Here is a 57,671-nt window from a genome sequence, read left to right as displayed (position 1 = left end):
GGGTTATTAACAATTCACAGATACAAAAAGGCCACGGTTTCTTTAAAGACAATATTCTGGTTATAAATTTCAATTATAAAGGAGACGATAATAAAACCTATAAAGGTGTTGCGGTTTACAGATGCATTACCAAAGATGTTCTGGACGGCTTTTGGTCTGAAAAACACGGCAACCCGCTTTATTTAGGAACTGAGCATTGTTTACGATTGGAAACTACTGAAAAACTAAACTAGTTCTCTCCTTTTTCCAAAAGCTTTATAATTGATTATAAAATACATACAACAAAAAATAAGTGTTTTTACGCAAAACGAAATATCTTATAAAATTCGCCGAAAGTATATTATTTAATTGAAATTGATTAATTTTCATCTATAGATTTTTAGAAAAATTGAAATTATACACTATGAAGATATCTCTTATTTTTATACTGGGATTTGTAACGATTTGTCAGTCTCAAATAAAAATTCCTGTTATTAAAGCCTCATCTAAAACCTGTTACATAAAAGAAGGAAATGAAGAAAAAACAAAATGGAACTTAGATCCAAAAACAAAACCTGATTTGTATGTAACAAACAAAAGTCCGAAAGGAAAAACCGTTACTTTTTACACCAATCAGGATTCTTTAACCGTAAAACTAAAACCGGGAAAAAAATCTGATTTTGTAGTTCTGCTAAATGAAAAAGACAGTTGCTATACGCGCATTGAATGTCCGGCTCTGAAAGATTTCTCAAAGCTGAAACCGGAAATACACGATACAATTCCTTTTGCGCTTTCGGAGTATAACAATATTATTTTTAAAGTCACATTAGATGATAAAGAAACGCTTGATTTAAAATTCGATTCTGGAACAACTGATTTTCTTTTAACAAATGAAATATTGAAACAATTACAACTTAAGAGTCTAAACGGGCATAGTTTTAAGCTTGGAAACCAAATCTGGAGAGAACAGCAGATTTTCCCTGTTGAACTATCAGGACAAGGCACTACAGGTCGTTTTGGGTGGAATTTATTTGATGGTAAAATTGTAGAAATTGATTACGATAAAAAGCTTTTTATAATACATTCGAAACTGCCTAAACGACACAAAAGTTATACAAAACTGGATATGGAGTTTATGCATACTTTGTTTTGTATTCAGGGTTCACTTCAAATAAAAGATAAAGCTTATAAAGGGCGTTTTCTTTTTGATAATGGTTATCAGCGTACCGCGATGCTTGATCAGCAGTTAATAAAGGAACAGCAATATCCAAAAGAAATTCTGCCTGTTTTAAAAAAAACAATTTTAAAAAACGGACAAGGTGAAGAAATTCCGGTTTTGACTGTAAAGAATGAAAAATTGTTTTTGGGAAATTTATGTTTGAATGATGTGCCGGTTCAGCTGCTTGCAACAAGCAATCCAGCACAATTCAAAACTCATATTTTAGGAAGCGAATTCCTAAAAAGATTCAATACTATATTGGATTTTCAGGAGAATAAAGTCTATCTAAAACCAAATTCATTATGGAATGATCCCTACACAGAAGGCTGAAAACAAAAATTAATAATTAAAATTGACAATTGATAATTGTGAATTATCAATTCACTTCCTATTTCTCATCCACTTTTCTACAGGTTCTAAAACTGTATTGACAATAATCACCAAAAATGTACAAATTAAAGCTTCAATAAAATAACCTGAAGCAGAAATACAGCCAATTGCCGCACTGCACCATATTGTTGCCGCCGAATTTAATCCGTGTACATTTGAACCTTCTCTAAATATAACACCGGCACCCAAAAAACCAACTCCCATAACAACCTGAGCCGTGATACGGGTAACATCGATATTTGGGGCATTTGCAGCAACTTTTATAGACAATAAAACAAAAGCAGCAGCTCCGGTCGCTACAAGCATATTAGTTTTTAAACCTGTTTCTTTATGATGCCATTGTCTTTCAAATCCTATAATTAATCCGGCAAATAATGCAATTACCAATCGTGTAAAAAATTCGGTTGTAGTCATAATTATTTTGTTTTCTAAGATTAAAAATAGCCTGCTTTTTTATGGTTTAGGATATTCTTATAATGTTAAAAAAATTGTTATCAAAAGAGCCTTTAATTTTTTAATTTATATCTCAAATTAAAGGCTCTTATTTTTTGAACTAATTTTCAGGAAGCAGATTATCTAAATCTGATAAAGTGTAGAATTTAAGATTGTTCTCTTTCATGTATTTACATATAAACTCTAAAGTTTCAATCTTAGTCTGATAGTTTTCAGTTACGTTTCTTACAGGTTTATGCCCGCATAAAAGCAGTATTTTATTGTTCTTTTTAGCATAATCCAGCAGTTCTAAAACATACGGAATGCTAAAATGAATGTGACTGTTATCGATATCAAAAGCAAATACTATTTTTGAATTATTAAAATAGCTGTCTTGCTTTTCCGGAGCTTCACCTCCAAAAGCTCTTCCTCTGATAATTTTAAATTTCTTTGACAAAGCTTTATCCAATTCATCCGATCTTTCGCCATACGGATAAGCAAACGAAGTAACTTTAAAGGATTTCTTTTTCATAGAAACAATCATAGGATCTATTTCCTGTTTCATATAAGCATCGATTCCGTTTTGCTTTACAAATTTTAAAGCATTATAATGGTGATAACCATGTCCGGCAATTTCATGGCCTTCTTTCTGCATTTGAAGAAGTTTTTTTATTTCGGGCGCTCCTATAGAATCTATTCGGCATACATTAAAAGTTGCTTTCCATCCGTATTTTTTTAAAGCAGCATCCGCTTCTGCCCATTCATTGACATAAGCATCATCAAAAGACAAAATCACACCTGCTTTATAAGCCTTAGGTTCGGCTTTTTGCTTTTTAGTTTCACAAGAAAAAAGAGTTAAGAACATTAAAAACAAAGTCGTTTTTAAAAAGAATATCTTCATATAACAAATTAGAATTAAATTGAGACTCCAAATAAATTTTACAGAAATAACATTTCAAATATAGAAAACAATTTGGAATATTTTACTTACAGCAAAACAACTCATTAAAACTCTTATTCTTTCCTGTTTTTTTTCGGGGAATACTACATCTTTTAATTACTTTTATCACATTAATTTCTCATTTGCAATGAACAAAGTATTATTAGTAGAAGACGATCCACGTGTTGCATCTTTTATTTTAAGAGGTCTTGAAGAAAACCTTTATCAGGTAAAAACCGTTTCAAAAGGATATGAAGCTGTAAACGAAGTCATGGAAAATGATTTTGATATTATCATTCTCGATATTATGCTTCCTGATATTACTGGTTTTGAAGTTTGTGAGATTTTAAGAAACAGAAAAATAATTGTCCCAATTCTTATCCTCAGTGCACTTGATACACCTCACGAAAAGGTAAAAGGATTACAATCCGGCGCAGATGATTATTTGGCTAAACCTTTTTTATTTGAAGAACTTTTGGCGAGAATAAATGCGCAGCTTCGCCGTGCCGAATTCAGCTCCGGAATTTTAGATTTTCAGTCTTATGCGGGAATCGAAATCAATATGAAAGAACAAAGTGCTTCAAGAGACGGAAAAGAACTCAATCTTTCGTCCAGAGAACTTAAGCTTTTAATTTTCTTTATGAAAAACCGCGAAAAAGCACTTTCGAGAATTGCAATTGCAGAAGCTGTCTGGAATCTTGAACTTGACATGAACTCGAATACGGTTGATGTTTATATAAATTACTTAAGAAACAAAGTCGATAAAAACTTTTCTGAACCTTTGATCCATACAGTAAAAGGAACCGGATATATGCTTAAGAAAAAAACACATGAATCTTAAAAACAAACTTTCTGTAAATTCTACGCTTTTATTTGCATTTACTGTTGGACTCGTTCTGGCTGGTTCTTTTTTGCTTTTTAAAAAACACAGACAGGATCTTTATTTTGAAAGACTCGAAGACAGTGCCTTAATAACTGCTTTTTTTTATTTTGAAAAAGATGAAATTACAAAAGTTGACAGTTCCCGTTACCAAAGAATAGAAATTCAATACAAAAAAATCACCAATCAGACGATCAGGATATACAATGCAAAAACCAAAGAATTGTATTTGATAGACGATATTGATATTACACTGACTGACAAAGAATTAAAAGCAATTTCTAAAAACAGAATATTGCATTTCATAAAAGAAGACAGACAATTTACAGGTTTATATTATAAGGATAATCAGGGCGATTTTATTATTGTAGTATCTGGAATTGATACTGTTGGTGACCGTCAATTTGATGTATTGGGTTTAATGTTTATTGGGTTTTATCTGCTGGCCATTCCGTTGAATTTTCTTTTAGGCAGATTTTTGGCAAGACAAACTTTCAGGCCTTTTGAAGATGTTATTGCAAAAGTAAACACCATTACAACAGAAAATCTGCATTCGAGACTCGAAATGCCCACAGTAAGCGGAAAAGATGAAATAAAAGAACTTATAACCACTTTTAATTATTTATTAGAACGTCTTGAAAACGGGGTTACAATACAAAAGAATTTTCTAAAAAATGCATCGCACGAGCTAAAAACACCGCTTACCATTATTATTGGTGATATTGATGTATCGTTGCAGCAGCCCAGAACTAACGAACAATATGAAGAAGTTCTAAAATCACTCAGAAAAGATACTTTTCATCTTAAATCTATATTAGACGGACTTTTGATTTTATCGGGATTACAGATTTCAGAACCAGAACAAATGGAATTGGTAAGAATAGATGAAATTTTATGGAATGTATTAGAAAAAAAGGCAATTGAATATCCTGAATCAAAAGTGTCTGTAAATCTCGACGCTATTGCAGATCAGGAAAATCTGCTTTCTGTTTATGCTAATAAACACATGCTTTTTACAGCTCTTTATAACATTATAGATAATGCGATTAAATTCTCATTTCCTAAAAAAGTTGAAGTTTTGGTTTATTCAGAAGAAGGTAAGCTTTTAATAAAAGTTATAGATCAGGGAGCCGGAATTTCTAAAACTGATCAGGAATCAATTTTTGAACTGTTTTTTAGGAGCGATCGCACCCGCCATGTTAAAGGTCAGGGATTAGGACTATTTATTACCATGCAGATTCTTAAACTTCATAATATTGAATTAAAAGTAGATTCTGAACTCGAAAAAGGCACTACTTTTTCTTTATTATTTCCTTGAAAGAATTAATTATTAGATATTCATACAAAGTAACATAAAGAGCCATGGGCTCAATCCATATTGTAGGGCCGGATTTCAATCCGGTCAATCAAGGAAGATCACGAATCAAAGAACCGTAGGTTCGGCCCATTTTTATAAAGCTAAATTTTAATCCGGTTTCGCTGTAATAAATAATCAACAATATGAATCGTTCCGATGGGAACTCTCTAAAATACGCCCCAATTTTCGACGGATTAAAATCCGTCGCTACAATATAAATCATTCCTGCGGAATTTTAATTAATTCTCACTATTTAGGAGATTGAATTAGACAAAAAAATCAGCTATATCACTTAAATCTGTGTGAAAAATTCTTAATAGATTATTACTTTAGAATTTCGATTTTTCTCATCGGTAACATTGGCTTAATACTCTAATCTTTTTCTAATCTACTTTAAATATAAGTCTAATCTATTTATTTTTAAACATTTACACAAAGCATTGATTTTAAAGCGATAAAATGATTTCACAATAATAACACGCTGATAATTTTAGGTTAACAATAAATAGTTATATCATTTTAAGTTAACAAAAGCATTAAATCTGATCGAAACAAACTGAGTTTCTTTGTCAAATAAAAACTAAAAAATATGACAAAACTAAAACTCTTTTTTTCAGCTTTAATGCTCCTTACCATCGGGAACATTTTTGCTCAAATTACCACGTCATCTTTATCTGCTAAAGTTAATGATGGTACAAGTCCTCTTGCAGATGCTGAAGTAACCTTGACTCATATTCCTACTAACGCAGTTTATAGAGCTGTAACGAATAAGCAAGGAAGATTCAGCTTTGAAAATTTAAATGCCGGCGGACCTTACGAATTAGAAATAAAAAGTAAAGACACCAAAGATTACACTAACTCTCAGATTCATTTAGCACTTGGCGATAATGATCTGCCAACAATTGTACTAAGCAAAGTTGACAATACTATATTAGAAGAAGTCGTAATAACAAGTTCAAAACCTTCTTCTAAAAATAACGGAACCAATATCAATGAAAAACAGGTAAATGGTCTTCCGTTAATAAACAGAGGAATTCAGGACGTTACGAAATTAGTTCCTCAAAGTTCTAATAACTCTTTTGCCGGAACCAATTTTAGATACAACAACGTTACAATTGACGGTTCTATAAATAATGATGCTATTGGTTTCAGTCCATCATTAGGCGGGCAGTCCGGAACATCAGGAATGCCTGGAAGCAGTACACGATCTAACTCAATAAGTTTAGATGCAATACAGGATATTCAGGTTTATATTGCTCCTTATGATATTAAATTAGGAAACTTTTTAGGCGGAAGTGTTAATGCTGTTACCCGCAGCGGAACAAATACTGTAAGCGGATCTATTTACAGCTACGGAAGAAATGCTTCTATTACAGGTCCAAACAATGCCGGAGACGGTTCTAAAATGCCAAAATCTTTTGGTGATTACCAAATTGGTTTCAGATTGGGGCTTCCTATTGTAAAAGACAAATTGTTTTTCTTTACAAATATGGAATATGCTGAAAGAACAGATCCAATTTTCTACAATGCCGGACAAACTGATGCAAACGGAAAATTAACTTCATTGGTTGATAATGCTACTGCAGATCAGATTTCGAACTTTGTTAAAACGAACTATGGTTTTGATCCTGGAACTTACAATTCATACAACAATTTTGCAATGAGCCGTAAATTTTTCAACAAATTAGACTGGAAAATTAACGAAAAACACTCCATCTCGTTACGAAACAATACGGTAGTTTCTCAGGCTACAAACTTAGAGCGCGATGCGGCAAACTTCCGATTCTCAAACATGGATTTTACGCAGAAAAACCAATCTATCAGTACGGTTTTAGAATTAAAGAGCCACTTTAACAGCCAATGGTCTAACTCTTTTATAGCAAGTTATTCAGCTATTAAAGATTACCGTGATCCAAAATCAAATAATGTAATGTTTCCTCAGGTAGAAATTGGTTACAACGGTGGTACTATCTTTTTAGGAAACGATCGTGAAGCTACTGTTTTCAACATGAAACAAAATACTGCCGAGATTACAGACAACCTTACTTATAAAACAGGAAATCATACTTTATTGTTTGGTACGCACAACGAATTCTACGATATTAATTACGGATTTGTAAATGCTTTAAACGGAAGGGTTTCTTATAAGTCATTAGCTGATTTTTACAATAAACTGCCTTCTCGTGTTCGTGGTACTTATCCTTTTGATGGTTCTACAAGAGATGAAATTTTTAATAATCCTTATGCAAAATTCAAAGTAAATCTATACAGCGTTTATGTTCAGGATGAAATTAGAATTGGAAACAAATTAAAAGTTACACCAGGTGTTAGAATTGATTATACTGATCTGCCTAATAAACCAAAATTAAGCACACAGGTTCAAAATTCTCCTGCAGATCCAAACTATGGCACAACTTACAGCTATACGCCATTAAGCCAGATAAAAAACAACTTTTTCAGCACTGCTTTAGTTTCTCCAAGAATTGGATTTACATATAATGTAGACGAAGACAAAACGCTTGTTTTAAGAGGTGGATCTGGAGTGTTTACAGGCCGAGTTCCGTTTGCATGGTTAGGATATGCTTATTATAATGATGGTGTAGGTTACGGAAGTTATGACAAAAACAACCTAACTGCTGCACAGGTTGCGGCGGCTGGTGATCCTTTAGCTGCAAATGGATTAAACGGATATCATGATGCAACACCAAAAGTTCAAGCTGACTTAATCGACAATAAATTTAAAATGCCGGCTGTATTAAGAAACTCGCTTGCTATAGATAAAATTATCGCAGGATATAAGTTTACAACCGAAGCTATTTATACAAAAGTAATTCGTGATCTTGAATTCCAACAGGTAAATAAAACAGATAATCCAACTTATTTCTCTTACGATACTAAACACGAAATGCCAATTTATGCTGCTAATATTAATGCTGCATTTTCAAATGCTTACTTACTTTCAAATACCAACAAAGGATATAGATACAGCATTACTGAGATGATCTCAAAAACATACGATTTTGGAGTTAATTTCATGGTGGCTTATACTTATGGAGATTCAAAAGACGTAACAAACGGAATTCGTAATTCGATGGAAAGTAACTTCCAGATGAATCAGTCTTTAACTCCTAACGATCCTCAATTGGCAACTTCTAATTTTAACATCAAACACAGAATTGTTTCTAATGTAGGATATGCAGTTAAATTAGCTGATAACAATACATTCTCTGCCAATGTGTATTTTAATGCACAATCAGGAAATCCGTTTTCATGGGGATTTGTTAACTCAACAATCGCAGGAACAGGACAAGCAGCAGGATTGGCTTATATCTTTAAAGATGCAGCAGAAGCTGCTAAATATATTGGGGTAAATAATGCAGGAGTTCCATCTGCAACAGCTGCACAGCAAGTAGCAGACTACGAAGCTTTTATTAATGGAAATGATTACTTAAAAAGCCGAAGAGGAACATTTACTCAAAGAAATGGTGATACAACGCCTTGGAACATTCAGGCTGATTTGAAATTAATGGACGAAATAAAAGTTGACAAAGTAGGTTCATTCCAAATTTCATTCAGCGTGGCAAATATTGGAAACCTGATTAATAAAGATTGGGGAAGAAGTTATTTTGTTCCAAATACATACAATTCAACAGCCAGTATTGGGTTAACAAAATCTGGAAACTTAAGAGGTCTTGCAACTGGAGATCCTACTTATACTTTCCAAAAACCTACATCTGCACCTTATACTATAGATCAATTAGCTTCACGATTCCAAGGACAGCTTGGTGTGAGATACTCGTTCTAAAGATTGTGTTTTATTTTTTTTAATTTCCCCTAGTTTCTATGCCTGGAAACTAGGGGATTTTTATTTAAAGGAAAATTTAAAAACCGTAAAAATTATTCTTTTTTTGTAAAACCTTTTCTTGTCATTTCACCCCAGCCTTTCGTTCCCATTACTTTTTCTTTATAACCTATTAAAGCGGCATAAACCGTTAAAGGATGAAAATAAAAAGGCTCGATAAAAGCGGCTAGTAAAAGTTTGAAAAAATCTCTTTGTTTTGGGTATTTATGATACGTTTGTTCTTCACTGTACAAAGCAATAACCGAAAAGAAAACAGCAAAAGTATATACAAACAATAATAACAGAAGGAAAAAATGCCAATTGAGCAGTCCAAATATGAAAAATACAATAGTAATGACAAGTCCGATAAACTCAATACCAGGAGCCAGAAATTCAAATAAAGTCCAATACGGAATACTCAGCATTCCCAGTAATTTATATTTTGGATTCAGGAACATTTTTTTATGAAAATCTAATGTTTCAATTGTTCCTCTCATCCATCGGCTGCGCTGTTTTTTAAATATTTTAAAATCTTCAGGAGCTTCGGTCCAGCAAAGCGGATCCGGAATGTATCGTACAGAATAAGGCAAATTATTTTCGAGCATATAACGGCGCATTCTTACCACAAGTTCCATATCCTCTCCTACTGTTTTGGTGCTGTAACCGCCTGCAAGCAATGCTATTTCTTTATCAAATGCACCAAAAGCACCGCTTATTAGTAATAATCCATCGAGTCTGCCCCACGCCATTCTTCCCAAAAGAAAAGCTCTTAGATATTCTAAAACCTGAATTCTTGGCAGTAAAAGATCCGGCACATTTACTTCTATCAAACGTCCGTTTTTAATAATACACTGGTTTGCAATTCTCACCACACCGCCGGTTGCAATAATACGCTGTCCGCTGGATTCCAAAAATGGTTTTGCAAGTTTTAGAAGCGAATCTTTATCAAGAATACAATCAACATCAATACAAACAACATACGGATTTTGTGCAATATTAAGTCCGGCATTTAAAGCATCGGCTTTACCTCCATTTTCTTTATCAACTACAATTAATTTTTTGAAAGCAGCATTTCTGGAAACATAAAGTCCTCTGATTTTTTTTGTTTCAATCTGCTGATGAAAAGCAAGTTCTGTAAGAACAAGATCATAAGTATTAATTAAAACCTCCATAGAATTATCTTTGCTTCCATCATTAACAACAATTACTTCATATTGGTTGTAGTTTAGAGAAAGCAGCGATTTTACATTTTCTTCAATAGTAAATCCTTCGTTATAGGCAGGTGCAATCAAGGAAAGTTTAGGAGCAAATTCACTTGTTAGAAGTACATCATAATCTATAAAACTATTCTTTTTTAGATAGCCTCTTAATTCCTTCCCGGAAAGATAAGCCAATATGAGATAAGACGACATAATCAATATCGCATAAGCCAATATTAGAACTAAATATATGTGAGTAAAGATTGTTATTTCGTGATTAAAAAAAGTCATCAGCAATGCTTGTTAAACTGTTAATGTATGCAGAACATTTTGAGCTTCATACTTTATTAATGTATTTGAAGTCCTTTCTGTTAATTGCTCAACATAAAAAAGTTTTTGAGTCAATTTAAGCTCTTTTATAAGCTTTAAACCAAGTGTAACAACTGTAGTATTTTGTGATTCCAGCAAAAGTTCAATACCTTTTGTATCGCCTATATCATGTTTTTTAAAGGCATGAATAATATTAACCTGAGTCCAGTCGTCAATAGGATTTGTATGTTCAGAAAGGTGAACAATTCCTTTTGTTCCTGCCAGTTTAATACAGGCATTTATTGCCGTAATTTGTAAAATTTTATTTCGCGCACGGGAAAAGGTTATGATAAGATCAAAAGCATGATAAACATTCATTTCTGCAAGTTCTGTAATTCCTTTGCACTTTACATCCCATTTTAAACTTTTCAGTTTTTTAAATGAGTCGTTTTTAAGCTCAGAATCTTTGTAAAACTGTTCTAATTTTTTTGCATAAATACCATCATAATTTTTATGAAGATTTATAACCGATTCTGTAATAACTTCTCTAAAAAACTTTTTTTGAGACATTAATACATACTCATTATTCTTTAAAATATCTGAGAAAGAAATATCTTCAAAAACTACAGAAAAAAGCAATTTATCTATAAATGCATCATATTCAATTTTACGTCTTGCTTTTATTATATTTTTATTTCGGCTTTTAATAATTAAAAGGTACAGGAATAACGATGTCAATACAAAAAAGCAGATTGACAAGGTTAAAAAAGGCTCTACCCATGTTCCTCTCTTATAAAATTCCCATAAATCAGTCATCTTAAAATCGTTTCGTGATAATTATCTGAGCATTAAACCTGTTTCTGTATTCACCTGGCAGATATTCTTCGTATTCATACAGAAAAATTGGACGTACAAAAAATGAATCACCAAAACGGTGCTGATACTGCACCCCTGCTCTATAGGCTTTTAGCGGTTGTGTAAAATTACTGTACAAGTATAAATAAGGTACATTTCCATATTGAAGTTCAAATCTCACTACACGCTCTTTTTCTTCGTTAGTATGCTGAAAACTTAAAACATGAGAGAATAACTCGTTTCCGGTATCATAATACGGTCTGTACGCAATTGTATTAGTGCCCATTTTATACGAAATCTGTCCGGTCAGCAATGTTACATCATCAGTTTCAAAATGCATAAATCTGGCTCCTAAAGCATAATCAAATCTTTTTTGAGGTCTAAAATAATATTCGGCACCAACTTTTGCCACAGGAAATATCGTTTCGCCGGTTGAAACACCTGCATTGACATACAAATAATCTTTTTTTGAAAAAGTCTGATAATAATCTGCTTCAAACAATGCCTGAGTATCATTTTCTATATGCCCGATATTAGCACGCCCCACAAGAGCTGATTTACTAAACTTATGCGCATATTCGACGTAACCATAATGCATTGGCGCCTGTCCCGGATTTGATGTAGAAATATTTAAATAAGAAGCCGAAACCGCATTTTTTGTCTTACGGCCAATAAGCGTTCGGATTCCTTTAAAAGCCTGAGTGCTGTTTTCGTTAACCGATGCTTTTTCTATAATTTCCAGTGCCTCTTTGTCTCTGCCGAGTTTTTCAAGGCAGGTCACTTTTATTTTTAAAACATCAATATTATCAGGATCTGTTACCAGATATCGATCGCAGTACGAAATACATTTTTCAAAATCTTCTGTCCAATAATACACATTGATAATCGCCAGCAAAGCATCAGGATTAGGATTAACCCTGTCTGTCATTGGAGATAAGGCTTGTATTGCTGTTTTATATTCTTTTTTCCAGCTGTATACACGTCCTGCAAAAGTTTTTATATCTTCATTTTCAGGATATTTTTTAAGTAAAGGATCAATTAATGACAATGCTTTATCATAACTGCCTTTCTCTGCTTCACTTCTTGCATTTGCCAGAGTTTCATCAATATTAATTTCCTGTCCTGCCGCAGTAATAGAAATAAAGAACAGGATAATCGAATAGTATATAAATCTCATTAAACACGTGTTTTTAGTAATTTATTAATTCTCACCAAAAGTACGGCCGGACTTATAGGTTTTGCTATAAATTCATTTGCACCTATGTCAAAAGAATCAAGCTCTGTCTGTTCAACTCCCGAAGAAGTAAGTATAATTACAGGAATATCTGAATTTAGGGTCTGCCTAACATACTGCGTAATTTCCATTCCGCTTATGCCCGGCATATTTATGTCTGTAAGGATTAAATCGCAGCCATTATTTTTAATAGCTTCCAGTGCGTCTTTACCATCAGAAAACTGGTCAACTGTAAATCCTTTAGACTCTAAGAAAAAGGATAACGATTTGCGCAGGATATCATTATCTTCGGCTAAAATTATTCTCATGGCTCAAAATTTGTCTTTGGGGTAATCTTTATCTTGCAAAATCAAGAAACTAACGTAAAGCTAAAATTTATTTCGCTCTTATCATAGCTCTTTTAAATATTTAACTACTTCAATTATACCGCAATGAAAGATCTCTGCCTTGTCTGCGGCTTCACTTGAAAATTTTTCGTTTCTGGCTTCTTCTTCAATAACAGCCAAACAATTACTAAGATCATTAAGCATAAACATATCCATGCTGGATCTCATATTATGCGCTAAATTCTTTACTTTAAGATAATCATTGTTTTTAAATGCTTCTTCGAGTAAAGCCTCTTCTGCAGGGATTTTTTCGATAAAAAGATTAATCATATCCTTTCTAAAACCTAAATCACCACAAGCCATTTCATCGATAAAAGATAGATTTACCCTTCTTTTTCGTGTAAGCTTATAATCTGGATTCAGCACCGTTTTTATGGTTTCTAAAAGTACGGGCTGTTTAAAAGGTTTTGGCACATAACCATCCATTCCTACATTATAGCATCGTTCTTGTTCGCCCATAAGCGAATGTGCCGTCATTGCAATAATCGGAATGGTTGAGTTCATTTCATTTCTAATATATTCAGTAGTCTGATACCCGTCTTTAATTGGCATTTGAAGATCCATCAAAACCAAATCATATTCATTTTTTAATAAAAGTTCGATTCCTTCTTCACCATTTTCTGCAATATTTAGTTCAAAACCAAAATTCTGCATAACACTTTTTACCAGTTTTTGGTTCAAAACATTGTCTTCACAAAGCAGTATTTTAAGTTTCCCCAGACTTTCTCCTGTCAATTCTTCAATTGTTTCTTCAGTATCATCTGATTTCTTATAATTAATAACAAAGAAAAATTCTGAACCTTTATTCTGTTCGCTTTTTACATTAATTTCGGCATTCTGCAGTTCAATTAACTGCTTTACAATATTAAGACCAAGACCGGTTCCTCCAAATTTTCTTGTTGTACTGTCTTCTGCCTGAGTAAAACGTTCAAAAATCGTTTTAAGTTTTTTGGGAGGAATTCCAATTCCGGTATCTTTAACTGAGAATTTAAGAGTATAATGATTTTCTGTTTCTTCAATCATTTTTACAGAAACAGTTACCTCTCCTTCATGAGTAAACTTAAGTGCATTACCAATTAAATTAACCAATATCTGGTTTAATCTTCCTTCATCTCCAATAACCATTTCCGGCATATCGGCATCAAGAAAAAGATTGAATTCAACCTCTTTAGGAACTTTTATTTTAAGTAAATTATAAACATGTTTTAAGGTATTTTTTAAATTGAAAGGCACAGCTTCAATTGTCAGATTACCCGATTCCATTTTAGACAAATCCAAAATATCATTCACAATCAAAAGCAGGTTTTCTCCAGCTATCTGCACACTGTTTATATAATCTCGCTGCACAGCATTAAGTTTTGTCTGCGCAAGCAGATCTGTAAAACCTATAATTGCATTTAACGGCGTTCTGATTTCATGACTCATATTGGCAAGAAAACTATCTTTTGCCAATACGGCTCTTTCTGCAATTTTTTTCTGTGCATCAAGCTGAACGTTCTTTGTTCCAAGTTCCAGCTGGCTGATTACGTGTTTTGCAACAATTCTAAGTGCATTTCGCTGATCTTCGTTTAATTCTTTGGTAACATGGTCAACAGCACACAAAGTACCAATGTTATAACCGTCTGGTGTTGTTAAAGGAACACCAGCATAAAATCTCACATTAAAACCTCCCCTTACGTTAGGATCGTCTTTAAACCTGTCATTTTTAAATGTATCATTTATTTCAACCATTTTTGATTCCAAAATGGTATATCGGCAGAAAGAAATTTCACGAGGCACTTCAGAAATTCCAATTCCAATTTCAGATTTAAACCACTGCCTGCTTTCGTCTATAAATGAAATATGCGCTATTGGCACACCGCATATATACGAAACTAGTTTGGTAGCATCGTCAAAAGCATTGTCAGGAAGCGTGTCTAGTATATTGTAACGTTTTAAAGCTGCTAAACGTTCTAGTTCGTTGGATGGTATTGGTAATTCTGGAGTTTTCATTGTAACTAGTGGTAAAATGCATAAATATAAAAATAATTTGAGATAAAACGGGATTAAAAAATTTTATGACTCACGGTGTTAATTTGACAGAGAAAACCAAAGACCTAAAATTAATAAACAACTGTGTTCTTAAATTAAAACGAAAACAATAATTTTTCCTTGCATTATTTCTAAAACCAATCCGTTTTTACAGACTCAATAACCTCTATTTTTTCTACTTTTGTTGTAATCTCTGCGTATTAATGTGTTTTCATTAAATTCTCAGTCAATATTATCTCCTAATTCTGTGTTGAAAAATGATCATTAAGAAAAAAAACACGTGGTTTAAAATGCTCTTTGAATGGAGAGGTTCTGTTTTACCGCAGCTTTTACCAAGACTTTTATTACTGCTTTTATTTTCGTTTTCAATCGTGTATTTCAAGCCGTTTCTTATAGAAAAAAATCTACATATTAATCCGGCGGTTTTTACTTTATTTGGAATTGCGCTTGCTATTTTCCTGGGTTTTAGGAACAATGTAAGTTATGATCGTTTTTGGGAAGGAAGAAAACTTTGGGGAGCTCTCCTTAATGATACACGTTCACTTGCCCGTCAAAGCATCACGCTTGTAGAAGACAAAGAATACGACACAAAACGTGACAATTTTATCAATCTTCTTACGGCATTTGTTTACAGCCTCAAACACCAGCTTAGACATACAAATCCGGATTATGATTTAGACCGTCTGCTTCCAAAAGAAACAGCAGAACAACTAAAAATTGCACATTACAAACCTATTGTGCTTTTGAGAGAATTGGGAATTTGGGTAAAAAATGCCAAAGCAGAAGGAAAAATTGACAGCATGGCACAATTGGCTTTTGAAGAAAATTTAAACAAACTTTCGGATATTGTGGGCGGATGCGAAAGAATTGCAAGTACTCCAATTCCTTATACTTACAGTGTTTTACTTCACCGAACAGTTTATATTTATTGTTTCATGCTTCCGTTTGGTTTTGTCGAAACAATGGGCTGGATTACACCATTTGTTATTGTATTTATTGCTTACACTTTTGTAGCGCTTGAAGCCATTGCCGACGAACTCGAAGATCCCTTTGGGTTACAGCCAAATGATCTCGCTCTTGATGCCATGTCGCAAATGATCGAGAATACACTTTTAGAATTAAACAATAAAAAAATGCTTCCTGTTAAAAAACCAAAGGACTATTTTATTACTTAAATTTTATAATCAAAATTAAAAAACCAGCCAATAAAATCTATGACTGGTTTATATGATTCTATTATAAAATTTGTCAATACATTTTTAGACTAGACAATAAATATTGCACAAGCGGGAAGTTCGCGCCAGCGAGGGGATTAAAGGGATCAACTTAATTGCATCTCCAAATTTTAAATTAAAGTTTTTAAAATCCCCTTTTCCTAATCTATTTACCAGGAAATCCTATTCCAGCTTTATTCCATATTTTTTCATCTAACAAAACACCATTTTTATCATATTTTCTAATCTCAGTTTTAGCAGGAGTTTCAATTGTTATTTTTTTTTCACCATTTGCTGTAATCGTTACTACTTCAATAGTGTCTCCACAATAATAAACATCACTATCGGTAATTAGATTATCAGTTGAATCGTACATAGTAGCTTTATATATAAATCCATCTCTAACCAGGTATTTAGTTGTAAATATTTCACCACGCTTTATAAACTTTTCATCAAGTTTTCCGTCAATTTTGCCAGCCTTATTTACTGAAAATTTTGTAAAAAAATCATCGTATTTAATTATATAATTCCCTTCTTTTAATATTGTGTCTCGGGCAAGATCATAGCGGTTTTTATATTTAGTGGCTAGAACAGAAAATTTAAAAGTTACTGAATTAGGTCTAACTTGAAAATTCTCTTTATTTAGAGGTAAATAGTCAATATTTTTTTCTTGAGATAAAACGAACTGTTGTGTTAAAAGCACAAATGCAACTATAAATTTCATATTTTTTAGTCTAATTTATTTTGTAAAATATGTTGCTATATTTTGCTGAATTGTTGTTAATTCTGTATAGTAACAAGATAAATTTTAGATAGTCCTTTTTACCCAGATAGCGCCAGCAGGGATTTAAAATAGCAATTATTTTTTGTTTCTGAGATCTATCCTTTTTGTAAAATTTGTTTTATAATATTTTTCTATTTGTTGTCGATTCATTTCTTTGATGGTGTCAAATACATCAATATAGATTTGTTCATCACTATTAAATCTTGTTTCAATAAACATTGGCATTCCTAAATTTCTATTATCATAGAAGTAGATATTAAATCTTTTATTTTCGTCTGCTTTATACAAACTATCAATTATTTTTTTATTTATGGGAACATTAAGAGTTTCTGATAAAAATTTAAATTGTTCGCTATAATCATTATAATCAAGTTCACTAAAATTAAATTTACAATGTAATTTCTCTTCGATAAATTGATGTCTTTTATAATAGTAGAAAGTCCTGCTAAAAAAGGGGAAAATACTCGCCCTATATTTAAGCTGTAGATTATTAAAAGATTCTAAATATTCATTATAATAAATATGACTCAATTCTAAGCCAGTAGTATTATAAGATAAGTAACTAATATTTCCGCTATTTCCATCGTCAAATGAATTTAGTCGAATCATTTTCAATCTATTGTTTTTAATTTCAATTTTATAAGGGATATATACGTTGATGACCTTTTCCCAGTCTTCATTTATATCTACACGAAACTTTATTGGAACATTAGTTGCTCTTTCTTCTTTTATTGTAATTGGTTTTTTAAAATAATTCCACATTATTACAATTAAAAAGCAAATTATAATAGCGATTAAAGTCTTTTTGTACTTTTTCATAATCTACCAATTAATTTTTTTGTTCACATAAAAAAACTTACCATCTTTTCTCATTATTTTAAATTTAATAGAATCATTAATTTTTTTAAAATCATTAATGATTTCTATATTGTTTTTTCTAAACTCATCATATCTTATTAATTTTATTGTGTCATTATTCTTTAGATTATCTACTGATTTATTAATGTTATATTTTTGAAGCAATTTCAGTGCATCTTTTCTTGAAATCAAATGATTTCGCTCTTTTAATACTATAGTAATTGAGTCATCTGATAACTCATTAAAATCTAATTGCCTAATTGGCTTTGTTTTACTTTCTTTATTGTAAACTTCATAATCAAAGTAATCCTTATCTAAAATTTTATTATTTACAATATAGATCCAGGTTATGTATTTAATAGATGATTTTATTTTGATTTCAAATTCGATTGGAATACTCATTCTAATACTGTCTTTTTTGGTATTACGATCCAAATAATTATCTTCAAATGTTACAATTTCATTAGAACTAACTTGTGTTACTTCTATTGGAGATTTTGCCTCACAGGCAACTAAAAGCATAAATGCTAAAACATATAATTTATTTTTCATTGCTATTTCTGTTAATTATTTATAAAAATAGTTTCAACATTTTCTATGGACTGATTGGTATCCTTATTTTGAATTGTATAATAAAATACAGTATAAATTAAGCTTTGATGATATTCAAAATTATCAACCGATTTTCTGTATTCTAAAAGATCATTTTCTATGTCTTTTATAGTCTTGTATTTTCCAAGTAACAATTTATTTATTGCATTTTGGGTCACTTTTATAAATTGGTAATCTCCATATTTCTCTCTATTAAAATCTTCAGAACTTACTAAACGATAGATACCATTAATCCCATTGTCTTTTGCTTTTTCAACATCATGTACCACAATATTATCCCAAACTTCTTCAATCGGTTTACTTATACTTGGATAAACCACCGCATTCAAAAAGTCTAAAAGGAACAAACATTCTGGTAAGAGTCTCCATTTTTCCATCCATTCCAAATTTGATTATATCTATACTGTTTATGATGAAGTTCAATTTTTCGGCATTTTTTAATATTGCATTACGTATCCCAACCTGTTTAAAATAATCCAATTGGCTTACTTATTCTTGTGTTTTTTTACCAATTGATTTTTTTATCTAGAAAGAAAAAATACTTTTCTCCTCGAGTCACCTTAAAGCTTATTGAATCTGCAGTTTTATTAAATTGATTAATAATTGACTTATTTTCAATTCTAAATTTGTCATAAGTTGTCAATTCAATAACTGAATTCGATTTTAGATCATCTAAAGATTTATTATTAGTATACTTTGCTATTAATTTCGACGCTTCTAATCTGGAAACCAGACAGTTATTTACTTTTACTAAGACCATAATTTTTTTATTATTTGATAAAGAATTAGATTCTAGCTGATACATTCTTTTTAGTTTATTTTCGTTAATATAGAAATCATAATCATAAAAATCTTTATCAAGAATTTTGTTATCAATACTAACATTCCAAGTAATGTATTTAACTTTTGATGAATTGATTAGTATTTCAAATTCTATAGGAATGCTGATTCGAAAACTATCTTTTGCAATCTTACGATCGCGATAATTATCTTCTAAGGTTACTATTTCTTTAGAAGGAATTTGTTTAATACTAATAGGGTCGCTTTTACAAGAGAATAGCATTAAAAATAAAAGAAGACATGAATATTTCATAAATGTTTATGTGTTAGTTTATAAAAATAGCATCGATGTATGTTATTAATCTATCTGTTTTTTCCTCTGTTTTTGAATAATGAAGGATGGTATAAATCAAACTTTCTTCATATTCATAATGTTCCATCGTTTCTCTTTTTTCTCTTTGTAAAACTTGCCAATTATCTAAAGATTTGATTTCTCCAGTAAGGATTTTATTTAGTATTTCTTCATTTACTTTGGTACATTCATAATTTCCATATCTTTCTTCATTAAATAACCTTCCTTTGGCTAGTTCATAAATTCCTCTAAGTCCATTATCCTTTGCTTTTTCAACATCATATACTACAATATTATCCCAAACTTCTTCAATAGGTTTGCTAATACTTGGATAAACCACCGCATTCAAAAAGTCTAAAGGAACAAACATTGTGGTTAGAGTTTCCATTTTTCCATCCATACCAAATTTGATTGTATCTATACTGTTTATGATGAAGTTCAACTTTTCAGCATTTTTTAATAATGCATTACGAACCCCAACCTGTTTAAAATAATCCAATTGGCTTATACCTTTAGTAGTTATAAGTTTTTCTTCTTTTTTATAACCAAAATTGGCTGCTTGGGTAATTTCATACAATTCACCGCCATTATCAAATACAGGTTTAGTATAAATTCTACGACTGTATTCTAACTTACCCATATTATTTACAAGATGTCCTTTTTTAAGTTGTTTTATGGCAATAGAATATCTAAGTTTATCACTATACTTAACCATTTCCTCTCGCAATTCGAACATCGCATTGTTTTTTATATTCTCACAAATCTTGTCCATTACATTTTCAAGTTCTTTTGTTGGCTCTTCTGTAGCTACTATCCCTGCTGAAAATACTATTATCTCTCCATCTGCTGACCTGATTTCTGGAAAACCATAACCTTCATAAGCTGGCTTTATAAACAAAGTGGTTTTAGAAGGATATACATCGAGTATATTGTTTTTAGATTTCCAGTAGGTATTATGATATTTCCAAGTCCAATAAAACTCAAGACAGCCATTAATACTTCCTTTTTGATCTTCTTTAATATCAATATGCCATTTTGGGTTTAAATACAGCTCTATTGTTATTCTGTGCTGTCCGTTTACTTCTCTAACCATAACAGTTTTGTAAACCCTTTTCCCATCAAATTCGGCATCATCAAAAATCGTCAGATCATTAAAAGGATTGTCTTTGTCCCAAAGCTGAAACGTAATACTTGTTCCAACAGGTATACGTTCGCTTACGTTTAATTGAAAATACACCGTTTCTTCTAAATAGGCTTTAGGCCAATTAGAATCTTGTTCTGGTATGTTTCTTATTCCTTCATAATCTGGACTCCACCAGCCTGAAAAAGCTTTTTGAGGTTCTTCTTTAATAGGTCTGGCTTCTGGTTCTCCATAAGTATATTCTCGCGCATAATAATTGATAGGCCCGTTTGAATTTATTTCTATTTCATTGGCAAATTCTCTAGATACTCCTCTGGTAATATAAGTGGCATTTCCACCAACATATCTGGTTTTGGTCATAACTTTTAGTGTTAAATGTTATTGGGTTAATTTTGTCTCGTATCTTCAGAACTATTGTTTTTTATAGTTTTATCAGAATGAAATTCATGTCCATTTTCACTTTGAGCTGTACTTTTTCCGGCAACAGTATAATTTTTATCTTTTTTGATATCTGAATTTAAATCTCCCACTATATGTTCATCATGATTGCCGCCAACAAAAAAGGTACTGCTGCCTATAACTTGAGTATCCATAATCCCTCCAACCTGTAGAGTTTTATTTATACCCGCAGTTTCGAGAATATTAGTTCCCGCTTTTACTGTAATACTTTCCGTTGCCTCAAAAACAATATTTTTTGCTCTAACGGTAAAAGTTTCCGGCGTTGTGGCATTTATGTTTTTGTTCTCTTCGTCTAGATGAATTTCATTTCCGCTTGGGTCAGAAAGCCAGATTCCAACTTTTTCAACAAATTTTAGTAACATCCCGAAACGGAGTTTCCAGCCTTTAATACTGTTTTTGCTGTCAAAAAACTCAGGTTTTGCCTGTCCGTTGTAGTGTGAACCGGATACATAAGGAAAGTCAATATTGCCGTTTTCAAAACTTACCAATACTTCGTCTCCAATTTCTGGTCTCCAGTACATTCCTCTTGAAGAACCGGAATAATACTGCATCACACGAATCCATTCGGTTTTTGTGCTTCCTGTTCCCCAGTAAAAGCTGACCTTTACACGTCCTAAACTTTCGGGATCGTTGTTGTCTATTACAATAGCAGGCTGATTTTCTGCTTTTGCAAAAATTTCTATATTGGTATAATACGGTGCCGAAACATCGGCAGGAATGGCTTTGAACTCACAGGTGTAATTACCGTGAACTTCAGAATGGTGTATAACTTCTACGGCTACAAGTTCATGTTCGACAGTTTCGTTTTGGATAATAAAAATCTGCCCCACACCTATTGGCAGATACGAAACACCTGTATAAAAAACACTGTTTGCATCTCTGCCCGCCGTTTGCAGTTTTACCATTTCTTCTATTTGAGATGCATTTTTTACCTGATTGGTAAAAGCCGCAACAAACAAATTGGGCTGAGCGACCGATGCCTGCCTGTCTAAAGCTGTTCTGGAAAAACCGTCACCGCTTCCCTGATTTGTTTTGGGCTGAGAACTGACAATTTGTTTTGCATTATTATAATCATAAGCTCCAAAAGCTGTTTTATGTGATGCCAAGTGAGTCTGAATACCAAATTTATGCAGTGAAGCACCATTGATAAGTTTGACCTTACTGTTTTTGAGCTGTCCAAACTGCATGCGCATTCCGTCAAAATACAGCCATTGTCCGTAACAGGCCGAAAGTCGTTTCAGGAAGTTAAAACTTGTTTCGTTGTACTGTGCTTTGTAATCAAAAATTGTGGTGAAAGTAGGCGCTATTGCCTCTCTGTTATAAAATTCGCCGGCAGTTTCATTGGCAAAAATATCAAGTGCAATTTCCTGCAGGTTACGGTCTAAAAATGTTCGGGCTTTTTTTAAATCATCAAGCAGAATAGTATGGCTTATTCCTTTTACATAAAGTCCTCCCGGACTTCCGCCGACATCATAAGATTCAAGGTTTGTAATAATTCCTTTTGCCATTAACTGGATTCCGGTAAGGCTTTTAAAAGTAAAAATAACTTCCCGCCCCTGATATCTGCGAATTGCAGCGGCTTGTTTTAGCGGATCAATAACTGCTTCTGCCGCATGCTGCCAGACAAAAGAAAAATAATGGTGATCCATCATTTTTTGGGTGATCTCTAAGTCATAATAAACAACATTTTTGCTAAAGTCATCGATAGTTATTTTTACCTGATCTGAAAATCTTGCCATAAGAACATGTTTTTTAGTAATTAATATACTTGTAAACATATCTTTACAAATTTTCAGAAACAGCCGCTAAAAGGTATTATTATAACAGAATAAGGTAAATTTTAATGAAGGCTTATTAAATCAAAAAAGGCTGTCTAAATTGACAGCCTTTTGTTTTATATTATTTGTTTTGTTGTTAATTATCACCTCCATTCATAAAAGTCATTAAAAGCGTATAAGCATTTTTGATTACAATTTTTGAGGATTTATCTATTAAAGATGATTTAATCTGTCGGTATCCGTTACTGGAACTTCCTGTTTCAACCGGAATCATTTTATATTTTTGGTTTTCAGTATTTGAAAAAACATAAAACTTATTCTGCCATTTTACAATCGCATCTTCGGGAACTGTAAGCGCTTTTTCGTTTTCAAATTCAGCTTCGGCATTAATAAATAAACCGGGAATTAATGCATTGTTGTATGTGTTTAATTTACAGACAACTTCGGCTGCACGGTCTCCGTTAAGACTTTGATTAATGTAAGCAATTTTTGCGGCATATTTTTTTGAAGGATCGGCATTGGTAAAAACAGAAACAGTCTGCCCAACAGAAAGCAGATGAACATCTTTTTCAAAAGCATTCATAACCAAAACTACATCGCTGGTTTCCATTAATTCAAAAAGCATATCAGTAGGAGAAATATATTTTCCAACGTTTACATTTACTTTAGAAACCAAACCGTTTATAGGCGAAAGAACCGAAACCGTTTTACTGATATTAGAAGCTGATAATGTTTTTACATTAATGCCTGACAAAGAAAGTTTTTGTGCCAGCGATGCCATATAAATGCGCTGTGTCTGCATTTCTGCAGCAGTTTGTTCAAACAATTTATCGCTGCTTGCTTTTTTTGCGTTCAGTTCTTTTTGTCTGTTATATTCACTTTGAGACAGCTGGTATTTTTCTTTTGCAGTTAAATAATCCTGTTGCAGCTGAATGTACTGCATATCTTCGACTACAGCCAATAACTGTCCTTTTCTAACATGCATTCCCGCCATTAAATCGGTTTTTTTGATGTAACCGCCTAACGGAATACTTACGCTCACAACGCTTTTGGGAGGCACCGTAACAGTTCCCTGCAGTTCTAAAATTCCTTTTACATTTTTCTCCTCAGGATTTCCTGTTGCCAATCCGGCGTTTTTTACCTGCGAATCGCTTAATTCAATTGTGTTTTCCTGTTTTTGTACTTCAGTTTTTTGTTCTTCTTTTTTATCGCTTTTGCATGATATCATCAAAACAAGACATAAAACAGCTGTTATATAAGTTTTCATTTTTATAAATTTTGAAGAGTTTGAAGAGTATTAACCGCTTTATTATAGCTGTTAACCATGTCTAAATATTCGTTTTTTATCGTTACAGCCTGATTGATAACCATTACCCATTGCAGATAATCAATATCTCCATTTTCAAGCTGGCTGTTTGCCGCATCAATAATAATCGAAGCGTTTTTGAGACCGTCATTTTCATAATACAGCAGACTTTCTTTGTATTTCTCAATCTCGCTTACGGCATTACTAATTTCTGCTTTGGTTTCAATTTTAATAGTTTCTGCCTGCGCTTTGTAATTTTCGTATTCGATCTTTGATGCTTTGTTTCGTGCTGACTGACTGGAAAAAAACAACGGAATCGAAAGTCCGACATTTACATAATTAAACCTGTGGCTGCTGTCGTAATACACATCCTGACCGGCCGAATTGGTCTGAGTGCCTATAATACTTAAATTATTATAACCCAAAGTAATATCAGGCATCATTTTAGCTTGTTCTGATCTCCATTTCCATTTTGCGGCTTCGGCTTCATGATTCGAAAGCTGTACCTGTGGAAGTGAAGCAACATCTGATTTTTCATTTACCGAAAAATTAAAATCATTTTTAATTTTATTCGACGCAGGTTCATAAACTGTGCTGTCCTGAAGAACGGCATTAAACGAATTCAGTGTTATTGCCAGATCTTTATTAATCATTGTAAGCTGATTTGAATAAAACTGTCTTGCCGACTGCGAAGCGGTTTTTTCTAAAACATTCGTTTCTCCTACTTTATAGCGAAGCGATGCTTTTTGTTCCATTAATCGATAAATAGAATCGGCATAAGTCAATAAATCTTTTTTGCTTTTCAGCCAGATATAATCGTAAAACAAGTTTCTTACATTTGATTTAATCTGTTGAGAAGTCAATTGAGACTGCGCTTTTGCCGAATTATAATTTTCCTTTAAAGCCTTTTTTTGATGTGCATAAACGGTAGGAAAAGCAAAAGTCTGGCTTACGCCGAAACGTGTATCATTTACGCCGCTGTTAAACTGTCCGTAATCTGCATCGACAACGGTTTTTGGAATATCAAAAGCCGATTTTTGAAGCTGCTCTTTTGATTTTTCATTCAATTGTGCGGCCTTGATTCTTTTATTATACTGAATCGCTTTTGACAACGATTCTTCAAGCGAAATTGGCTTTTGCTGTGATTGAACCGAAGCTGTAACCAATAAACCAATTAACAATAAAGTCAGTTTATCTATTGTATGTTTTTTCATTTTTTTAGAAAATACTTTAGTGTGAAACGTCATTAAATAAATAGACGGAAGAACAAACAGCGTAAGAAGTGTTGCTGTAATAAGTCCGCCAATTACAACTGTTGCCAGCGGACGCTGTACTTCTGCTCCCGCTCCGTTGCTTAAAGCCATTGGAAGAAATCCTAAAGATGCCACAGCAGCCGTCATTAATACAGGTCGAAGTCGGTTTTTGGTTCCGATAATAATAATTTGAAAAGGATCTGAAACTTCACCTTGTTTTTGAATTCGGTTAAACTCTGATATCAAAACAATTCCGTTTAAAACCGCTACTCCAAAAAGGGCTATAAAACCAACTCCAGCCGAAATACTAAAAGGCATATCGCGCAAAGCCAGTCCAAAAACGCCTCCAATTGCGGATAAAGGAATTGCGGTAAAAATGATTAAACCTTCTTTAAACGATCTAAAAGCAAAATACAATAATGCCAAAATCATAAATAAAGCGGCAGGAACAGCAACACCAAGTCTTGATTTTGCCTGCTGTAAGTTTTCGAACGTTCCGCCATACGTAATATAATAACCCGGATCAAATTTGATCTGCGTTTCGACTTTTTTCTGTAATTCTTCTACAATAGACTGAACGTCGCGTCCGCGGACATTAAAACCAACGATAATTCTGCGTTTAGCATCTTCACGCTGTATTTGGTTTGGTCCTTCGACTTCTTTTACAGAAGCCACCTGATAAAGCGGAATCTGCATTCCGGATGGTGTGGCAATTAATAAATTACGAACATCCGAAATATCTTTTCTGCCGCTGTCTTCAACCCTAACGACCATATCAAATCGTTTTTCACCTTCATAAATACTTCCGGCTGCAGCTCCGGCAAAAGCTGCGTTTACGGTTTTATTTATATCAGATACATAAATCCCGTATTTTGCCATTTCTGCCCATTCGTAATCAATTACAATTTGAGGCATTCCGGTTACTTTTTCAACATACAAATCTGTCGCTCCCGAAACGGTTTTGCTTATAGCTCCCAGTTTCTCAGCATATTCCGCAAGTTTATTTAAATCTTCGCCGTAAATCTTGCATACCAAATCTTGTTTGGCTCCCGTCATTAATTCGTTAAAACGCATTTGAACCGGAAACTGAAAACCAGTTGTAACTCCCGGAGCAATCTGCTTTACCGTTTCGGTCATTTTATCAGCCATTTCAGGGAAAGATGATGCACTTGTCCATTCTGATTTATCTTTCAGAACAATAATCATATCGCCGCCTTCAATTGGCATTGGGTCGGTTGGAATTTCGGCACTTCCAATTCTCGAAACTACTTTTTCGACTTCTGGATATTTATTTTTTAGTTCAGTTGATATTTTCTGGATGGTTTCTGTTGTGGTCGAAAGATTGGTTCCCAGCAGTAATCTGGTTTCTACTGCAAAATCGCCTTCTTCTAACTGCGGGATAAACTCTCCTCCCATTCTGGCAAACAATATCAAAGCAATTCCAAATAAAACAAAGGCAGAAACTACAATTGCTTTTCTAATATTAAGTGCTTTCGAAAGCCAGTTTTCATAATAGATTTCCAGTTTTGCCATAATCCTGTCGGAGAAATTTGGTTTATGACTTATTTTTTTACTGATGAATAAAGAACTTACCATTGGCACATAAGTCAAGGATAGTATAAAAGCACCCAAAATAGCAAAAGCAACTGTCTGTGCCATTGGTTTGAACATTTTCCCTTCAATGCCTTCTAATGATAATATTGGAAGATATACGATCAGGATAATAATCTGTCCAAAAACAGCCGCGTTCATCATTCGCCCTGCCGATCCGGTAACTTCTTTATCCATTTCTTCCTGCGAAACAGAATCGACGTTTTTATACTTTTTGGCGCTGTGCATATGATGCAGAATGGCTTCGACAATAATTACGGCTCCATCTACAATTAAACCAAAATCGAGCGCGCCAAGACTCATTAAATTACCGCTTACGCCAAAAGTATTCATCATAATAATGGCAAATAACATCGCTAACGGAATTACAGATGCAACAATAAATCCGGCTCTTAAATTTCCGAGAAAAAGCACCAGAACTAAAACTACAATCAATGCACCTTCGATTAGATTTTTTTCTACAGTACCAATCGCATTATCTACCATTTTGGTACGATCCAGAAAGGGTTCTATTTTTAAACCTTCCGGCAGGATTTTTTCTATTTCTGTAACACGTTTTTTTACGGTTGCAATAACATTATTGGCATTTTCGCCTTTTAACATCATGACAATTCCTCCTACTGATTCTCCAAAATCATCGGTTGTTAAAGCGCCGTAACGTATAGCCGAAGACATTTTTACTTCGGCAACATCTTTTATTAAAATAGGTGTTCGGGCCTGCGTATTTTTTACAATGATATTCTGAATATCTTTAATGTTTCGGGTAAGCCCCACACTTCGGATATATAATACAGTAGGGCCTTTTTCAATATAAGCACCGCCTGTGTTTTCGTTATTACTGCTCAATGCGGTAAAAACTTCTTTTATAGTCAGGTTTTGTGCTTTTAACCGGGCTGGATTTACTGCAATTTCATATTGTTTCAATTTTCCCCCAAAAGTGGCTACATCAGCAATTCCGGGCGTTCCTAAAAGCTGTCTGCGAATAGTCCAGTCCTGGATTGTTCGTAAATCTTCAAGCGAATATTTTTTCTCAAAACCGGGCTGAGGCTTTAAAACATACTGATAGATTTCACCTAGACCTGTTGTTGCAGGCGCCATTTCGGGTAAACTGGCATTTTCGGGAATTTCTACTTTCTGCAAACGTTCTGTAACCTGCTGGCGCGCCCAATACACATCGGTATCATCTGAGAAAACAATGGTAACAAGCGAAAGCCCGAAACGCGAAATACTGCGGCTTTCTTTTAACTGCGGTATATTGCTTATAGCTTGTTCTATCGGGAAAGTTATAAGACGTTCAACATCTTCTGCACCCAGTGACGGAGCGGTTGTAATAATCTGAACCTGATTGTTGGTGATGTCAGGAACGGCATCAATTGGTAAACGGGTTACTTCAAACACGCCGTAGATAATCCACAGCAGTGTAAAGATCCCAATTACCAGTTTATTTTTAACTGAGAACTGAATGATTTTATTAAGCATAATGTATTAAATTTTTAGAAATAAATACAATGCCGTTAAAACATAAAAATGCCTTAACCGCAAAGAGAATTCTTTAAAAAATAATTATGCTAAAGGTGGTCTGAACACGCCGAATAAAGCGGGATTCGAATGTAAATTTGAAGTGTATGGTATAATACGGTATTCTGAAAATCCGGAATTAAAAGGAAAGCAGATTACCGGTTTTTCTACAGGAACAAAAACAAGCTGTAATGAGTGTCCCGAAATATTCTTGAAAGGAAGCTGCATATCGCGGTCAGCATCATTGTCATTTTCATCTTCGCCCCAATAATGCATTTCCAGAAAATCAATGAAACTTAAGTTTCTTTTTTGCTGGTGCTCTTGAAAATGCTCAATTAATACCGGCAGTTTATAAAACTGCTGAAAAATGCCAATGTTTGACATTATAATAAAAACAAATATGTAAGCTATTTTTCGCGGCACAACGCAAATTTACTTTATGAAACAAAATAAACCTAACTTAAATTATTATATTTTGATAAAGAAACTGTTTTTGGGCATTCTTGTATTAAATAAAAGGAACAAAAATCACGTACTATTACTTGGTTTCAAGTCAATTCATTTTTTTAATTTCACTTGAAAAAAATATTCATTCTATGCCTTGGACTATTCTTGAAAAACTATGGAAACGTTCTATACAGCCAGTAAAAATTACTGCTGCCGAGACTTCTCAAACCTGGGATCTGGAAATTAAGACTTTATATGAGCTGGGGATAAGCATGGAAGATACTCTGCAGTTTTTATATTTTGAAAAACCTGATTTTGAAACTTTTAAAACATGGATTACCAGCAGGCAAAAGAAAGCAACCTTAGTTGATGAAGACTGCATAGAGGATGTTCTTTCTGAAAAAGATCTTCAATTTTGGAATGAAAACGGTTATGTAATCGTAAAAAATGCTGTTTCAAAAAGCGACTGCGAAGCGGCTCAAAAGGCTATTTGGGAATACTTGGAAATGGAACCTGATAATAACGAAACCTGGTATAAGAGACATCCGGATCAAAAAGGTTTAATGCTTAATTTTTCTGATCATGAAACTTTAAATAAAAACCGATTTTCTCCCAAAATAAAAAAAGCGTATGAACAGCTTTACAATTCAAAGAATATTTACAAAACTATTGACAAAGTAAGTTTTAATCCGCCTGAAAATGAAAGTTTTAGTTTTTTAGGAAGCGGACTTCATTGGGATACGAGTTTAAAACAGCCTATTGTTTTTGGACTTCAGGGACTGCTTTATCTTACGGACTGCGGTCCGGATGACGGTGCTTTTCATTGTGTGCCTGGCTTTCATACTAAAATAAATGACTGGCTGAATAATCTGGAACCAAATGAAGATCCGAGACAGAAAGCTCTTCTAACACTAAAACCGGAACCTATAATTGGCAATACTGGCGATTTTATAATCTGGGATAGTACTTTACCGCATTGTGCAACACCAAATAAAGGCAAGAACCCCAGAATGGTACAGTATCTTACTTATTTACCCGGCAATTATGATGCTTCGGGAGAATGGATATAATTACAAAAGGGTTTCTTCCGGGTCACACGGAAAATAAATTTTTATTTCGGTCCCTTCTCCAACTTTTCCAACAGCTTCAATATTACCTCCAACGGTCTGCATGATTTTTTTACATAAAGCCAGACCAACTCCAGAACCGGTATATTCATCCTGATTATGAAGTCTGGAAAAAACTTTAAAAATCGTTTCGGCATACTTTTGTTCAAAACCAATTCCGTTGTCCGAAAAACTAACCCAATGGCAGTAAATTTTATTTAAATGCCCAAACAGTTCAGGTTCCTGAGAGGCCGTAATTTTAATAACAGGAGATTTGTCCGGCGATGCATATTTTAGTGAATTTTGAATAATATTTGAAAACAGCTGTCTCATTAAAAAACTTACGGCATAAACCTCCGGAAGGTTTTCGCTTTGTATTACCGCTTTGCTTTCTTTGATGTTTTCTTTCATGTCTGCCGTTGTAGTTTTTAAAATTTGATTTAAATCTACTTTTTGCAGTACATCTCTGGAATTTTTTATTCTGGTAAATTTTAAAATATCTTCGAGCAAAATTCTCATTCTGCCTGCTGATTTTGAAACTCTTACTAATGAGCTGTGAATAGATTCCAGAGGAATAACATCAAGTTCAGTAAGCATTTTTGAAGTAATCATCTGAATTTTACGCAGGGGTTCCTGTAAATCGTGTGTACTAATCCAGTTGATGTTTTCAAGTTCTGAATTGGTTTCTTTCAATACCTCACTCTGCGTACGATATTTTTCTTCTTCCTTGCTGAGCATTATCAGCATTAAGTGATTGTGAAGCGTATGCGAATAGTGTATTGCCGTGTTTATTTCATATTGTTTCCAGGTATTGCTCTGGTTTTTTATAATCTGTTTCCAAATATTAAATGAATTTCGAGGATGCAGTCCGTTATTATCCTTTACAATCGCTTTTTCCGGATCTCCTCCCCAATTAATTTCAGATATTGTTTCGGATCTGTACCAAATAATATGGCTGTGACTGTCTAGAGAATGATACAAAATACCTGCAAAATCAGGACAATGTTCTATTTCAGAAAAATAATCGCTCAGCTTATTGGTAACAAAAGTTTTATCCTGTATTTGTTTGGTAATCTGCTCTGTTAAGGTTTTAATATATTCATCAGAAGGTGCTAAAGCACTTTTATAAATTTTATCCTTTGTTGAAACAGATACACCAGAGGCATTGCATAAATTTAAAATTTCCTGAGTATTGACAATCGTTTCTAATGAGTCGTCTGAAAGTGGCAATTCTAAACTTGTTAGTTCCTCAAGAGCTAAAGATGCTTTGTGCGCGCTTACATTCTCATCATTCGATTGCCTGATATCAATTTGAGAGGTTATAAACTGTCCCTGAAGTTTTGCAGCCAGTCTAATTTCCGGCGAAATATTCTTTTTAGAATAATGATGACAGGCAATTAATCCCCAAAGTCTGTCGTGATGAATAAGCGAAATGGTAAGTGTTGCGCCAACTCCCATATTTTTTAAATATTCTACATGAATTGGAGACGTACTTCTTAATATAGAAAGGCTTAAATCGAGATTTTTATTTTCTTTATTATCATCAATCGTAAATATTGGAACGGGTTTATAATCAATATCTACAATTAATCGAAGCTGATTTTTGATATACAATTCTCTGGCCTGAACCGGAATATCAGTATGCGGATAATGTAACCCTAAAAATGGTTCGAGATCTTCACGGCAGCTTTCGGCAAATACTTCTCCGTTATACTGCTCGTCAAACTTATAGATCATTACACGGTCATAACCTGTAATTTCCCGTGTTCCTTCTGCAACCAGCGCACACAAGTCTTTAAGAGAAGATGTATTATTCATTTGGGTCACAAACTGAATCGTTTGTGTGTAAACATCGGCCAGTTTTTCTCTGTCGGCAAATTTAGGTTCTGCTTCCAGCACATAAATATCATGACTTTTATGTATGCTGACCTGAAATGACTTTCCTAATAAATTAATTTCTAAAGGAAATACATTCTGAATTTTATCTTCATTGATATAATCAAGAATTTGTTCTTGTTGTTGTAAACCAAAAATAGCTGTAAAATTTTTCCCTAAAATATCGGTATGCTGTAAATCGACAAATAAAGAAATATTTGCTGTGCAGAAATCTATTTTCCAATCAGAATCAAGACCTATCAAAAAACCGTGAGGCTGGATACTTCCCGGGATATGTATGGGTTCGTGTTCACAATTGGTTAAGGTAACAAGATCGCGATTGACTATATCTTTAATATTCATTATTTTTTTATGCTCCCGAAATGATTGTAAATACTATCAAAAGCATATACAGCTCCTTCTATAATACTATTTGCGCAATTATTATTTTGTTCATACTCTGCAAGCACATTTAGGAAATTTTTCCAATAACTGCCTGTTTTATCTCCATAACCTTTAAAATACGATACGCCCTGATCATTAGAAAGCTGTGGGTTGTTTACAATATTTTTTAATATAAATCTTCCGCCTAAGCTCGACCCTTCTATAACATAAAATACGCCAAGAGCAAAAGGCACGCTCATCTCTGTTCTATCAAAAACTTTAAATGAGTCAGTTTTATTGTGGTTAAGAAATAAAAGATCTTCTTCTATTAAATGTTTCTTTTTTCTTTGGTCTAAATCCGGGATAATTTCTGAAAGCAGCGGATAAACAAGCTCTTCTGTGTTTTTGTGAACATCATGCATTAAATTAAGATAATGTATATAATCTTCTATTTTCATGTCCGGAGATAAGATAGAAGCAGAAACAGGAAGGCTTTCTAATTTTTTATGAGAATCTGAAGTTTGAGTTTTTATATGTGTTAAAAAATCTGAAGACAGAGACGCGGCTGTATTTGTAGTCATAAGAGGTAATAATAGTGATTTTTTAGAAAAGTTAAATTGTTTTTTTACTTCTCTCTAAAACAAATTTATAAAAAAACATTTCCAATTATTAAAAAAAGCAAACCCAATTTCTGTCAAATTTTTGTGTTTTAAAGGCCAACTTTTAAAATTCAAAAATTTTATTGAGTTCAACTATCGTAGTTCCAGAGGAAAGGATTTTTGGAGCTTTCACTATTTTCTTTGCCAAAAGTGAAGTTTCAAGCGGCTTAAATTTTTTAAAAAGTCCAATTTTGTTGAGTATTCCTATAACTTTTACGGCTATTTTTTCGCCCAATCGGTCAGAATCTTGTCGTACTAGTGGTCCAGGTCTAAAAATAATGTACTGCTCAAAATTAAGAGCAGCAATATAATCTTCGAGTTTTCCTTTCATCTTAGAATAAAAAACACTGCTTTGAGCCGATGCACCATAAGAAGAAACCAAAACAAACGATTTTACCTGATTTATTTGTGCTTCTGCAGCAAATGCGGCGGGAATATCAAAATCTATTTTCCATTGTTTTTCTTTTGAGCCTGCTGCTTTTAAAGTAGTTCCGAGGCAGGAAAACAAAACATCGCCTGTAATTAAATTTTTAAGATGCCCAACGTTTTCAAAATCGACAATATGTTCTGTTAATTTAAGATGCGTTTTCCCGGAAGGTTTTCTAACAAAAGTTACAACCGAAGTATAATCGTTATCATTAAGAAGCTCTTCTGTTAAAAACTTTCCTGTTGAGCCTGTCGCCCCAATTACTAATGCTTTCATATTGTAATGTGTTTAGAAAATCAGTATTTATGCTTTTGTTCCGTAAAGCAAAAGTCTTTTAAAAGAATAAATCGCCGGAAGTTTTGGAAAACTTTCTGCTATTCTTTCTTTGTATGTTTTTATAAAAAGTTCTTTCTGTCCGCCTTCAAGTTTTTCCATGTATGGAATTAAAGCTGAACCTGAAATGAAATTATATAACGTATCGTGATCGTTTGCAATTATGGGATACACTTTCTGCATGATTTGAATATCTTCGAGACCGCTGTCAAATAGTATCTGCGCATATTCATCAATACTCAAAACCGGTGAATCTCTTTTAAATCCTTTCAGATACGTTTTAAAAGGTTCTTCGTTTACTAATTCGATTAAAATTTTGTTGAGTTTATTTTCTGGCTGTACCGGCATTTGTACTGCAAACTGGCCTTTTGAATTAAGAAGGTTTATCAATTTAGGAAACAAAACTTCATGATTATTCGACCATTGCAAAGCGGCATTGCTAAAAATTAAATCCCATTTTTCGGCATTTTCAATCATTTCTTCGGTTGATGCTCTGCGAAAATGCAGGTTTTCTGTTTCTAATGCTTTTGATTTTTCCAGCATTTCTGCCGAAGAATCAACACCAAGAAAATGGACTTCTTTAAATTTATCTGCTAAAATAGCGGTTTGTTCGCCTGTACCGCATCCTAAATCAATAGCTTTATTATTTTTGACTGGCTTTATCAAATCAGCCAAATCATAAAATGGTTTATAACGAATGTCTTTAAACGTATTGTATACTTCTGGATTCCAAGGCATTTACTTCTATTTTAATATTAAAAAAACGACTTGCGGCTTTAACCAAATGCAAGTATTTTACTAAAGTACAAATTTCCTGCTTGTTTTGGTATTCAGAATTATTAAATCTTCAAGTGTTTTTTGTTTTTTACTCACATTATTAATTAATTCTAAGTGTTTTTCATTTTTAGGTATAAATACTTGTGCTTTATTACGAAAAGATTTATAATTTTATATCGCTGTTAACTAACCAAAAAATACCCCCGAATGGAAGTTTTAAAGATGAAGACTCCAACTAAAAATGATATTGCTGTACGGAATGCTGGAGTAGTAATTATAAATAATTACATTCCAATGCTTTTTGAAAGACTTGAACTTACAGTCAATAACAAATTCACTAGTTTAGAAAATCAAAAAAAGGCTGTAAAATATTTGCAGTATGTTGTTACCGGACTGCCTAACACTGATGAAGTGTATTTACCGCTGAATAAAGTTTTATGCGGTCTTTCTGTAACTGATAAAGTTACTGATGAAATTGAAATTACAAATCAGGAAAGAGACTTAATTCAAGGCTTGTTACATGCAGTAATTAGTCATTGGCCTGAAATTGGAGACTGTTCTGTAGATGGTTTTCGAGGAAATTGGTTTATTCGCGACGGAATTCTCAGCGAACTGGAAGACAAATGGGAACTTAGAGTAGAAAAAAGAGCTTATGATATTTTGCTCAACAGATCTCCTTTTGCATTTTCAGTTATAAATTTTCACTGGATGAATAAACCGTTATATATTAACTGGGCTTATTAAAAAATAAAAGAGCTGTCCGGCAAAACAGCTCTTTCTAGTCTACAAATTTTATAACTAATTCAAATTTAAAAGAAACATAAGTTTTTTTCTTTCCAGAGACTATTAAAATTAAAGTAAAGAATTGCCGTTCTTAGAATAATGAAAGTCTATTTTAAAGTCCTTTCGTTTGTTTTGGGCTGCATTACAACTTCTACTTTATCTGCTTTTGGCAATACTTCGCCTGCATATTTTTTAATGTCTTTTACAGAAATGCTTTTAATTAGTTTTTCATATTCGGCACTGCTTACAAACTTGTCTCCTGTTTTTAACTGATCGACAATAATGTTCATCCAGTATGAATTTGCTTTGATATTCTGCTGATTGCTTTTTATTAAATCTTCTTTTATATCTGATAAATCTTTTTCTGAAACATCACTTTTTACGATGGTATCTAATTCATCATACACTATTTGAAGCAGTTTAGCGTCTTTTTCGGGATTGCAGTCAAAACTCACACGTAGAGAAAAAACCGGAGATGGATTTTTAGACAATGCGCTTTCTGTTTGTACACCGTAGCTTCCGCCCTCGTCTTCTCTGATTTTATCTAAATAACGTTTGTCTAACAACTGCGAAAGCATATACGCCATAATTTGGTTTTTCTCAGAAAAAATAACGCTTCTGTTTTCAATATGTACATAAATACTGGTTTTAGGAACACTCATTTCTCTTACCAGTTTTTCTTTGGCAGATCCTTTTGCCATTCTTATTTTATGATCGGTAAATTTTTCCTGAGTTTGATTTCCTGAAATATTCCCTAAATATTTATTAATGGTTTCAAGATCGCTTTCGGCAATGTTTCCAACAAATACAAATGTAAAATCTGAAGCATTAGAAATGCGTTCTTTATAGATTCTCGAAGCATCATCAAACTTAAGCTGATTCAGGTTTTCTTTGCTTAACAAAAAAGTTCTTTTATTATGATTGGTATCTAATAAAGCAATCGTATCGCCAAATATTTTACTGTTGTTTTCGTTTACATTTTCAAGCGCATTGTTGTAATAATCAATAATACGTTTATAGGCCTGAGTTTCAAATCTTGGATTTTTAAAGTATAAATAAGTGAGTTCTAAAAGCGTTTCCAGATCTTTTTTTACTGAACTTCCGCTGAAACCTTCGTAATGCTCGCCAATAAACGGACTTACTTTTACGGTTTTTCCTGAAAGCTGTTTTTGAAGATCGGTTACTTTAAAATCTCCCAATCCTGAATTTTTGGCTAAAACTGTAGCAATCTGCGAAGATGCCAAATCTTTTTCAGGAAGTACAGAAACCCCGCCGGGACTAAAAGCTGAAAACAAAATTTGATCCTGAGCTAAAGTTGTTGGGTAAATAATGACTTTTGCTCCGTTTGCCAAAACATATCCTTTTGCTGCTGCAATTCCTTTAATTTCAAATTTCTTAGAAACTGGTTTTGCAGTCAGTTTATCAGTTACTAAATCTGTATTTGCAATTGTTTCGGTGTAAGGTTCTAATTTTTGTTCTTTTATTTTTTTAATTGCAGTTGTATAATCAGTTTCAGCTGGATAAGTCACATTTTCTTTTTCCGGACCAGAAACGGTTAAAATCTGGTTTTTCTCTGTTGGAAGCGCACGGAATAGTTTATTAACCTGATTAATATCCAATTTATCCAAAGTCGATTTTACAAATTCAACTTCTTCTTCCAGACTCATTACAGGCGAAGCTTCTAAAAAGTAATTCTGTAATTGCGAAGCCCAGCTTTCATTACTGATTTTATCTTTGTTTTTTAACTGATTTTGATAACCAGTACGCATATTTTCTTTTACACGATCGAGTTCTTCTTTTGTAAAACCATTTTGAATTGCTCTTTCATATTCGGTATAAGCTTGTTGAAAGGCTTCTAACAATCTGCCGTTTTTAGGATTTACGGTTAAGGTAAATAATGAAGACAAACGTGTTAAACTCGAATGGCTTACACCTGCTGATAATAAAGCAGTTTCATTGTTTACAATATATTCTCTAAAACGATTGTTCATCATTTGCAGCGCTAATTGTTCTGCAATGCTGTTTTCAAATTCTGTAAAATCCTGAACAAGCGGTTTGTTCTTTTTAAAATTGAATGTAATTGAGGTTTTCTGAGCTTCTTTGTCAACTGCCAGTTTGTACAGCAGTTTATCATTATCCGGAATCGATTCATAAGTGCGTTCTGCCGGATTTGAAGGCATTGGAATTGATCCCATTATTTTTTTTACCTGCTGTTCTATTTTTGCAGGATCGATATCGCCCACAATTACTACTGCCTGATGATTTGGCAGATACCATTTTTTATAATAATCCCTAAGTTGTTTGTATTTGAAATGATCGATAAGATCCATATCGCCTAAAACGTCTCTTTTTCCATATTTTGAACCATTGTATAAAACAGGTTCCAGCTGCGACCCTATTCGCAGATCAGCGTTTCTTCTGGTACGCCATTCTTCGTGAATTACACCTCTTTCGGCATCAATTTCAGCATCTTTTAAAGACAAAAATCCTGACCAATCGTGTAAAACATATAAACAGGAATCTAATAGAACAGGATTTTTAACCGGCACATTGCTAATATTGTAAACCGTTTCGTCATGTGCTGTATAGGCATTAATATCACGCCCGAAAGTAACACCATGTTTTGCCAGCATATTAATGATTCCTTTTCCTTTAAAATGTTCTGTTCCGTTAAAGGCCATGTGTTCCAGAAAATGCGCCAGTCCGTTTTGATTGTCATCTTCTAAAATAGCACCTACATTCTGCACAAAATAAAAGTCGGCTCTTTCTTTCGGCCATTCATTATGCAGAATAAAATACTGCATTCCGTTATTTAAAGTTCCGTGCACTACATCTTTCCGCAGCGGAATTGTAGTTTTAAACTGCGCTGAAACCTGAGATAAACCCAGTATAAAAAAGTGCGCTAAAAATATCTTTGCTTTCATTTATTTGATATTTAATGTTCTTTTTTGATTGATTTTTTCTGAATTGTTTTTTGAAATTACGATAAGTAATTCCTGCTGTTAGTTTGAAGGCTTCCTAAGAAACCTTCAAATAACAGTCTTCGGGTTGTATAAATGTATTGGCTTATATTACATCCAGTCTGGGCGCGCTGCACCTTTTAAGTAATAATCAAAATACTGCTGCATTTTGATTGTCCAGTCTTTTTTGTTTTCGGCACCATCGAGACTATGACCTTCTTTTTTATAATTCACAAGCCATCCTTGTTTTCCTAAACGGCGAAGTGCAAAAAATAAAGACTGTCCTTCCTGATATGGCACTGCACGATCATTGTCATTATGAAAAATAAGAATTGGCGTTTTGATATTTTTGGCTGAAAAAATTGTCGAGTTTTTGATATAACCGTCTAAATTATCATATAAAGAACTTCCCATTCGGTATTGATCGGCTTCGTATTTAAACATAGTCGATATACCGTTTGATCGCATTACGGGATAGTTTGCCGTAAAATTACTGACTCCCGAACCTACAATTGCACAGCTGAAAATGTCTGTTTTGGTTGTTAAAAATGACGTTTCGTAACCGCCAAAACTATGCCCCTGAATTCCAATTTTTCCTTTTTCTGTAATACCTTTTGATATTAAATATTCTACACCGCTTACCACATCATTATAAACGCTGTTTCCAACATCTCCGTATGTGTAATGTACATCTGGCTGAAAAACAATATATCCCTGGCTTACAAATAAAGGAATATTAATATTTGAACTGCTTAATTCCGGCATTTGATACTGGTTTAATTCGGCAGTATGTTTTTCGTAAAAATGAACAATCACAGGATATGTTTTTTTGCTGTCGTAATTATCCGGCAGATAAAGGTTTCCTTGATTTTCTTTTCCGCTGAAACTTTTCCAGGTTACTAATTTTGAAGTTCCCCAGGCATATTCTTTTTGCTGCGGATTGATGTCTGTAATTTTTTGCTGTGAACCAAAAGCAGCAGTTCCCCACCATAAATCAGGGAAAATGGTATAACTTTCTTTAGAAAACAAAACACTAGAATCATCTGCTGAAACGGCTTCGATTCTAACATTATAATCAGGATTTGCAAATACTTTGGTTATTGTATTTCCTGCTAGTTTGTAAATGCCTTTAGATTTATGCTGGGTGTCAAATCCAGCTAGAGTTACGGTTTTCCTGTTTTCAAAATCGCCTATAAAACCTTCTTCGCCGTAACGAAGTGCAATTTTGTTTTTTCTTCCGTATTCTTTTGTCAAAGTGTACGGTGCTTTTTGATTTAAAAGATCAATTGCCCACATATCAAATTCATCGTAAATTACGACTGTGTTTCCGTTGTTTAACCATCCGGCAATTCCGTAAGCGGTATTAGCTGATTTCATATCGACATTGTCATCTGAAACCGGAAAAGGAATTTGTGCACTTATGTTCTTAAACTGCATTGAAGAGCTGTCAAAAACAGTCCACACTTTTTGCTTTTCATCATACATAACCGCAAAAGTTCCCTGAGGATTCAAGCTTATGCCGCCAAAAACGCCTGTTAGTATTTTTGTAGATTTTCCTGTTGCAACATCGATCCAGTAAATATCGCTGCGCTCGTTAAATGTCCAGTCAACTTCTACTGCGTATGGTTTTTTATCGATTGCAAAAACGCCTTTAAAATTACCTGATTCCGGTATAATTACCTGATCAAATTCTCCTGTTGCAGTCAGTTTAATGACTTTTTTGTTTTTAATATCGTAAATGTATTTTTGTTCGCTTGGCTGCGTTTTTGAATTGCGAAGCATTTCTTGTCTGCGTTCCATAGCGCCTTGTGCCGTTTTCCAGATTTCGGCATTTGATTTCGGCATTTGGTTATTTTCTTGTCGCTTATTAGAGAAAAGCTGTAACTGAATATAATTGGTATTTTCGTTTAAACCATAAGCCGTTTTTGATATTGAATATGACGGATCGTTAAAAACTATATCATCATAATTGAACAACGGTGTTACTGAATTGGTGTTTAAATTGAAATAATACACCATATTAAAATCAGCATTGTTGTTGGTTTTAAGCGTAAAAGTACCGCCGTCTTCTTTGCTGTTTAACTGAAAATCGCCAAAATCTGAAGCTTTTGCGCTGTAAATAGTCTGCTGTTTTCCTCCCGGAATTCCTTGTTTTAAAAATACTTTGTCTTTTTCAATCTGCACATATACAATGGATTTGTTCTTTAAAAAACGTGACGATTTTATGTTGTTTACAAAAATGCTGTCATTGCTTTCTAAATTGTAACAAACCAAACGCTGCAGGAAAAATTCTCCTTTTGCAGATTCTGGTCGTGTATAATAAAGAAAATCTGTTCCTTCTAGAGCATTTGTATAATGTTTGCTTTTCCAGAGTTTTTTTACCCCTGTTTTTAGATTTTGCAAAACAGTGCTGTCGTTTACGCTGTACTGAATCCAGTCTTTTTTTCCAATAAACTTTAAATCGCTGGTATTATTTAAAACCAAACGTTTGCCTTTTGGAGCTTCCTGAATGATAATCTGTTTTTGATTTTCTTTTTCTTCATCCTGAAATACGGTGCTGTACGACAGCCATTTACCATTATAAGATAAGGATTTACTGTTGATTCTTTTCCATGTTTGGTAAGCCGATTCGTCAACCGCTTTTTTCTGTGCCGATAAACTATGTACACTCAAAGCGAGTGTACATAGTAAAAATACTTTTTTCATATATTTCTGATTTTCAAAAAACTATTCGTTTTTTAAAGCATTAATAACGTTTGTAAGTTCGTCTACAAGCTGTCCTGGATTACCTGAATATCCTTCTGATGTAAAACGAATCTGGCCATTCTTGATTACTACTTTTCGAGGAATGCCGCTTGATTTAAAAATTGCCGCATAGTTTGAAAATGAAGCATTGTTTGTGCCGCCGCCTTTTTTTACTAAATCAAAATAAGTGTCAAGCTTTAGACCTTTTTCTTTTAAATAAGCCGCAGCTTCTTTTTTATAGCCTTCTTTTGTTTCCTGAGTGCTTATGAAATAAATCTCAACTTGTTTGTCTTCTTTAAAATTGTTGACCAATTGCTGCATAGCCGGAAATGCTTTTTTACAAGGTCCACACCAGGTTGCCCAAAAATCGATTACAATGATTTTGCCGCTGTTTAACGCTAAATCTTTTGTTTTACCGTCTGCGCTTTGAACTTTAATTGCCGGAGCCGGAACTGGATTCATTAAAGTGATTTTTTCTTGAGAATTGTTTTCTTTTTTCAACTGCTCTAAATAAGCCGGAAAATCAGCTTCTTTTTTTCCTTCTTTTATAAAGGCTTCTTTTAGTTTCGCTGTTAACCCTTCCGATAAAGTATTGGCTCTTGCAGCATTTTTCAGTACTTCGGTTGTTGGTTTGTTCAAAGCCTCTAAAGCTCTAACATGAATGTCATTGATGCTGGCTTTTTCGTAACGTTTTTGGAATGGCAGTAATTCAAAAGTTTCTAAAACTTCTTTGTATTTTTTCAGCATATCGTACATACGAATCTGAATCACCAATTCGTTATTCAATTGTGTTTTTGCATTTTCTGTCGCCTGATTTGGTGACCAGTAAATGCCCTGCATGTATGATAAATCATTTACTTTTTCCTGCATCAGCTTAATCATTGGCACTGCCATTGTTTCGATAACTGCAGGATCTACTACTTTTAGATATAATGCTTTCGAAATATTTTGATGATAAGCATCGTTTAAATTAGCAAAATTCATGGTTGGAATTAAGGCCAAAATACTTTTATAGTCTTTATTGTCAAAGTAATATCCAAACTGCATTTTTACAATGTTGTCATAGAAATATTTTTGCGAATCCGGTACATCCGTCGTGTATGGAAAATCAGCTAAAAACTGAGTGATCACTTTGTTTCTCTCTGCAGCATCTGCAATAGGCATAATTTTTTGATAAGCTTTGAATCTTAAAAAAGCGCCTTTTGGAAATTGTTTTACAATTACGTTTTCAATAGAATCTGCTTTTGCTTTATCTTTTAATTCATAAGCATAAATGTTATGTACTTTCAGATACACTTCTTCCGGCATTCCTTTCATTTTTTTGGTGAAATCTCCCAGAAAACGGCTTCCTAATTCCTGAAATTTTTCAGGCTTTTGTACTTTCAAAACTTTAAAATAGGTATCAAAAAATTCAGGAAACCTGTTTCCATTATCGGCTACTTCTTTCTTTAACCAATATTCTGCAGCATCTCCGTTTATAGTGAATTCTTTAAAATAACCGCCAAACTGACCATTAAAATCTTTGTTTCTAAAAGTTGCCCAAGCTAAGTCTGCGCCTGGCATTTTTACTTTAGGTTCTTTAAAAGCTACTAAAAGATATCCGGTGTCTTGTCCGGTATCTGTCACTAAACCATTATCGGTATTGCCATAGAATTTGAAAGCCATGAAGGCACAGTTTTTTGGAACCGTAAATTCGACATTCCAAACAGCGCCGTTTTTCTTCATTTTCAGGTCTTCAATTTCCCATCGGTAATCATTAAAAACGTAGGCATAACCATTAATTTCTTTAATATTTTCAAGCGGTCCGCCTTTAGCATCATAGGTCATCTTTAAAACTGCGCCCGGAATGGGCACATCTGCCATTCCGGTTAATCTCAGCTTTGTTTCCTGACTTGTAACTTGTAAGGTAAAGGCACAAAAAACCAATACCAGTAATTTGATATTTATTATTTTTTTTAGCATTGCTGTGTTTTTTATTTCCCTAATTCAGGGTTTAAATCGATATAATTTTGATTGATTGGGAATACATATCCAGCGCTGTTTGGTGCCAGTGTATAGGTTTGTCCTTTAAAAACTCTGGTATATGTTTTTTGGTAAACAGGATCAAGATTTAATCTTTTTTGATCGAACCAGCGGAATCCTTTTCCTATGAATTCTTTTTGTCTTTCAACCAAAACTAAATCTAATGCTTCTTTGCTTGTTGAAGCTGAAACCTGATATGACTGGCCTGATTTATATCTTTTGGCTCTAACGATATTTAAATTGTCTATCGCTTTTTGCGTTTGTCCTAATCTGGCATAACATTCGGCTGCAATTAAATACATTTCAGGAACTGATACTCCAACGTTAATTCCCGTTGTCTGGCTGTATCTTGGTATTCCAAAACCTCTCCCGGTATACGTTGGAAAAAAATTTGTTCCGGCCATTGTGTAAAAGTTGTAACGCAGATCATTGGTTTCGAAACTGTTTAATAAATCGTTTGACAAAGGAATGCCAACATAACCGTTTAGTAATGTTTTTGAGAATATAACTTCGGGATTTTGAATTAAAACCGGATAGCTGAATCCTGTCGCTAAACTGTTTAGGTCAATTAAACCGTTTTGCATTGCAAGGGCTTTTTCTGCATTGTCTAAACTTAACTGATACGATCCCATATATAAATAGGTTCTTGCTAACAGCGCATAAATAGCTCTTTTTGAAGGCAGTACATTAAACTGTGGTGAATCCTGAATATCATTTGCCAATGCATCTTTTAAATCAGAAATAATCTGGTCGTATACCTGCCCTACTGTGCTTCTTTCCAGAGAAGAAAACAATTCTGGTTTTAATAATAACGGAACTGCTTTTTCTGAATTGGCAGAAGCCGGATCAAACTGCGGACCGTAAGTATTTACCAATTGCAGATAAGCAAAAGCTCTGTGTACAAAGGCTTCGGCATAAATTTCTTTTTTTTCTGCATCTGTTCCTTTCTCGCTTCCCATAACTCCGTTAAGAATTACGTTACTGTAATATACTGCTTTGTATAAACCAATCCAGTCTGCATCGCCTTGTGAAGGATCATATATTCTATCCTGCCATGTGTAACTATTACCCCAGATTGTGGAAACACCGTTTTGGTATGTGGTTGGAAATTCGGCGTCTGCATTAGAAAGAAGATAAATTCCTCCTGAGGAAGTCATATCGTTATAATTGTTTGCCAAACCTCTGTAATCAGAAGTATATTTTAAGATTCTGTTGTTTCCCACTGGTTCTACTTCAACATAATCTCTACAAGAGTTTAATAAAAGTACCGGCAGGAAAATATATAGTGTGAATTTTAGAAATTTCATAAAATCTGTTTTTTAAAATTAAAAACTACAATTAAACTGTAAAGTATAATTACGCTGCGGCGGCAATGTATTATAGTTATTATTTGATAAGTACTGCGGATCGATGCCTAAATCATTCTTAACCCACAATAATCCTAAATTTCTCGCTGCCAAATTGAAACTCAATGACTTTATAAAAGTTTTTTCTAACCATTGGCCTGGCACATTATAGCTTAATGAAACCTGCTGCAATCTTACGTTATCTGCCGGCAGTACGTTGATGTCTGCATTTTGGTAACGATTCAAACTGTTGTAACTAATGTTAGCTAAACCAGGAACATTTGTAGTTGCTTCGTCTCCGGCTTGTCTCCATCGGTCTGCAATAAGTTCATCTTTGGCAACAGCACCATATTGTACTCCTGCATAAGAAGGATAATTCTGTAATACTGTGTTTCTAAATACGTGACCTGCATAATAGGTAATCTGCACGCCAAGTCTGAAATTTTTATATGAGAAGTCGTTCATAAAACCTCCAAAATATGGAGCAAACGTAGTTCCCATATATTTTAAATCATCTTTATCCATTGTTGCAATTCCCTGATTTGAGTTCACAACTGTACCATCTTTTTTATAAACCGTAGACTGACCATTTGCATCTAATCCTGCCCAATTGTAAGCATACAGATATCCAATAGGTTTACCTAACGTAGTTACACCAGATAAGTATTGATTTGTAGTTGTGGCTGTAAAACGAGAATCTGTAACTTCGTTTGTATTGTATGAAATATTAAAACTGCTGTTCCATTTAAAAGCGGTATTTATAATAGTTCCGGCAATATTTAAATCTACTCCGTGTCCTTCAAGTGTTCCGGTATTGTAGTTTAAATAGCCCCAGCCTGTTGTTGGATTAAAAGGCAGATTGGTTAAAATATCTTTTGATTTTTTATAGTACAAATCGGCACTTCCGCGTAAGCGATTATTAAAAACAGCATAATCTAAACCAAAGTTTAAGGTTGATGTTGTTTCCCATTTAATCTGAGGATTTTCCGGAACAGATATATAAGCTGTTGGCAATTGTGTATTGTAATCAACTGAACCTACACCAATAACTGCACTCTGGCTTCCGAAACCGCCTCCTGGCGCACTTCCTGCTTTTCCATAAGTAATTCTAAATGCTAAGTCGTTTAACCAGCTTACATCTTTAAGGAAAAATTCTTTATTAACATCCCATTTTGTACCAACAGACCATAATGGAAGCGCTCTGTTTTTTCTTGAAGCTCCTAATAAGTTATAATCGTCAAAACGAATACTTGAAGATAAATGGTATCTGTTTTTAAAATCATAAGAACCTAGTCCATAATATGATAAATAACGGTCTCTGTATTTGCTGATGCTGTTATCTGAAGTTCCAATGATATTCTGCCATCCATAAATTGTAGTATAATAAACGGTTGGGTTTACTGACTGGCCAGAATTGGTATCCAGATTGTATCCGTAAAATCTCTGGCTTGAACCTTCTCTGCGTTCTTCTCTAATTTCTGAACCGGCTAAAAAGTGCAGGCTGTTATTGTCATTGAAATTTTTATTGATATTCATCTGAATACGCATGCTTTGCGAATCATTTCCTGATGTGGTATTGTATAAATATGAACCCACCGGAATACCGTACACTAATTTTCCTGCTGTATTTACAGATGTGGCTTCGTTAATCATGTTTCTTGCATAATAACTGTCGAGTTCACTTAACGATTTGATTTTGTTTGCAATTGAAGTATACATTCCAGATGCTTCAAAATTTAACCAGTTGGTAACAGTTGCGGTTAAACTGGCATTTAATCGAATGTTGGCGCCTTTTGTTACTACATTAGAGTAGTTTAATTCATCTAAATAATTGTAAGACCAAGGCAGATATCCTTTTGCTTCAAATCCTTTTGCGACTTCTGGTCTGAAAATAATATAACGATCAAGACCATTTCCGTTTTCGTCTGCAATCATATCATACGGACGAAGTGCAAAACTGGATACATTTGATAATGCTTCGTTTGCAGTATTATTAACCTGATAGTTTGTAGAAACGTAATTAAATCCTGTGTTTAATTTTAAAAAGCTTTTTAGCTGAAAAGAGTTATTAAGCGTGATATTATAAGACTGAGATTCGTTTCCTCTCATTGCTGCCTGATCTTTATTATAGCCTAAAGACAAATAATAAGTGCTTTTCTCGTTTCCGCCGCTTACCGATAAATCGTATTGTGTTGTAATTGAATTTCTTAACAAATATTTATTGATTTGCCCCAGATTGTCATTTTGAGATAATTGGTTTAATAACTGATCTCTTTCGGTAAGTGAAATTTCGCCTCTTTTTTGTCTGAACATGATTTCCTGAGCAGCACTAGGATTTTTAGCCTGCCAGTTGCTGATATCGTCTGAAACAAATCCGCCTGCAACTAAATCTTTTTCGTAATCAACATATTGAGCTGTATTCATTACGCGCAGTTTTCCTAAATCCATTTTTTCACCAATTGTAGTCGTGGTGGTAAAACTGATTGTTGGTTCTGCTTTTTTACCTTTTTTAGTAGTTACTACAATTACTCCGTTAGCGGCGCGTGAACCCCAGATCGAACTTGCAGCGGCATCTTTTAAAACGGTAATACTTTCTATATCATCCGGATTAAGATAACTTAAAATAGAAGAACCCGAAACGCCTCTTTTACTAAAATAAAAATCATTTATAGGCTGCGGAAAACCATCAATAACTACAAGAGGCGATCCTACTCCACTATAGCTGTTTGTTCCTCTAATAGTGATTGAACCTGTTCTTGGATCTACATTTACACCTGCCATTTTTCCTTCAAGTCTTGACTGAATGTCTACTGTTGGAACTTCGGCCAGTTCTTTGGCTCCAATAACTTCAAAAGCTCCGGTTACTCTTTCTTTTGGAATATCAGTATATCCGTTTGAAGCTACTACTGCCACACCTGTAAGTTCCATAACATCTGGTGTCAGGATAACGTTGATTACTCTTTTGTTATTAATCCCTACCGTTTTTGATTTATATCCTAAATAATCAAAACGTAATGAATCTGAAGCTGTTGCTCTTATTCTAAATTCGCCTTTTTCGCGTGTTATGTCCCAATTGCTTTTATTACTAACGAGAATTACGTTAACGCCAATTAAAGGATTTCCGCTTTTATCGGTTACTGTACCGGTAATATCATATTCCTGCTGTTGAACGGGCTGTATTTTTTTACTTTTTTTAATTACAATTTGTTTGTCAATAATAGTATAGGTTAATCCTGTGTTTGACAAGGCTGTATCTAAAATTTCCGTAACGGTGGCGTATTGGTTTAAACTTACTTTTTTTGCAGAAGACAATAGATCGTCGTTATAAAAAAACACGTAATCGCTTTTCTGCTGAATGGTTGTAAAAAGAGTTTGCAAAGAAGCTCCCTGAACCTTTACTGAGATTTCATTTTGTGCTTTGGCACTATTAGCGTAGATACTGGTTAATCCTAAATACAGAACTAAAATGAATACTCTCATAATTAAAATAAAAGTAAGGTTGATGATTTTTTTAGGCAATAGCAGGCCTATATCATGATTTTTATTCATAATTTTGTTTTAGTTATTTGAATAATTGCAGACGCAATTAAAATTTCACATAAGCCAAGAGATGTTCCCGCATCTTTTGGTTTTTTTTTGGTCTGGTTAGATTACTTTATTTTTAAATTTTGTTTTTATATCATAGGCATTCTTAATTTTTAGTCATTCATACTTAGTTAATAGTTATTTTTCTAGTTTCTGCATCGTAAACGAATTCGAATCCTGTAGTGGCTTCTAATGTTTTTACCACTTTATCTAAATCATCATTAAGTTTAAAAGCTCCTGAATATGTTTCTCCGGAACTCACTTTTTTGTTCATTACAAAATCAACATTGTAATAGCGCGTTAATTTGTCTAAAACCAACGGGAGTTTTTCCTGAGAGAATTCGTAATATCCTTTTCTCCATGAAAACAAAGGCTCGACATTTTGTGCAGTGGTTTTTATTGTTTCTCGTTTTTTATCTAAAGAAGCAATTGTTCCCGGTTTTAAAATTGTCTGAAGCGTATCTGAACTAAAAAGACCTTTTTTAGCATAAGAAACCTGTACTTTTCCTCTTAAAAGTGCTGTCGAAACTTTAGCATCTTTTGCATAACAGCTTACATTAAACAAGGTTCCTAATACACGCACGCTGTAATTATTCGCTGCTTTTACATAAAAAGGTTTTGAAGCATTATGTGCTACATCAAAAATTCCTTCTCCTTCTAAAAACACTTCTCTTGATGAACCGTCGAAAGTGGTAGGATAAATTAGTTTTGATCCTGAATTGAGCCAAACCTGAGTTCCGTCGGCAAGGCTGAGCTGTGCTCTTTTTCCATACGGTACTAAAACGGTATTGTATTGCGGTTCAAGAGAATTTTTCTGTTTAATCTGTTTGTTGTTAACGCTGATTTTATTTCCTGAGGCATCATAAGCTATTGTTGTGCTGTCGCTTACATTAACAGCTTCTTTATCTGATAAAACCAGCTGCACCTGATTGCTTTTTTCAAAAGAAGAACCGCTTGTTTTATTGCTGTTGGCAAACTGTTCAATTGGGCTTATTTCTTTTTGTTCCTGTTTTAATACAATGGTTATTCCTAATCCTAAGCAAAGTACAGCTGCAGCACTCCAAGAAATTGTGCGAAGCCTTTTTCTTCTGGCACGTTGTTTCTCTAATGCAATGCTTTCGGCAATTCTTGCTTTTAGATCAATTTTATTTTTCTCTGGTAAAATTTTGAAATTTGGGTACAAAATATTTTTCTTTTAGAATCTCTATATTGCTATAAGAACTAAAAGGCAAAAACATAGACAAAAAAAATAATGTTTTTTTAAAGTTTTTTTAAAGCTTAGCTCGTAATTCCTTTAAAGACCTATAAATCAATGTTCTGCATGATTCTAAGCTAATTTCTAAAGTAGAAGAAATTTCCTCATAAGAGAGGTCTTCGCTAAAACGAAGATGAAGTGCATTACGCTGTTTTGGGGTAAGGGAAGATAAAGCCAGAGCTAAACTGGCATTTTTATTTAAAGTAGTTTCACTAAAGATAAGTTCATCTTCGGCGGAATCGGTTTTATAAGAACCTTCAGAAACAATATCGAGGTGTACGATTTTGGTCTGCGATTTTAATTTCTTAAAAATATCATTTCGAAGTGATGTGAAAAGATAGGATTTTACCACAACATCAGAGGCAATGGTATTGCGGTAACGGTGAAGGTCTACAAAAATATCATGTATGGCATCCTGCACTAAGGTTTCGTCATTAGTGTACTGCATTCCAAACGTAAAAAGCACATTTATATACCGATCATATAATTCATGATAAGCGTGAACATCTCCTTTTTTTATTTGACTCCATAAATCAATATCTCTCTTTTCACCCTTCATTGAAGATTCTTCCGCTTTATGACTTGTTTTATATACAAATCTAAAGAATTTCAAAAATTTTCAATTAATTTTTCATAATTATTTCAAACAATGTAAAAAATTATCAAAACTCAAAAAAAGGATTACAGTTTTCATTTTTTTGATAATTATTGTTCAGAATAATTTTCTTTTATTTATTGGAATAACAACAAAACTTACAAATTTTTTTACTGAAATTTTCCTTGCTTTTTTTATCGTATAATCTTTATACTACAAAGAAAATTTCATAAACGTCATTCGTATTAATTTTGGATAAAAAAACATTAATCCTGTGTAAAAGTTTTTAATGTTCCGTCGTCGTTAAACTGTATTGAATATCTTTCACGGCTTCCGTTTATGGTCGATGGATACCATCTCATTTTATTGTCCCATATTGAAATGTAAATGCTTGTTGCCGGACTTGCTCCTTCAACTTCTTCTGCTTTTTTATTGTAGAGTTCAAATACTTTGGCAGCATTTGTAAAACTGATTGTATTAAGGGGCACTAATCTTTTTTGAATATCGTCGCGAACTGATAATTGAACTGGTTTAGGATCTGACCAGACACCATTTCTATATTCGTATGTATCAATATATTTTTTATTCTCCGGATGCTGGAGCATAATATTTATTCTTCCGTCATTGTAAAAATACAAGGTCGAATAAACAAAGATTTCTTTTCCTGAATATTGAGGCAGTTTTTTTAAAGCTTGTTCGGCTTTGTTTAATTCGTTTTTGTCTTTTAATAAAACTGTAGTTTTGTTTTCTAACTGTTTTAAAGCTGCGTTGTGTTTGTCTAAAGCTTCGTTTATCATTTTCTGGACATCGATTTCCTTAGCTTCGGTTTTCATGTCAGAATTTGTTTCTTTACTTACCAGTGAATCGCTGGGGCTGAATGTTTCGTTTATGCTTTTAGAGATTTGTTCGCATCCTAAAAAAAGAGGAAAACAAATTATAATGATGATTGATTTTCTCATTCTATTACATTTTTTTTAAATCGTCTGCAAGGGCAATCTGATTTGGATTTTCTGCTAAATAAAAAATTTCTACTTGTTCTTTTTTGGTGATATCCAGTTCTAGAAGTCCTACTATTTTTTTAAGGCTCTTTCGATGAACATGATGTTTGTTGTCTGTATATTCGAGCTCAAAACGCATCATGGGCTGTTCGTTTATATAAGTCCCCGTTTGACTTACATTAATTAATTTTGCCCAGGTTTTTATTCCTTTAAATTTAATTAAAACAGAATCACCGTTTGCGGCTGTGAGTTTGTTGAGGATAAATCTCAATAAATATCTATAGAAAATCAGGACTAAAGGACATATAATTAAAGGATGCCCAAAACTCATAAATCTCCAGCCCATTCCGTGGCTTTCGTCCTGATAGGAATAAAAATAATAACCGCCAACCAGAGCCAGAACCAAAAGCCAGACCAAAACTCTTAAAGCTAAACCTATAGGATTTATTGCTCCTTCTGAATTTGCAATAACAAAAACCGGAAGCTTTTTGGGTTCTCGGTTTAATATCAGGTTTAGTTTTTTTCCTACTTCGAAACGTCGTTCGTGCGGTTTTGTATCGCTGATTTCTGTTCTATGAGTAATCTCGGTATCGGCTAAATTTTTAAACAGTAATTCGAGTTCATACGTATTGTATTTGGCATTATTTCCGGATATTTTAACTGCTTTTAGAATTTTGGCTTCACGAATTACACCGTTTCTTTTAATGTTTTCCAGATTTTGTTTGGTTATAAAATTCGACAATATCCATTTTTGGAAAAAACCGATTATAACAATCAGCCAAAGAATTAGTGATACAGCAGCAAGGCTTAATGCCAGCCACGGATCTTTGTCTTTTAATGTTGTGATATCGAATTCGCTGTTTACAGCATAATATATAATCATTGGAAATGGAATTGCAAAGAAGAGCATATAGAGCATCCAAAATCCGGACAAAAGATATTTTTTCATTCCTTAGTATTTGGGGTTATATTGTAAAAACGTTTTTATACCTGCCTGAGTATGATTGTAAGATTTTTTTCGATACTCATCTAATCAAATTTACATAAAATATGATTCATTTCTGTATTAAATAAAAAAACCGACAGTATAAACTGCCGGTTTTTAATTAAAACTAAAAATTTAAAAAATGAACTTTGTTATATAGAAATAATCATAAATTCGCTTCTTCTGTTTTTTAAATGTTCTTCTTCAGAACATTTAACGCCGTCTTTACATCTGTTTAGCAATTGGCTTTCTCCATATCCTTTTCCTCTCAAACGTTTGGCATCGATTCCTTTGCTTACCAGCCAGGCCATAATAGATTTTGCTCTTTTATCTGATAAAACCAAATTTGATTTTGCCGATGATCTGCTGTCTGTATGCGAACGTATATCGATTCTCATTTTTGGATATTCCTGCATTACTGCTAAAATCTTTCCTAATTCAACTGCAGCTGCATCTGTAATATTCCATTTTCCAAGATCAAAATAAATCATCGAGATGTTTAGGGTTTTACCTAAATCTGTTCCAATTTTGATGGCTTTTATTTCCGGAATTTCGATAGCTGCGATTTTTTCTTTTTCTAAAGTAAAATCTAACTTGTTATCGATACTAGTTGTAACCGCAAAACTGCTTTCTTTTGCCGGATATTGTTTTCTTTCAACTCTAACAAAATATTTCTTGTTACAGTTTACTTTAAAAGAATACGATCCGTCTTGTGCTGTGGTTACTTCTTCAATCTGCTGATGGTTTTCATCAAACAAAATAACTTTTGCTCCTTCTATTTTTTCGCTGGCTCTGCTGTCGAAAATAGTTCCGGTTAAAGTTCTTTCGCAAACCAGTTTTTTGGTTTCTGTAAATTTGTAAATATCATCGTTGCCAACACCGCCTTTTTTATTTGAAGAAAAATATCCTTTGCGTGTCTGACTGTCTATGATAAAAGCGAAATCATCAAATTTTGTGTTTATTGGTTCACCAATATTCTGTACCTGATCAAATGTTCCGTTTTCTAAAATTTTAGAAACTACGATATCAAGTCCGCCAAGTCCCGGACGTCCGTCGGTTGCAAAATACAATTCGTTGTCTCCAGAAATAAAAGGGAAAGTTTCTCTTCCTTCGGTATTAATTGAAGGACCTAAATTTTGCGGTTTCCCGAATGTTCCGTCAGCATTAATAGTAACGCTGTACAAATCTGACTGTCCAAGAGTTCCCGGCATATCTGAAGCGAAATATAATTTCTTTTCGTCTAAACTTAAAGCTGGATGTGCTGTACTGTAACGATCGTTGTTAAAAGGAAGTTCGGTTATATTTGACCAATTTCCGTCTACAAGAGTGGCTTTATATAACTTTAGTAAAGTGATGTTTTTATCATTTTTACCGCGTTTTCCGTCTAAATAGTTGTTTCGGGTAAAATACATTGTTTTACCATCTTTTGTAAATACCGGAGTCGATTCATTGAACTTAGAATTAATTTCTTTGTTTAAAAGAACCGGATTGTAAACATTTCCATCAGCATTTATAGGGGCAATGTATAAATTGGTAAAAGATTTATTGGTCCATTTAAAAGTTTTTCCTTCTGTTTTACCAATTTTTCTGGCTGAACTGAAAACTAAATTGTTGTTATAAAAAGCGCTTCCAAAATCTGAACTTTCTGAGTTTACATTTGCACTCGAAATATCAAATCGGCCAGAATTTAATTTAATCTGCTCTAAGTAATTTTTGTTGTTTTCGAACAAAATTCCACGGCTGTCTGTATTTGTTTTTTTATTGAAGGCGTCCAGCATTTTATCTGCTTTTGCATAATCTCCAATTGATTTTAGAGATTGTGAATAACGGTATAAATATTCTGGTTCCTGCTGTGCATTTAAGGCAAAAAGCTTATCGTACCAAGCGGCGGCTTTTGGCAGTTCGGCATTAAAATAATAAGCGTTTCCTAATCTCTGGAACATTTTTTCATCTTCATAACCTTTGGCTGCAAGCTTTTCGTAAATGGCAATGGCATCCGCGTAAGCGAAATCATTGTATTCTTTTTCGGCTTTAGCCAAAACTGCTTTTTGTGCTATTGCGTTAAAGAAAAAGAAGGATAAAAAAAGTGTATATACTATTTTTTTCATTTTCATAATTAGAAAAATCTTGGTGATGTAATTCGATTATAACCTTTCATAAATTCAAAACGCAGGAAGATTTCATGCGAACCGGAATTGTAATTGTTTAACTTGGTTGTTTCGCGGTCGTAAGCATAACCAATGTACATGCTTTTGTTGATTTGAAATCCTGCCAATGCACTTAAAGCGGCGCTCCAACGGTATGAAACTCCCACAACAAATTTGTCGTTGAACATAAAGTTTGCTGAGGCATCTAACTGAAGCGGTGAACCTTCGACCATTTTTCCTAAAATTGCCGGTTTGAATTTGATGGTTTCGTAACGATCTAAATTGAATACGTAACCTGCAATTAAATAGTAATTGATTTGTTCTTTAAAAATGGCCATATCGTTATCATCATAACGATTGGTCTGGATGAAGTTTGGTACAGATAAACCAATATATCCTTTATCTGAATGCCAGTAAACCCCTGCTCCTACGTTTGGTGAAAACTTATTTTTAAAGTCAGAAAACTGCGGGTCTCCCTGGTGTTCCGGCGTTAACTTGTTTGGATCAAGGTTGAAAATATTTGCAGATCCTTTGATACCAAATGAAAGTTTTGCTGTTGCAGATGTTTGAATAGAATAAGAGAAATCTACCGAAAAATTGTTCTCGGTTGTTGGTCCGATTTTATCATTTACCAATGAAAATCCTAATCCTACATTACTGCTGTTTATAGGTGTATTTAATGATAAAGTACTTGTTTCGGGCGCTCCGTCAAGTCCAACCCATTGTGTACGGTACAATCCAAAAATACTCATAACTCCTCTTGAACCAGCGTAAGCAGGATTTATGTTTATGGTATTATGCATATATTGTGTATACTGAGCATCCTGCTGTGCAAATCCTAAGGCAGAACAAAACAATAAAACTAAAGCTATTTTTTTCATTTACTTATTTTTAAGATAATGGCTTAACCTAATGGCTAAGCCATTTTATTGATTTGGACTATTATTTAGTTAGATATAAATATCCTGCCTCCTGTTTAGGATTAGAATTGTTATCCTTATATCTTACTATGTAATAATAAGTTCCTTCTGGTAGTCCGTTTGATTCTTTAACAGTAGTTCTTCCTTCTGAGAAACCTTTAAATACAATATCATTATTGTTGTAATGATCTCTTTCGAATACGAGAACTCCCCAGCGGTTAAAAATTTGAACCGTATTATCCGGGTAACATTCGATTCCTCTGATGTAAAATCTCTCGTTCATATTATCTCCGTTTAAAGAAATAGCATTAAAGATTTTAATTTTACAGCCGTTTACATCAATTTCTGTTGGAGCATCTCCGTTTTCATTTGCAGCATCAGACTTGTCTTCTACTTTTATACCGCTTTGAGTAGTTCCAGTTACTGTTGCCTGATTTACTACTGTTCCCGCGTTAATATCTGCCTGAGTCAGAGTGTAAGTTCCTGTGAAAGTATGTGAATCACTTTCGCCTACTCCTAAACTTATTGGTCCTCCTGTGATTACAACTCCCGGCAATAAATCCGAAATTGTAATATTATGAAGCGGAACATTACCATTGTTTGTAATTGTAAATGTGTAGGTTAATGTTTCTCCAGCCTCTGCATTATCATTTTTGTTATGATCGTTTAATTCTACTTTCATAACTACTGTAATCGATGGCACTTCGACAAAAATCTTAACTATTGCATCTGCACAATTTTCAGGATTTGCTTTTTCACAAATTTGATAAGTCAGAGTATGGCTTCCTCCTTTAGTTCCCGGAGCTACATCAATAGTTCCGTCGCTGTTTAAGGTAATTCCTGTTGGGAAATCACGAGGTGTTAAAATAACATCTGCAGAATTTACCGGAACACCGTTTAATTTATCATTGTCTAAAACATTGATTACTTCCGGCGAACCATTAAGTCCGTCAGCAATTATGTTATCATCGTCGTTTTCTGCTTCAATACCAAAATGAGGTCTTGCATTACATCCAGAAACTGCTGCAGGATAATTCACTGTTATAGATTCTGTCGGGTTTAATGAAAACTGCATAGTAACTGCTGGTCTTGTTAATTGGAAACCGTCATTACCTTCAATCCATTGTCCGTTTACTAATATCCATCCCGGCCAGTCAATTGGTTTGTTATTACTGTCAAGAACTGCTCCCGGCCATAAAACATTGCCGCTTAAAGGCATATTGGTTTGAGTCGCTACAACATTATTAGCACTGTCAATCCAGGTAATAGTTACTAAACCTTTTGGCGTAAAATTATCAGCCTTTACATTATATTGAACATAAGGCGCATTGTCTGAACAATAACTGCTTGCTGTTACTGTCATTTTCGGAGCTTCAACCGTTACTGTAACTGATGCTGAAGTACAGTTAGAAGAATTTGCTTTCTCGCAGATTTCATAAGTTAAAGTATAGTTTCCTGGAGGAGCATTTGGAATTAACTCAACTGTTCCATCTGGTTTTAATGTTAATACATTATTTGGATCTGGAACTAAAACATCTAACTTAACATCTGTTAGTAATAATGGATCATTGTTTAGTGTATCGTTATCTAAAACATTTACTACTTCAACTGTTTCATTAATACCTACTACAGTACCTACAGGATCCGGAGTGGCAACTAATACCGTTTTATCTACCGGAATTGTAATTGTTGCCGGAGTGGCATCTACTGCTCCATTATTGTCTGTTGCTGTAAATGTAAAAGTATCATTTCCTGAAAATGCTCCGCTTGGATCATACGTTAACATTGCTGCTTGTGCAGGAGTTAAAGTTTGATTTGCCGTAACTGGTACGCCAGATAAAGCTAATACTCCATAAGATGGTAAAGTAACTACGATATAGTTTACAATTGTTCCGTCTGTATCTGTCGCATTCAGCGCTTTAATTGTTGTTGCTCCTGCTCTTGAAGGAATATGTGAATTTGTATCGTCATGTGCAACTGGTGCATTATTACCAACTGGAATTGTTATTGTTGCAGGTGTTACTGCAGATAATCCTAAATTGTCTGTTGCGATAAATGTAAACGTAACGTTTCCTGTAAATGTTCCGCTTGGCGTGTACGTTATCATTGCAGCTTCTGCAGGTGTCAATATCTGACTTACCACAATTGGATTTCCTGCTAAACTTAAAGCTCCATTTGCTGGTAAGCTTAAAATTGTATAATTAGCAATTGTTCCGTCTACATCTGTTGCTGTTAAAGCATTGATTGTTGTTGGTCCTGCTGTTGAAGCAATTACATTGTTTGTATCGCTGTTTGCGACTGGAGCATCGTTAACCGGATTAACCGTTATTTTAACCGTTACGGTGTTACTGTCAAGGTTTCCGTCATTAGCTTTATAAGTAAAACTATCTGTTGTGGTTTCACTTCCGTCATGAACGTAAGTAAAAGATCCATCTGCATTTAAAGTTAAAGTTCCATGAGATGGTCCTGTAACTAAAATCGCTGTTAAGGCATCACCTTCTACATCCGTGTCGTTTGATAAAACACCTTTAGCTGCAGGAACATTTAAAGTTGCTCCTTCATCTACTGTATATTCATCTTTTACAGCAACCGGTGCATCGTTTA

At 33.7% G+C, this 57,671-nt stretch carries 42 protein-coding genes (1 of these 42 cut by a window edge); 8 read left to right on the top strand and 34 right to left on the bottom strand.

Annotated features, from left to right (window positions below; all coding sequences use genetic code 11):
- Together ACTJIW_RS02720 and ACTJIW_RS02715 are read left to right on the top strand one after the other, a co-directional pair.
- Positions 1 to 233 carry the 3' portion of a hypothetical protein gene (locus ACTJIW_RS02720; protein WP_433811904.1) on the top strand. It extends 127 nt beyond the left edge of the window, so 233 of the gene's 360 nt are visible here — the last part of the coding sequence; its start codon lies off the left edge, out of view; the stop codon is at positions 231 to 233.
- Positions 234 to 403: 170 nt separating this feature from the next.
- On the top strand, positions 404 to 1,528 hold the full coding sequence (locus ACTJIW_RS02715; protein ID WP_440715649.1) for a hypothetical protein: 1,125 nt from the start codon (positions 404 to 406) through the stop codon (positions 1,526 to 1,528).
- A gap of 51 nt (positions 1,529 to 1,579) precedes the next feature.
- Here ACTJIW_RS02715 and ACTJIW_RS02710 read toward each other — a convergent pair whose 3' ends face one another.
- Together ACTJIW_RS02710 and ACTJIW_RS02705 are read right to left on the bottom strand one after the other, a co-directional pair.
- Positions 1,580 to 2,002, bottom strand: coding sequence for an MgtC/SapB family protein (locus ACTJIW_RS02710; protein WP_012025892.1), 423 nt, complete (start codon positions 2,000 to 2,002; stop codon positions 1,580 to 1,582).
- Positions 2,003 to 2,141: 139 nt separating this feature from the next.
- On the bottom strand, positions 2,142 to 2,921 hold the full coding sequence (locus tag ACTJIW_RS02705; RefSeq protein ID WP_440715648.1) for a polysaccharide deacetylase family protein: 780 nt from the start codon (positions 2,919 to 2,921) through the stop codon (positions 2,142 to 2,144).
- Between the two features lie 187 nt (positions 2,922 to 3,108).
- Between ACTJIW_RS02705 and ACTJIW_RS02700 the strand changes: the two genes are divergently transcribed.
- Positions 3,109 to 3,801, top strand: a complete 693-nt coding sequence (locus ACTJIW_RS02700; RefSeq protein ID WP_012025894.1) for a response regulator transcription factor — start codon at positions 3,109 to 3,111, stop codon at positions 3,799 to 3,801.
- Entirely contained in the window at positions 3,791 to 5,158 is a 1,368-nt protein-coding gene (locus tag ACTJIW_RS02695; RefSeq protein ID WP_440715647.1) for an ATP-binding protein, read from the top strand. The genes ACTJIW_RS02700 and ACTJIW_RS02695 overlap by 11 nt, the downstream gene beginning before the upstream one ends.
- Positions 5,159 to 5,246: 88 nt before the next feature.
- On the opposite strand, the gene ACTJIW_RS02690 is transcribed toward ACTJIW_RS02695, so the two are convergent.
- The gene (locus ACTJIW_RS02690) at positions 5,247 to 5,420 is read right to left on the bottom strand and encodes a hypothetical protein (protein WP_167529960.1); all 174 of its coding nucleotides are present in this window, start codon (positions 5,418 to 5,420) and stop codon (positions 5,247 to 5,249) included.
- A gap of 366 nt (positions 5,421 to 5,786) precedes the next feature.
- On the opposite strand from ACTJIW_RS02690, the gene ACTJIW_RS02685 reads away from it, so the two are divergent.
- A complete protein-coding gene (locus tag ACTJIW_RS02685) occupies positions 5,787 to 9,002 on the top strand; it encodes a TonB-dependent receptor domain-containing protein (protein WP_440715646.1) in 3,216 nt (1,071 codons plus the stop codon).
- Between the two features lie 92 nt (positions 9,003 to 9,094).
- Here the strand turns inward: ACTJIW_RS02685 and ACTJIW_RS02680 are convergent, their stop codons facing one another.
- The 5 genes from ACTJIW_RS02680 to ACTJIW_RS02660 all read right to left on the bottom strand — a co-directional run bounded on the left by ACTJIW_RS02680 (position 9,095) and on the right by ACTJIW_RS02660 (position 15,013).
- Positions 9,095 to 10,528, bottom strand: coding sequence for a glycosyltransferase family 2 protein (locus tag ACTJIW_RS02680; RefSeq protein ID WP_440715645.1), 1,434 nt, complete (start codon positions 10,526 to 10,528; stop codon positions 9,095 to 9,097).
- A 12-nt stretch (positions 10,529 to 10,540) separates the two neighbouring features.
- Positions 10,541 to 11,362, bottom strand: coding sequence for a hypothetical protein (locus ACTJIW_RS02675; protein ID WP_440715644.1), 822 nt, complete (start codon positions 11,360 to 11,362; stop codon positions 10,541 to 10,543).
- Position 11,363: 1 nt separating this feature from the next.
- Positions 11,364 to 12,578, bottom strand: coding sequence for a YaiO family outer membrane beta-barrel protein (locus tag ACTJIW_RS02670; RefSeq protein WP_440715643.1), 1,215 nt, complete (start codon positions 12,576 to 12,578; stop codon positions 11,364 to 11,366).
- The gene (locus ACTJIW_RS02665; RefSeq protein WP_012025900.1) at positions 12,578 to 12,943 is read right to left on the bottom strand and encodes a response regulator transcription factor; all 366 of its coding nucleotides are present in this window, start codon (positions 12,941 to 12,943) and stop codon (positions 12,578 to 12,580) included. Before ACTJIW_RS02665 ends, ACTJIW_RS02670 begins: the two co-directional genes overlap by 1 nt.
- 81 nt (positions 12,944 to 13,024) lie before the next feature.
- On the bottom strand, positions 13,025 to 15,013 hold the full coding sequence (locus ACTJIW_RS02660) for an ATP-binding protein (RefSeq protein WP_440715642.1): 1,989 nt from the start codon (positions 15,011 to 15,013) through the stop codon (positions 13,025 to 13,027).
- Positions 15,014 to 15,309: 296 nt separating this feature from the next.
- Here ACTJIW_RS02660 and ACTJIW_RS02655 point away from each other — a divergent pair, with 296 nt between their 5' ends.
- Positions 15,310 to 16,227 carry a bestrophin family protein gene (locus ACTJIW_RS02655; RefSeq protein WP_440715641.1) on the top strand — a complete coding sequence of 306 codons (918 nt, stop codon included), beginning with the start codon at positions 15,310 to 15,312 and terminating at the stop codon, positions 16,225 to 16,227.
- A 205-nt stretch (positions 16,228 to 16,432) separates the two neighbouring features.
- On the opposite strand, the gene ACTJIW_RS02650 is transcribed toward ACTJIW_RS02655, so the two are convergent.
- The 10 genes from ACTJIW_RS02650 to ACTJIW_RS02605 all read right to left on the bottom strand — a co-directional run bounded on the left by ACTJIW_RS02650 (position 16,433) and on the right by ACTJIW_RS02605 (position 29,102).
- Complete coding sequence (locus tag ACTJIW_RS02650; protein WP_121946364.1) at positions 16,433 to 16,990, bottom strand: hypothetical protein; 558 nt, start codon at positions 16,988 to 16,990, stop codon at positions 16,433 to 16,435.
- A gap of 135 nt (positions 16,991 to 17,125) precedes the next feature.
- Positions 17,126 to 17,869 (bottom strand): hypothetical protein, encoded by a 744-nt coding sequence (locus ACTJIW_RS02645; protein ID WP_440715640.1) that lies wholly within the window; start codon positions 17,867 to 17,869, stop codon positions 17,126 to 17,128.
- Positions 17,870 to 17,872: 3 nt separating this feature from the next.
- Positions 17,873 to 18,460, bottom strand: coding sequence for a hypothetical protein (locus tag ACTJIW_RS02640; protein WP_121360984.1), 588 nt, complete (start codon positions 18,458 to 18,460; stop codon positions 17,873 to 17,875).
- An 11-nt stretch (positions 18,461 to 18,471) separates the two neighbouring features.
- Positions 18,472 to 18,897 carry a hypothetical protein gene (locus ACTJIW_RS02635; RefSeq protein ID WP_121360983.1) on the bottom strand — a complete coding sequence of 142 codons (426 nt, stop codon included), beginning with the start codon at positions 18,895 to 18,897 and terminating at the stop codon, positions 18,472 to 18,474.
- 128 nt (positions 18,898 to 19,025) lie between these two features.
- The gene (locus ACTJIW_RS02630; RefSeq protein WP_440715639.1) at positions 19,026 to 19,613 is read right to left on the bottom strand and encodes a hypothetical protein; all 588 of its coding nucleotides are present in this window, start codon (positions 19,611 to 19,613) and stop codon (positions 19,026 to 19,028) included.
- 13 nt (positions 19,614 to 19,626) lie between these two features.
- Positions 19,627 to 21,153, bottom strand: a complete 1,527-nt coding sequence (locus ACTJIW_RS02625) for a hypothetical protein (protein ID WP_121360981.1) — start codon at positions 21,151 to 21,153, stop codon at positions 19,627 to 19,629.
- Between the two features lie 26 nt (positions 21,154 to 21,179).
- Positions 21,180 to 22,991, bottom strand: coding sequence for a type VI secretion system Vgr family protein (locus tag ACTJIW_RS02620; RefSeq protein ID WP_440718435.1), 1,812 nt, complete (start codon positions 22,989 to 22,991; stop codon positions 21,180 to 21,182).
- Between the two features lie 175 nt (positions 22,992 to 23,166).
- The gene (locus ACTJIW_RS02615) at positions 23,167 to 24,297 is read right to left on the bottom strand and encodes an efflux RND transporter periplasmic adaptor subunit (RefSeq protein ID WP_440715637.1); all 1,131 of its coding nucleotides are present in this window, start codon (positions 24,295 to 24,297) and stop codon (positions 23,167 to 23,169) included.
- Between the two features lie 2 nt (positions 24,298 to 24,299).
- Positions 24,300 to 28,679 carry a CusA/CzcA family heavy metal efflux RND transporter gene (locus ACTJIW_RS02610; protein WP_440715636.1) on the bottom strand — a complete coding sequence of 1,460 codons (4,380 nt, stop codon included), beginning with the start codon at positions 28,677 to 28,679 and terminating at the stop codon, positions 24,300 to 24,302.
- Positions 28,680 to 28,763: 84 nt separating this feature from the next.
- Entirely contained in the window at positions 28,764 to 29,102 is a 339-nt protein-coding gene (locus tag ACTJIW_RS02605; protein WP_274250293.1) for a hypothetical protein, read from the bottom strand.
- A gap of 212 nt (positions 29,103 to 29,314) precedes the next feature.
- On the opposite strand from ACTJIW_RS02605, the gene ACTJIW_RS02600 reads away from it, so the two are divergent.
- Positions 29,315 to 30,235, top strand: coding sequence for a phytanoyl-CoA dioxygenase family protein (locus ACTJIW_RS02600; RefSeq protein ID WP_440715635.1), 921 nt, complete (start codon positions 29,315 to 29,317; stop codon positions 30,233 to 30,235).
- Here the strand turns inward: ACTJIW_RS02600 and ACTJIW_RS02595 are convergent, their stop codons facing one another.
- The 4 genes from ACTJIW_RS02595 to ACTJIW_RS02580 form a co-directional block, all read right to left on the bottom strand.
- Positions 30,236 to 32,509 (bottom strand): ATP-binding protein, encoded by a 2,274-nt coding sequence (locus ACTJIW_RS02595; protein WP_440715634.1) that lies wholly within the window; start codon positions 32,507 to 32,509, stop codon positions 30,236 to 30,238. It abuts the gene before it with no gap.
- Entirely contained in the window at positions 32,509 to 33,111 is a 603-nt protein-coding gene (locus tag ACTJIW_RS02590; RefSeq protein WP_440715633.1) for a biliverdin-producing heme oxygenase, read from the bottom strand. The genes ACTJIW_RS02595 and ACTJIW_RS02590 overlap by 1 nt, the downstream gene beginning before the upstream one ends.
- Before the next feature lie 142 nt (positions 33,112 to 33,253).
- The gene (locus ACTJIW_RS02585; RefSeq protein WP_440715632.1) at positions 33,254 to 33,892 is read right to left on the bottom strand and encodes an NAD(P)H-binding protein; all 639 of its coding nucleotides are present in this window, start codon (positions 33,890 to 33,892) and stop codon (positions 33,254 to 33,256) included.
- 27 nt (positions 33,893 to 33,919) lie between these two features.
- On the bottom strand, positions 33,920 to 34,687 hold the full coding sequence (locus ACTJIW_RS02580) for a methyltransferase domain-containing protein (protein WP_440715631.1): 768 nt from the start codon (positions 34,685 to 34,687) through the stop codon (positions 33,920 to 33,922).
- 246 nt (positions 34,688 to 34,933) lie between these two features.
- On the opposite strand from ACTJIW_RS02580, the gene ACTJIW_RS02575 reads away from it, so the two are divergent.
- Positions 34,934 to 35,470: a contractile injection system tape measure protein gene (locus tag ACTJIW_RS02575; protein WP_440715630.1), complete on the top strand. Its 537-nt coding sequence runs from the start codon at positions 34,934 to 34,936 to the stop codon at positions 35,468 to 35,470.
- A 146-nt stretch (positions 35,471 to 35,616) separates the two neighbouring features.
- Here ACTJIW_RS02575 and ACTJIW_RS02570 read toward each other — a convergent pair whose 3' ends face one another.
- From ACTJIW_RS02570 to ACTJIW_RS02515, 12 genes are all read right to left on the bottom strand, one after another.
- Positions 35,617 to 38,433 carry a M16 family metallopeptidase gene (locus ACTJIW_RS02570; RefSeq protein ID WP_440715629.1) on the bottom strand — a complete coding sequence of 939 codons (2,817 nt, stop codon included), beginning with the start codon at positions 38,431 to 38,433 and terminating at the stop codon, positions 35,617 to 35,619.
- 147 nt (positions 38,434 to 38,580) lie between these two features.
- Positions 38,581 to 41,175 (bottom strand): alpha/beta hydrolase family protein, encoded by a 2,595-nt coding sequence (locus ACTJIW_RS02565; RefSeq protein ID WP_440715628.1) that lies wholly within the window; start codon positions 41,173 to 41,175, stop codon positions 38,581 to 38,583.
- Between the two features lie 21 nt (positions 41,176 to 41,196).
- Positions 41,197 to 43,176 (bottom strand): TlpA family protein disulfide reductase, encoded by a 1,980-nt coding sequence (locus ACTJIW_RS02560; protein ID WP_440715627.1) that lies wholly within the window; start codon positions 43,174 to 43,176, stop codon positions 41,197 to 41,199.
- Between the two features lie 11 nt (positions 43,177 to 43,187).
- Positions 43,188 to 44,543 (bottom strand): RagB/SusD family nutrient uptake outer membrane protein, encoded by a 1,356-nt coding sequence (locus ACTJIW_RS02555; RefSeq protein WP_440715626.1) that lies wholly within the window; start codon positions 44,541 to 44,543, stop codon positions 43,188 to 43,190.
- Between the two features lie 18 nt (positions 44,544 to 44,561).
- On the bottom strand, positions 44,562 to 48,131 hold the full coding sequence (locus ACTJIW_RS02550; RefSeq protein WP_440715625.1) for a SusC/RagA family TonB-linked outer membrane protein: 3,570 nt from the start codon (positions 48,129 to 48,131) through the stop codon (positions 44,562 to 44,564).
- 163 nt (positions 48,132 to 48,294) lie between these two features.
- Positions 48,295 to 49,350: a FecR family protein gene (locus ACTJIW_RS02545; RefSeq protein ID WP_149207005.1), complete on the bottom strand. Its 1,056-nt coding sequence runs from the start codon at positions 49,348 to 49,350 to the stop codon at positions 48,295 to 48,297.
- Between the two features lie 88 nt (positions 49,351 to 49,438).
- Entirely contained in the window at positions 49,439 to 49,981 is a 543-nt protein-coding gene (locus ACTJIW_RS02540) for an RNA polymerase sigma factor (RefSeq protein ID WP_012025923.1), read from the bottom strand.
- 302 nt (positions 49,982 to 50,283) lie between these two features.
- The gene (locus tag ACTJIW_RS02535; protein ID WP_440715624.1) at positions 50,284 to 50,976 is read right to left on the bottom strand and encodes a hypothetical protein; all 693 of its coding nucleotides are present in this window, start codon (positions 50,974 to 50,976) and stop codon (positions 50,284 to 50,286) included.
- A gap of 4 nt (positions 50,977 to 50,980) precedes the next feature.
- Positions 50,981 to 51,964 carry a hypothetical protein gene (locus ACTJIW_RS02530; protein WP_440715623.1) on the bottom strand — a complete coding sequence of 328 codons (984 nt, stop codon included), beginning with the start codon at positions 51,962 to 51,964 and terminating at the stop codon, positions 50,981 to 50,983.
- Positions 51,965 to 52,152: 188 nt separating this feature from the next.
- On the bottom strand, positions 52,153 to 54,114 hold the full coding sequence (locus tag ACTJIW_RS02525) for an OmpA family protein (RefSeq protein WP_440715622.1): 1,962 nt from the start codon (positions 54,112 to 54,114) through the stop codon (positions 52,153 to 52,155).
- Between the two features lie 2 nt (positions 54,115 to 54,116).
- Complete coding sequence (locus tag ACTJIW_RS02520; protein ID WP_440715621.1) at positions 54,117 to 55,028, bottom strand: PorP/SprF family type IX secretion system membrane protein; 912 nt, start codon at positions 55,026 to 55,028, stop codon at positions 54,117 to 54,119.
- Positions 55,029 to 55,089: 61 nt separating this feature from the next.
- Positions 55,090 to 57,671, bottom strand: a 2,582-nt coding sequence (locus ACTJIW_RS02515) for an Ig-like domain-containing protein (RefSeq protein ID WP_440718434.1), incomplete at its 5' end; no start/stop codon positions are given.

It is taken from the genome of Flavobacterium sp. 22659 (assembly GCF_052044235.1).
GTDB lineage: Bacteria > Bacteroidota > Bacteroidia > Flavobacteriales > Flavobacteriaceae > Flavobacterium > Flavobacterium johnsoniae.
Note: the sequence above shows the minus strand (reverse complement) of the source record. Positions and strands in the feature narration are given on the sequence as shown.

Bases quoted from the DNA above. Each gene is read 5' to 3' on its own strand.
- ACTJIW_RS02715 (WP_440715649.1), top strand. From the start codon at position 404: ATGAAGATATCTCTTATTTTTATACTGGGATTTGTAACGATTTGTCAG.
- ACTJIW_RS02710 (WP_012025892.1), bottom strand. From the start codon at position 2,002: ATGACTACAACCGAATTTTTTACACGATTGGTAATTGCATTATTTGCC.
- ACTJIW_RS02705 (WP_440715648.1), bottom strand. From the start codon at position 2,921: ATGAAGATATTCTTTTTAAAAACGACTTTGTTTTTAATGTTCTTAACT.
- ACTJIW_RS02700 (WP_012025894.1), top strand. From the start codon at position 3,109: ATGAACAAAGTATTATTAGTAGAAGACGATCCACGTGTTGCATCTTTT.
- ACTJIW_RS02695 (WP_440715647.1), top strand. From the start codon at position 3,791: ATGAATCTTAAAAACAAACTTTCTGTAAATTCTACGCTTTTATTTGCA.
- ACTJIW_RS02690 (WP_167529960.1), bottom strand. From the start codon at position 5,420: ATGATTTATATTGTAGCGACGGATTTTAATCCGTCGAAAATTGGGGCG.
- ACTJIW_RS02685 (WP_440715646.1), top strand. From the start codon at position 5,787: ATGACAAAACTAAAACTCTTTTTTTCAGCTTTAATGCTCCTTACCATC.
- ACTJIW_RS02680 (WP_440715645.1), bottom strand. From the start codon at position 10,528: ATGACTTTTTTTAATCACGAAATAACAATCTTTACTCACATATATTTA.
- ACTJIW_RS02675 (WP_440715644.1), bottom strand. From the start codon at position 11,362: ATGACTGATTTATGGGAATTTTATAAGAGAGGAACATGGGTAGAGCCT.
- ACTJIW_RS02670 (WP_440715643.1), bottom strand. From the start codon at position 12,578: ATGAGATTTATATACTATTCGATTATCCTGTTCTTTATTTCTATTACT.
- ACTJIW_RS02665 (WP_012025900.1), bottom strand. From the start codon at position 12,943: ATGAGAATAATTTTAGCCGAAGATAATGATATCCTGCGCAAATCGTTA.
- ACTJIW_RS02660 (WP_440715642.1), bottom strand. From the start codon at position 15,013: ATGAAAACTCCAGAATTACCAATACCATCCAACGAACTAGAACGTTTA.
- ACTJIW_RS02655 (WP_440715641.1), top strand. From the start codon at position 15,310: ATGATCATTAAGAAAAAAAACACGTGGTTTAAAATGCTCTTTGAATGG.
- ACTJIW_RS02650 (WP_121946364.1), bottom strand. From the start codon at position 16,990: ATGAAATTTATAGTTGCATTTGTGCTTTTAACACAACAGTTCGTTTTA.
- ACTJIW_RS02645 (WP_440715640.1), bottom strand. From the start codon at position 17,869: ATGAAAAAGTACAAAAAGACTTTAATCGCTATTATAATTTGCTTTTTA.
- ACTJIW_RS02640 (WP_121360984.1), bottom strand. From the start codon at position 18,460: ATGAAAAATAAATTATATGTTTTAGCATTTATGCTTTTAGTTGCCTGT.
- ACTJIW_RS02635 (WP_121360983.1), bottom strand. From the start codon at position 18,897: ATGGAAAAATGGAGACTCTTACCAGAATGTTTGTTCCTTTTAGACTTT.
- ACTJIW_RS02630 (WP_440715639.1), bottom strand. From the start codon at position 19,613: ATGAAATATTCATGTCTTCTTTTATTTTTAATGCTATTCTCTTGTAAA.
- ACTJIW_RS02625 (WP_121360981.1), bottom strand. From the start codon at position 21,153: ATGACCAAAACCAGATATGTTGGTGGAAATGCCACTTATATTACCAGA.
- ACTJIW_RS02620 (WP_440718435.1), bottom strand. From the start codon at position 22,991: ATGGCAAGATTTTCAGATCAGGTAAAAATAACTATCGATGACTTTAGC.
- ACTJIW_RS02615 (WP_440715637.1), bottom strand. From the start codon at position 24,297: ATGAAAACTTATATAACAGCTGTTTTATGTCTTGTTTTGATGATATCA.
- ACTJIW_RS02610 (WP_440715636.1), bottom strand. From the start codon at position 28,679: ATGCTTAATAAAATCATTCAGTTCTCAGTTAAAAATAAACTGGTAATT.
- ACTJIW_RS02605 (WP_274250293.1), bottom strand. From the start codon at position 29,102: ATGTCAAACATTGGCATTTTTCAGCAGTTTTATAAACTGCCGGTATTA.
- ACTJIW_RS02600 (WP_440715635.1), top strand. From the start codon at position 29,315: ATGCCTTGGACTATTCTTGAAAAACTATGGAAACGTTCTATACAGCCA.
- ACTJIW_RS02595 (WP_440715634.1), bottom strand. From the start codon at position 32,509: ATGAATATTAAAGATATAGTCAATCGCGATCTTGTTACCTTAACCAAT.
- ACTJIW_RS02590 (WP_440715633.1), bottom strand. From the start codon at position 33,111: ATGACTACAAATACAGCCGCGTCTCTGTCTTCAGATTTTTTAACACAT.
- ACTJIW_RS02585 (WP_440715632.1), bottom strand. From the start codon at position 33,892: ATGAAAGCATTAGTAATTGGGGCGACAGGCTCAACAGGAAAGTTTTTA.
- ACTJIW_RS02580 (WP_440715631.1), bottom strand. From the start codon at position 34,687: ATGCCTTGGAATCCAGAAGTATACAATACGTTTAAAGACATTCGTTAT.
- ACTJIW_RS02575 (WP_440715630.1), top strand. From the start codon at position 34,934: ATGGAAGTTTTAAAGATGAAGACTCCAACTAAAAATGATATTGCTGTA.
- ACTJIW_RS02570 (WP_440715629.1), bottom strand. From the start codon at position 38,433: ATGAAAGCAAAGATATTTTTAGCGCACTTTTTTATACTGGGTTTATCT.
- ACTJIW_RS02565 (WP_440715628.1), bottom strand. From the start codon at position 41,175: ATGAAAAAAGTATTTTTACTATGTACACTCGCTTTGAGTGTACATAGT.
- ACTJIW_RS02560 (WP_440715627.1), bottom strand. From the start codon at position 43,176: ATGCTAAAAAAAATAATAAATATCAAATTACTGGTATTGGTTTTTTGT.
- ACTJIW_RS02555 (WP_440715626.1), bottom strand. From the start codon at position 44,543: ATGAAATTTCTAAAATTCACACTATATATTTTCCTGCCGGTACTTTTA.
- ACTJIW_RS02550 (WP_440715625.1), bottom strand. From the start codon at position 48,131: ATGAATAAAAATCATGATATAGGCCTGCTATTGCCTAAAAAAATCATC.
- ACTJIW_RS02540 (WP_012025923.1), bottom strand. From the start codon at position 49,981: ATGAAGGGTGAAAAGAGAGATATTGATTTATGGAGTCAAATAAAAAAA.
- ACTJIW_RS02535 (WP_440715624.1), bottom strand. From the start codon at position 50,976: ATGAGAAAATCAATCATCATTATAATTTGTTTTCCTCTTTTTTTAGGA.
- ACTJIW_RS02530 (WP_440715623.1), bottom strand. From the start codon at position 51,964: ATGAAAAAATATCTTTTGTCCGGATTTTGGATGCTCTATATGCTCTTC.
- ACTJIW_RS02525 (WP_440715622.1), bottom strand. From the start codon at position 54,114: ATGAAAATGAAAAAAATAGTATATACACTTTTTTTATCCTTCTTTTTC.
- ACTJIW_RS02520 (WP_440715621.1), bottom strand. From the start codon at position 55,028: ATGAAAAAAATAGCTTTAGTTTTATTGTTTTGTTCTGCCTTAGGATTT.